We start from the raw sequence: 57671 nt of genomic DNA on the forward strand, positions 1-57671 counted from the left end.
TGGATTCTACGATGCATTCTCGCTACTCAGCGCTCCGTCTCACTTGCTCTCTCGCTCTAACATTCCTTCGGAATGAGGTCGCTCGGTGCTCGTTCAACTTCGCTGGTGACTTTTGTAGGTTGCTCGTGGGGGACTTATTGGGGCATCCCTTCGGGGTCTCTTGCTAGTGGATTCTACGATGCATTCTCGCTACTCAGCGCTCCGTCTCACTTGCTCTCTCGCTCTAACATTCCTTCGGAATGAGGGTCGCTCGGTGCTCGTTCAACTTCGCTGGAGACTTTTGTAGGTTGCTCGTGGAGGGCTTCTTGGGGGCATTGCTTCGGGGCCTCTTGCTAGCGGATCAATGAGACTTTCTCCCCTTTTCAGTAGGCTCCTTTATACGTGCTGAGATATATTTTTTTTCGAATTCTAGTTTTTCACGGTAATATCTGTTTAAGAGTTGATCTAGCTCTCTTGACTTTTTCAATGTCTGTTCTCCTTGAAGTCCCTCGAGTGAAGCCAAATTGGTTAATTCTATTCTTAATTCCTCTATTTTGTCTTGTAGATTTTTTATAATGTGACAGTTTCTAGCCTCTACATTGATCTGATTCTTAGAGAAGTGTTTTCTCATTTTATCATCTCATTTCGTTATGTATCGTTTTATGAACTAGAACGACTCTAGCATAACTTCACCCTCAAGTTACAGGTTATGGAAATTATACACAAACGAACTTTAAAGTTCAATCATTTTAAATATTTCAGAACTTTAAATGGACTGCATACTGAATAGAGTGATGGTCTACACTTTTTAATAGAAAGAGGTGTGACCATTGAATCAATTTGCTAAGGAGATTGGAGAACGAATACGGTACTACCGTCTCTTAAAAGGCTGGACACAGGAGCAGTTAGCAGAAGCCCTTGATTCTCAAGGGACTTATGTGGGGCGTGTGGAGCGTGGTGAACAGAATCTACAGCTGCAGACGTTAGAAAAAATTGCAGATGCTTTGCAGGTTAACGTTTATGCGTTCTTTGCTCATAAGGAGCCACTTGATTCCTATCAGCAGGATGAATGGATATGGAAAATTATCCTCATGCTTAAAGAGCAGGACACCTCAGATCAGGAGCGGGCTTATCGGGTTTTGCGTGAGATGTTCCATTAAGCACATCTACTCCAAAATTAGCCTAACTACTTCTTACTGTCGTTTATTGCTAGCCCAAGGTTAAATGAATAGACTCACCATACAACCAACATAAAAAGCAGGCTTCGAATTTCCGAAGCCTGCTTTTCGTCTTTCTATCTACCAGCCTGTATTGCCGCCGCCTGAAATGATCGTATATTGGTTGCCTGGGTTGCTGATGCCACCGGATGCTGCGCCTGTCACTTTTACGTTCGTAAATGTTGCCGAGCCTGTGACACTGTCGAAGACTAGTCCGTATGTGCCTGCTCCGTTAATGTTAACGTTGTTGAGCGACACATTGGTTATGCTTTGCCCGTAGCTGAATTTTACGCCTTCATAGGTGCTGCTGTTGAGCTGCAGATCCTCGATCACGATTGGCGCGCTAATGGTTTGCCCCTCTGCGTAAATCCATAAGCCGCCGAAGCTGGTGTTCCAGTTTGGCTCCCAGCCGCCTGTGCGGTTGAGCGTATTGCGCTTCACCTCTGTTGTTCCAGCAAATGGTGTTGGGTTGAACCGTGTGCTGATGACGATACCAGAAGATGCCGTTACTGTATCTGATCCGATATTGTCGAGTATTTTGTTGGACGTACCGCCGTAGATGGCATACGTATTTGCCAGCACTGGCACCTGTGCGGTGTTGTAGCGGAAGCTGTTATGCTCGTTGGCCGAGCCGCTTGACCACATGGCGAATGCGTCATCTCCTGTGTTACGCACATTAAAATGACTAATGGTCGTTCGCTTTACGCCGCCATGGAAATTCACTCCGTCAGCCCAAGTGTTGCGAATTCTTCCCTCAACAATGTATAGGCCGTCTGTTCCTGAGTTCAGCCAAATGCCTACCTTCATATGCTCAACCCAAATATTTTGAATTAACGAACGCTGTCCAAAATTCCCCTCAAATGCTGCATGGTCGCCGCTGTCGTTGCGGAATAGCGAGTCTCCGTATATCGCTAGATCGGCAATCGTTACGCTGCTGCCTGTTCCGTAGAAGCCGCCCTTGCCGCCTGTTCCCTGCAGCACGGTATGCCACGGTCCCGCTCCGCGAATATGGATGTTGTCGACATTGACGCGATCATTCATTCTAAATGTACCCTGCGGTATCCAAACGCCTGCCTTGCCATTTGCTTTGGCATAGCTAATCGCATTTCTGATCGCGTTGGTATCATCGCCTGAATCATTGGCCACTGCTCCAAAATCTGTGATGCTTACAAAATTGCTCGGCATGCTGTATGCCGCTGGAACTTGCTCAAAGTTGATAAGATCGATCGTGTAGTAGCTTGCTGTATCGCCGCTGTCCTTCTGTAATCTTACGGTTGCTCCTGCCGGAATCGCATCTATATTAAATCGACTTTCATCGTAAAAATGATGCCCATTGCCGCCCGACGGATGATCGTGATATGGGTATTCGCCGTACGTCCAGGCATATTTCGAGCTTAGCTGCAGCGTTTGCTTCTTCACGCCGTTCACATACAGACTAAGCGTATCCTCCACGCCACCGCCATTAGGGGCATCTGGCATCTGGTAACGAATGACCAGACCTGTTGTGTCGATTGGCGCAGTCCACTGCACATAATGACCAGTATTGGTCAATCTTACTGCACTTCTGCCTGATGATTCTGCTTCTACTGTCAAGTAAGTACGAGATGGACTCAAAATAGCTGCGTTGGTCGTGCCATGCTCAGCCTCAAGCTCGACATAAGGCAAGCTTGCACCGCGCGCTTCAAGCGGCACACCATTGCTTAATGTCAATCTATCGACATTGATACCGCCTGTATTGCCTGCATCATATTGCAGACTAATCGTATTGACCCCTTTGCGCAGCAAGAAGCTATCCGTATAGTTATTCCATGCTGTGCTACCTCCTGTACTTGGCAACGTAATTGTTTTGGCAAACAATCCATTCACATAAACATTCAGCTGAGCATTGCCGCCGCTTGCTTTAGCGTAGCGCAAAACCGTAGTTGAATTGCTCTCTTGGGCAGCACGAACGGTAAAGATCAGGCGTGCTCCCTCGGTATTCAGACCTGTTACATAATTACTAGATACCGTTGCTCCTCCAGCGATAAATTGATCCTCTGCCTCATAGCTGTAGCCGCCCACTGGAGGTGTCGGTGTTGGTGTTGGTGTTGGTGTTGGCGTTGGTGTTGGTGTTGGCGTTGGTGTTGGTGTTGGTGTCGCACCTGCCAGCTCTATATAGTCAAAATTTACATTGCCGCTGTCCGAACTCTCGAATCGTAAAGCGATCGTATGATAGCCGCTGCTTAGCGTAAGACTTTCGCTAATCGTTCCCCAGCTGCTCCAGCCTGCTGTCGCTGGAAGTGTAATTTGACGCTGCTTTACACCATCAGCATATAAGCTTACCGTTTTGCTGCTGCCCGTACCATTGGCATAACGGATTGTAAAGGCGTGCGTTCCGCTGGTAGTCAGATTCATGGCAAATGTAATAGCTGCACTGCCTCTATTGCTATCCGTGAAGCCTCCTACAAAGCCTGTGCCAGAATAGCCCGCATGCTCCGTTTCTACCGTCGCTCCTCCAGATAATATAGCGGCTTCCGCTTCAAAACGTGGTCCACTGGCAGGAGCAGCAGGCTCAACGTCCAGCTTATCCAGATTAACATTGCCGCTATCCGTATGATCAAATTTGTACATAATCGTGTTGCTGCCCGCTTGCAGCTGGACAAGCTCACTTACCGTTGACCACGAATTCCAGCTTGCAGTTGCCGGAAGCGAGATTTGCTTTTGCTTGATGCCGTTGACGTACAAGCTAAGCGTCATCGTACTTCCTGTTCCATTCGCATAACGCAGACTGACTTGATGCGGGGCAGCAGTTGGAGAGCTGACCGTAAACTGTACGGCTGCGCTTCCTTTATTGCTGTCTGTAAAGCCTCCTACGAAGCCTGTGCCAGAGTAGCCGCTATGGTTAGAGGCAAAGCTTGCTCCACCTTGCAGGGAAGCGAGCTCCGCTTCATAGCTTGCAGCATACACCTTAGAGCTGAGTGGGAGCAAAGAGAAAATAAGACAGATCATGATGACGCATACCAAACTCGTTTTCATTTTGATTCGTTTTACTGGCATCGTTCACATTCCTTTCTCTTGCTATTTTTCACTTCATGACTTGCATGGCTTGCGTGTACTGGCTGGAAGAGTCCCTCTCCCAGCCAGGCGTTATTCCAAACTACTGCTGTTCAGCATCGTCCAGCATGTATTGAAGTAAGCGATCGATAAACGCCGCTGCCTCCGCACGAGTCGCATAGCTTGCAGGCGCTAGCGTCTCCGCTGTCGAGCCTTTCATCAAGCCGATCGCAATTGCTGTTTCAATATCGGCTTGCGCCCATGGTGATACTTGCTTATGATCGCGATACTGTGACAAATCCACCTGCACATTAACCAGCTCTGGCTGCGCTTGACGTAGGGCGCGAACAACCATAACAGCAAGCTGCTCACGAGTAATCGAGGCATGCGGCTTAAAGCTGCCATCTGCATAGCCTTGAGCAATCTCCAGCTCGCCAGCCAAGCCTGCCGCTCCGTAGTACCAAGCATCCTCTGCAACATCTGTAAAGCGTGTAGCTCCAGTACGAGGAAGCCCTAGCATATTTACGATAAGCTGTGCAAATTCAGCTCGCGTCACCTGCTTCTCTGGCGCAAAGCGAGCAGCGCTCTTGCCATTGATAATCCCGTAAGAAGCAAGGCGTTCTATCTCTTGACGAGCCCAATGTGCGTTGCTATCTTCAAAGCTTCGAGATTGTTCTACTACAATCCAGTTGCTGCTATACAGCTGCGGAATCGTCATGATCCATCCCCCGCTAGACTTCTCAGAGAATCGCGCTGGAACATAGCGATATTGCTCGCTCGTGGCATCATAATATTGAATGCTTAGGTTTCCTACAGCATCAGAGGCAGCTGTTCTTGCAAGCTCTGCCTGCACCTTTACAGCCAGCTTCTGCCTCGCTGCATCGATTGGTTTGTCATCAACCTGCAAGGAAATAAAATGAAGCGAACCTTGCGGATGCATATGCGATAGGTTGATCGGCAGATCATCAGATTGTGATAGATGAATTGCAAGTGTCGTGCCAAGCTGACCTAGCTGAGCGGTTAATGCATCAAGCTGCAGCTCATAACGTATACCGCCTACTTGTACGGCTAATGCAGCCAGCTGTCCTTGCTCCTTTAGCTCTTGCAATTGCTTAGCAGAAAGCTCTAGTGCCGCAGGCATCAACGCAGCTGACGCAGGCAAGCTCACGAGTAGCGTGCTACCTTCTGCTTGATCGATCCATTGCTGCCAAGCCTGATCTGTTACCTGATAAACCGTTACCGCCTCGCCTTGCTCGTTCATTTGCTCCTTCGTATGGAAGCTCGATTCAGGCTGTGGTTGTACGGGCTCAGGCTGAGGAACTGGCATGCTTGCAGTAGCTGCCGATGCTGTCAATCCATCCTCAGTCCAGTTGCCGCTTGCATCTACCGCGTGCAGAGTGAATTGATAGCGACTGCCAGATTGCAAACCTGTCACAAGCAGCTCGTTCTCCGATCCAGCTACAAGCTGATAACCGCCATTCCAAATTAGACGATAGCTGATCCTGCTTTCATCACTAGCCTCTGGTAGTGTTAGCTTTACAGAAGCTGATCCTTGTGCGGCTGCTTTCAATTCTGCATTGGTAGAAGCCCACACTGGCGGCGTAGTATCCAGTACATTTACTGTATACGATCTTGAGCTGCTGCCAGCTGTAATCGTTACCGTGCTTGGCCCAGCCTTAACAGCCTGCAGGCTGTTGTTCGGCAATACGGTGACTGCCTCTCCACTAGCTGTAATCGTTGCCGAATCCAGCTTATCTCCTGCGGAAGTAAAGACCTCTACCTCCATCACATCACCCATTTCCAGCGTCACTGGCGCTTGACGTTCACCAGCAAATTCGGCATAGAAAGTAGGATTGTTAAAGCTATAGCCTTGGTTCAAGCGCTTCAGCTCAAAGGCTGCCGCTCCCTCACGCAAATCACCCAGTCTGGAAGCTCTAACAAGCGTGCTGCCGATTTCAGCAGAGCCCGAGATGTTGCCAGAGGTTGCGATCCCCCAAGTGCCAGAACGATCGACACTGTTGCGCTCAAGCACCAATCCGCTTGCAGGCTGCTCGCCAAGGAAGGAAATCCCTTGATACGTACTGTCGATCACGATGTTGTCTGTAATATAGACGCTTGCTTCAAGCGGTCGATCACTTGTATGAATGAACATTGCGCCAAAATCAGCAGGCCAGTTATATTCTCTGCCTCCTGTACGGAGCAGCGTATTGCGTGCTACCAGCGTTGTACCTTCATATTTTTCAGGATTATGTCGCGTACTAACGCTAATTCCTGCACCGAAAGCTACCGTATCTGTTACGAGATTATCCGTTACGGTGACGTCCTTTCCACCATAGATCGCGATATTGCTCGCCAGCCACGGCAAATCTACCGTATTGTAGCGGAACGTATTGCCTTCGGATTGAATGCCGTTTGCCCACATCGCTAGGCCATCATCACCCGGATAGCGAATCGAGGCATGCTCAGCCATAGAATGACTTGTGCCGCTGCTGAAGTTAATACCGTCCGCATACGTATTACGAATTTGAACATCGGATACATATAAACCGGTAGTATTCAGCATTTCACCGTTTTCAAGCTCTTTCTGGTTAATCCAAATGCCTGTTTTCGTACGATTGATATGCAAATGTGCTAAAATCGAGCCTTCGCCAAAGGTACCATCGAAGCCTGATTCCTCCAGCTCGTCTATGCGAGCGGAACGTTTGCCATCAATCGCTAGATCATAAACCTCAACATGATTGCCAAGCCCCATAAAGCCATAGCCAACGAGCTCGGTATGCCATTTGCCAGCACCGCGAATCTTAATATCAGATAGTGGTATGGGCTCGCCTGCGATTACATATTGTCCCTCAGGAATATACACGCCGTAGCCTAGCTTCCGAGCAGCTTCAATCGCATCCATAATAGCTGCTCGATCATCCAATCCATCATCTGCAATCGCTCCATAATCAGCAGCATTTACATAGCCTTGCGGCTGCTCATATGCTTCGGGAGCAAGGGCAAGCTCAATGAGATCGACAATCAGATAAGGCTGATCATTCAGCTTGTGAATCGTAATAGTATCGCCCGTTTTAACCTCTGGAATTTCAATCGTGTGCTCGTCATAGAAACGATGGGCATTGCCATCTGCCGGACGATTCGTCCATGGATAGCTGCCGTACACCCACGTATATTCCGAGGTAAGTACAGGCGTTGCTACCTCCTCTCCATTAATTTGCAGCCCGTATTGCGCTTCAATTCCGCTGCCATCCTCGCTATCAGGCAACACATAGCGCAGCGTTAAGCGATTGGCTGGCTGCTGAACCTCGAACGTAATGTAATCCGCTGCTTCCGTCAGCTTAACTGCGCTTCTTGCCGAGCTTTCAGCTGCAATCGAATAATAATGTCTGCTTGGCTCCAGTCGCTCGCCTGTTGTAGCTGCCAGCTCAGCCTCATACACGGTTGTTTCAACTGTTGCGCCGCGATAAGCTAGCGGCAGTACCTGCTCTATCGTGATTTGATCCAGCCATAGCGGCTGCTTGTCGCTGCGCGCGCTGGACAAGACAATCGTATTAAGCCCTTTGCGCAGCGAAAGCTCCAGCTGAGCCGATTGCCATGCATCCCAATTTGCTGCTGGAGTAAGCTGTACAGCTCCACCCGCAAGACCGTTGATCTTGAAGGCCAGCTGCTTGCTGCGGCTGCCAGTAAACGTGTAGCGCAGTGTCGCTGCATACGCTCCGTCCTCTGGGGCATGCACCGTAAATAGCAGCTGATGCTCTGTATCGGTAAAGCCAGCAACGATCCCGCTTCCTTCGTACTGCTTCGCCAGAGCACGCTCAACCGCAAGCCCGCCTCTAGCAAAAGCATCCTCAGCTTGAATTGTCACATCCGATGCAACATATACAATAGTTAGATGCGGTGCAACAGCTGACGCTTGCTCATCACTTTGCGCAGCACCTCCACTTGAAGCTGTGTGCGTATTTGGAGCGAGCAGAAGCTTGCCTGTACCTGAAGACATCTGCCAGGACCAGCTTGCATCTGGCTGCAAGCCAAGCTGCTCCTTCGTTGTCAGCTCATAGCGGCTTAGCTGCTCGTTCCAATAGGCGAATTGACCTGTTGCATGATGCTGCAGCCATTGATAACCGTTGTAATCCCATAGCACCCATTCAGCCTCCTCTGGCAAATGGGAATCTGAGCTGTCTTCAAGCACAACCTGCTCCTGTTTTACTAGCAGCTGCTTTCCTTCTACATGCAGCTGAAATGGCTGTTGATGCGCAATCCAGCTTGTATATACGGGCTCATCATTGCTTTCTTCCTCGTAAGGCACGAGCGTCTCGCTTGCTGGTTCAATGCTCCAATGCAAATCTGCCGACTCTATGGATTGCAATGACTGCTGCGCATAGCCCGCACGATCGCGTAGATGAATATATTCAAGCGAAGCTGCAGTACTGCGAATTAGCGCATGGCTGCCTGTTGGCGCTGGCTCTATCCACCAGTAGCTCTGCTGCTCCTCTGTCGCTGCATGAGTGGTAACAAGCAGCTGATCCTTCTCGCTATATTGGATTTGGTTGCCTGTTAAACGGTTAGTAATCGTATACTGCTGCGGCGAGTCTGCATGCTGCTCAATAAGCCAATGCCCTCTACCGTCTGTTTCCTCGATCGCTCCATGTAAAACAACACCGTTCGCATTTTCGTATAAATAGTGAGAGGTAGCAGCATTTTTCAAGCGAGCATAGCCAGCTGGAATCTCAATCGGCAAATGCTCTGGCGCTTCCTCTATCAACCAGCCAGCACTGCCCCAGAATGCTGGAATGCTGCTCGCCTGCGCATAGCCTGTTCCATCCTCTACATGTACAAGTCGTTCAGGCTGATAAACATTAACGATGTTGATCGCATCATTATTGCTCTCTGGCAGCGTCCATCTTGCACTGTGCCAGCTCGCCTCTACTTCTCCTACAGGAAGCGCGGCAAGATGAGCCTTCTCATCCTGATCCATCCCTTCGACGTGCATGTAATGTCCAGTCGCGCGATTTTTAATGCGGTACTGCTCATTGCCCATGTCTTCAAGCTGCCAATGGGAAGCGGCATCCTCTAACGAAGGCTCACCATAGGCCACCTTGTCACCCTGCTGGTATAGATATTGGCCGGTATAGCTGTTCTTCAAGCGAATATAGCCCGGACCTTCATCCTTTACCGCAATGAATCTCCACTGCGGGCTTCCCCATGCTGCAGGAATAGCACCGTATTGCACATAGCCAAGTCTTTTCTCTACATGCAAAAATACATCTCCCTGCTCGCCTATAGCTCTTATATGCTTATTGCCAGCCGTCTGCATGTTCGAGATGCTCCATAGCAAATCAGCACTCACTTCTGTCTGTGCGACGAGCGGTACAGGCGTGGCGTCATCAGCAACTCCTCTCAAGCTGACATAATGTCCTGTTGCACGATTTTTCAGCGTATATGCGCCATCATGCTCTTCCACAAGCCAATGACCACGTTCATCAGAAGGACTCATATTGCCGTAACGAAGCACGCCTTCATCCTCATACATGTACAGCTCAAGCCAGTCGTTTTTAATGCGTATGTAGCCTGGCTGCTCTTCGCCTGGATTTTCGATATAAGATGACTTCGCTTTTACCTCTTCCAGTATCCATTGAGCGGAGCCCCAGTTGCCAGGAATAGAGCTTGCTTGCGCGTAGCCCGTTGAATCCTGCACATGAATGAGCTGCTCGCTATGCTCGCTGCTTTGAATATTCCACACTCCATCGCCTGCACCAACCATATTCCATAGCGTCTGCTCGGCTGACGGATCGCTGGCAGCTTCCAGCACAAGCGGACTAAGATGATCCTGTAAGCCGCTTCGCGATATGATCGCGCCGCTGCTGCGATTGATGAAGCGAACCGCTTCTCCCTGCTGTTCGATGATCCAGTGGGATGCAGGGTTTGCTTCTACTACGCTTGCTGAATAGCTGACCTTATCATCCAGCGCTATCAGATAATCGCCTGTATAGCTGTTTTTCAAGCGCATATACGTCGTAACAGGCTCCAGCTTCCACTGCACACTTCCCCATTGCGGCGGAAGTTGGCTTGCCTGAGCATAGCCAGTTGAATCCTCGATATGCACATAAGCCTGTGGCTTCGCAGCGCTTTCTAGATTGAAAAATCCATCTGTAAGCGCATTCAACAAATGCCACTGATATCGTTCTGCTACTGTAAGTTCGTTGATCTGGTCGCTGTCGAGAAGCACAATCGGCTCTAAATGAGAGTCAACCTCCGACATCGCCATCCATTTACCAGTTTCACGGTTTTGCAGCGTAACAAACTCGCCTTCCTGCTTGATTAGCCAATGCGAGGCTTGATCGGTTTCTACCGGGCTGCCGTATGCAACCTTGTCTTCCAGCGCATATAAATAAGCGCCCGTATACTGATTTTGAATGCGTACATACGCATTTTGAGCAGCTTCCGCTTGCCCATCTGCTGCCTGCACCTTCCCGCTCGGAAAAGCAGGAAGGGAGCCAATCAGCAGCAGCAATGCTAAAGCAATCATTTTTAGCCGTTGAACTGTTACCATCATAAAGCTCCCCTCGTAAGTGTATTCTTTAGTGTGCTATGTGTTTAGTTTTCGAACGGAATAACTGCATAATAGCAGCCATCCGCTTCCTGCTGTAGTGAAACGATTGTGCCTTCCACGCTAATTTCCTGAACTGGCACAAGGCTGTGCACGACAAATTTGCGTGTTAGCCAAGTCGGACGATAGCTGTTTTGCAGCTTCTGCTCAGTAATTGTTAAGCGCTGCTGATCCAGCTCAATCGTCCCTAACACCTCATACGCTGCGACGCCTTGATAAGCTGGCTGCTCATACATATGCGGCTGAATGCCGAGCTCCTGTTCCATTTGAGTTGTCTCATTTGTCGGCTCTGCCTCTGCTTCTTCTCTTGCCTGCGTATGACTTGTAGCTGCCTCTGCACCATCCTGTACAGCATCTGACGTACCATTAAAATTAAACGTTTCACCATCATCTTCATAAAGACGATAGTGCAGCTTATTCTGCTGACCATCAACGTAAATGTGAACCACGATCTGCTCTGCTGGTTCAGCTGTTGATTGTCGGGTAGGCTCCTCAAAGCGTACTGAGTTTGCGCGAATATACAGTGGAATTTGCTGCAGCTCTACGCTGGCTGCAATCACCTGACCACCCTCTATATAGCTGTCAGTCCAATAGTCGAACCAGCCGCCTGATGGCAGCAATACGGTACGGCTATGATGATCAGGACGTAAAATTGGTGCTACTAGCACGTTGTCTCCAAACATGAATTGGTCGGTAATGCTTTCGGCTCCTGCTAGGTCTGGATACTCCAAAAACATCGGTCGCATAATTGGAATGCCTGTACGTGAAGCTTCCTCTGCTAATGTATACAGCTGCGGCAGCCAGCGATAGCGCAGCTCAATCGCCTCACGAACGGCTGCTTCGATCTTCTCGCCAAACACCCACGGCTCCTGACGCGAGCTTTTCAGCTCGCTATGGTTGCGGAAATACGGGGTAAAGGCAGCAGCCTGTGTCCACCTTACAAGCAGCTCGCCTTGCGCATCATGTGCGAAGCCGCCAACATCAGCACCACAAAACGGCACCCCTGATAGTCCGAGATTTAAGCACATCGGGATCAGCATTTGCAGATGCTCCCAGAAGCTGCGGTTATCTCCCGTCCATACCATCCCATAGCGCTGAATGCCTGCATAGCCTGAGCGCGTTAATACGAAAGGACGCTTTTGCAGCGAGTTGATCAGCCCCTCATAGGTGGCCTTCGTCATCGTCAGTCCGTATACATTGTGCAGCTCGCCATGCGTCTTGCGAGCCCCTCTTCCTTCATGAGCCTGCAGGATGTGCAAATCCATCGTTTTCGATTCGTTAAACACCGAAGGCTCGTTCATATCATTCCAGATACCTGCTACGCCCTGCTGAATAAGCCAATCCTGCTTTTCTCCCCACCAGCGTCTTACCTGCTTGCTCGTAAAGTCGGGAAATGCACTGTCACCCGGCCAGACAGGACCTATAAAGCTGTTGCCCTGTTCATCCTCACAAAAATAGCGATGCTTCGCTCCCTCATCATAGACGTGGTAGCCTTCATCCTGCTTAACCCCGGGGTCCACAATGGTGACAAGACGAATTCCTTGCTCCCTCAAGCTGCTGTTCATCTCTGCGAACTTAGGAAAACGCTCCTGATCGACTGTAAAGACGCGATAGCCATCCATATAATGAATATCAAGATACACCGCATCGAGCGGAATTCGCTTGCTGCGGAACGTTTCAGCAAGCTGCAGCACCTCTGACTCGCTTTGGTAGCTGTAACGAGACTGATGGTAGCCAAGCGACCACTTCGGCGGCAGCGGCGCATACCCTGTCAGCTCGCGATACTGGGCGAGCACTTCCTTTGCAACAGGGCCTGCCAGCAGGTAATAGTCGATATCCCCATGCTCCGCACCAAACGTCATATATTCGGGATGGCGCATATCGAAATAGGTCTCTGACGTATTATCGAACAGCAAGCCGTAGGTACGCTTCCCGTTCATCGCGATGTAATACGGAATTGATACGTACAGCGCATTCGTTTCCTGATTATGCGGCGCGTACACATCCGTGTTCCACATCATCAGCTTCTCGCCTTTTTTGTTCAGGAAGCCAGCTTTTTCACCGAAGCCGTAAAAGCGCTCCTCAGGCGAGGATTGCTTTGTACAGCGAACCTGACCTGACGCGGTGATACCCGTGCCATCCACGGGCTCATCCATAATTGGTGCGCCCGTTTCAGCATCGAAGAAGCTAATTTGAAACGGCTGGTGCTTAACGACTGCCTTCACCTTTGCCGTGTACACGATCGTCTGCTGCTCAAGCTGCTCGACCTTCATCGTGCAAGGCTGCGGCTTCAGCACAACGCCATAGCTTTCAAAATAAAGCGCTCCGCCTGTCGGACGATACAGCAGACGAATAATAGAATCTGTATAAATAACAACGTATACTTCAGCATGCTGACATTGAAAATGAATACTTCTCCCAAGCACTTGGACCTGATTGACATTGCCAGGAGATGTAATCGGCTCTATCTGTTCAGCTTCAAAATGTTCGGGATGTATCGATAGACTAGTTTCCAATGTTGGTTGTCTCCTCTCCATATATCTGTATCTAGTTCGGTTGAACGCTCATCATATGCACATTAAATTAAATGTCATATGCAGCAGGACAGCTGCTGTCCGTTCAAGAAGCTGCTTAGCCCTTGGTCGCTCCGTCTGCCAAGCCCGAGATTAGATAACGCTGCAGGAACAGGAAGACGATTGCAATCGGTACGGCAATAAGCACAGCACCTGCCGCGAATCTCGTAAAGTTGTTGGCAAACTTATCGTTAATGAAGTTGAATAGGCCGAGCGCCAGTGTGAATTTTTCCGGGCTGCGCAATATAATGCGCGGCAGCAAAAAGTCCATAAATGGAGACATAAAGTTGAATAGTGCTACTACTGCAATAATTGGCTTTGCAAGCGGCAGCAAAATTTGAAAGAAGATTCGAAAATGTCCTGCACCGTCGATCTTCGCTGATTCGTCCAAGTCCCTTGGGATCGTATCAAAATAGCCCTTAACCAAAAAGGCGTTCATCGGCAATCCACCGCCAATATATATGATCACCAAGCCCCATAGGGAATCAAGCAACCCCACCGTATTCAGCAGCAAATAAATAGCCACCATCCCCATCAATACGGGAAACATTTGCAGCAGCAGGAAGGAATATATTCCATACTTTCTACCTACAAACTCATAGCGTGAGAAGGCAAAGGCTACGAATGCAACGACGATTACCGATGCAATCGACGTAATCGTTGCAACAAACAACGTATTTTTATACCAGAGCAAGTAATTGCTGCTAGGATCAGTGAACAGCCATTTGTAATGAACCAGCGACCAATTTTCAGGAATAAGACTGGAGCTGAACAGGCTGCTTCCCGGATTCAAGGACAAGCTGATCGTCCATAGAAGAGGATAGGATATAATGAGAAACATAAGCAGTACGATGAAATAAATGCCTGTAAGCTCCAAACGATTCTTTAACGTTTTTCCCATTTTAGTACATCTTCTCCTCTCTGAACGAACGGCTTCTGCGGAATTGCAGCAGTGCCAGAATCGCAACAATAACGCCCATAATAATCGAAATCACAGCTGCCATTTTGTAATTGTTGTTTTCAAAGGTGAGCTTGTAAACCCACGAAATCAAAATGTCAGTTCCGCCAGCCATCTGTCCGCGCACAGGTGGTCCGCCTTGATTGAACAAATAGATGACGTTGAAATTGTTGAAGTTGCCCGCATACTGCATAATTAACAGCGGTGCTGTTGCATACATAACATGCGGCATCGTAATATGTCTGAACTTTGCCCAACGACTGCCTCCGTCTACCTCAGCAGCCTCGTACCATTCCTTCGATACGCTTTGCAGCACACCGCTAAACAAGGCGAATACAAACGGAAAGCCCAGCCATACTTGAATCATAATGATGCTGATTCTTGCCCAAGTTGGATCACTCATCCATGGAATCGAGATGCCAAATGGCGCAAGCAGCTCGCGATTGATGGCGCCGAAGCCATCATTAAACATCGCTGCGAAAATTAGAATCGTAACAAAGGACGGAACCGCCCAAGGCAAAATAAATATGATACGGATCAATCGTTTGAATTTTACTCTCGTATCATTCACCATAACGGCAAGACCCATTGCCAGCGCAATTTGCAGCGTAGTGGCAACAAAGGTCCAGATTACTGTCCAAGATAGCACCGATAGCAAGCTGCTTCGCCACGAAGGATCAGTAAACAGCACTTTAAAGTTTTCGAAGCCTACCCAATCAAGCAGCTTTGCAGGCGGCGAATTGTACATATTGTAGTTGGTGAACGCAAGCGCGATCATGAACAATAGCGGAAAGATCACGACAAACGTTAGAATAAACAAGCCTGGCAGCACCATAAAGTATGGGAAACCGCGATCCCAGGTTAATCGAGCGCCTTCTGCCACACTCGGAAGCCTGAAGCCCTGCTTCAGCCCACTAGCATCCTTGTGCGCATCGAACAAATTATATACATAAAAAACGAGTAAAAAGAGGGTGACCAGGATGCTTAACAAGCCCTGAACGAGCAAGCTTCTTGAATCATCCACCATGGGGATTGTACCTAATGTATAAATGCCCCAGAAGCCAATGTTCATGAAGTCATACAGCAATCCCAGCATGGCAAACGATAAAACAAGAAATAATATCCCCTTGATCCATCTGCGATTGTAAAGCTGACCAAGTCCAGGCAATATAGACAGCAGCACAGCTAGAACTGGCTTATGAGACGAGAACCGATGGACAGCGGTCGTTTCTGATTGTGGTTTCAAGTTCACACCTTCTTTGTGGAAGCGGAAGATGCTCACACATCCCCCGCTTCATGTAATTATTGGTTGGCGCCAGCCATTTTGATTAGATCTTGAATTTGCACGACAGCCTCGTCCAGAACCTCCTGAACATCTTGGCCTTCGCTAATGAATTTCAATGCATTGGCCATTGGATCCCATACATGAGATAGCTCAGCCACGTTAGGGAAAGGCTTGCCGTATTTTGTTTGCTCCGTGAAGCCTACTACAAGCGGATCCTCCGTAATTGCAGGGTCTTCTAGCGCCTTCAAGTTAGGAGGCGTTTCGCCTGTTTGCTTGAACCACTCTAGAGAGTTTTCCGCGTTCGTCAAAAATACTGCTAGATCAGTTGCCCAGTATGCATGCTGCGAGAATGCAGACAGCATCCAGCCCTTCACGCCGATAAAGGATTCAGGATGATTGCCATTATCCATTACTGGAAGAGGTGCAACCGCCAAGTTATCGCCTAGCTGCGCACGGTGATCTGTAATTGCCCAAGGACCGTTAATAACTGCTGCTACTTTGCCTTCATTAAACAAGCCGCCAACAACATCACCATTCACGCCTTTTGGCAGGTAGCCTTTGTCAAACCAGCTTTGAATTAATGAGGCGCCTTCAACTGAGCCTTCCTTATTAAAGCCGATGTCAGAAATGTCAAAACCATTTCCATCTTCCTTGAAAATGTATCCGCCACTTCCGCCCATGAATGCCCATGCGAAGTAGAAATCTGTTGCATTAAATAAGAAGCCGTATTCATTGTTGCTTGCATTAGTCATATCTTCAGCAAGCTTCTCAAGCTCTGCAATTGTTTTGGGAGCTTCTGGGATTAACGCTTTGTTGTAAAGCAACGCGTACGTTTCAACAACGAAAGGCATACCATACAAATGACCATCGTAGCTTAGTGCACCAAGCGCATCCTCAGTGAAATCAGCTCTAACCTCATCGCTAATTTCCATCGGTTGAACTAGTCCTTGTACGGAAAGGCTTCCGATACCCGGCTGATAGAATAGGTCAGGACCATTGCCTGCAGGACCGTCAAGCGATAGCGCTTGGATCTGATCGTTCATCGCGATCGGTGTAATTTTTACTGGAATACCTGTTTGTTCTGTGTATTTATTCGTAATCGTTTCCAATGCGGCAAGTTTATCAGCAGTGTCATCTGCCCATACCTTCAACTCTGCTGGTTTTTCAGGCAGGTTTGATGTTTCATCCGAGCCTTCAGGCGTACTGGTTGGATTATTGTTTGTTGGCTGATTAGAGCCTTGATTCGTGTTGCCGGAATTGCCGCGATCAGGACCGCAAGCTGCCAACATAGCCGTTACAAGAATCATCGTCATTACGAGTGCTAACATTCGTTTTGTTCTCAATGTAAAATCCTCCCTTAGGTTTGCAATGAATTTTTTAATTTGACGAAATTGATTTTTCTAATCTTTACTTAACCACCCTGTTGTTTCTCTAATTTTTAGTTCTACTGGCAACACCACCTTTCGTGAATAGTGAGAACTGTTTTCGATCTGGTGAAAGAGCAGCTGTGCTGCTGCAATTCCCTTTACAACGATATTTTGCGATACCGTTGTGAGCGGCGGACTTGTAAACGCTGTCATGTACAGGTCGTCAAAACCAATGACCGATTTGTCCTGGGGCACCTTTATTCCCCGTTCCTTTAACCCTTTTAGAATGCCGATAGCAGCAATATCTGAAAATGAGAAGATTGCTGTAACATCCGAATGCTGCGCCAGCCATTCTGCAGCCTCCTGCCCTCCCTCTATCGAGGTTGGGAGCTGAATCATTAAAGAAGCGTCATAAGCTATCCCTGCTTCCTCCAATGCCAATCGGTAGCCGTTCCAACGTTCATGGAGTACGCCAAATTGATGGATACGCTCAAGCGGAATGTCCCCGATATGTACGGCAATCTTTCGATGATTCAAATCAAGCAAATGCTTTGTTGCAAGCCAGCCGCCGAGTCGGTCATCAAGCGAAATTTGATAGAGATCAGGATTCATTAGATAATTATCAACAAAGACAAAAGGTATATTGAGCGCCAGCACCTTGTCGATTGCTGATGATTGCTCTCCAGTCCCAACAATAATCAAGCCATCCAGCTGTCTTTCCTTCACGAACTCAAAGCTCTCTTCTGCTTCGTCAAAGCCGGATAATATTATGTGGAAATCCCGTTCACGCGCGTACTCCTCTACCCCCGCCAGCAAATCCCAATAAAATGGATTGTCCTTCAACCGTCCAGGCTTTACGGTGGGCACCACCAAGCCGATAAGACCAGATCGCTTCGTTTTCAAATTGCGTGCCAGCAAATTAGGAGCATAGCCGAGCTCGTCGATCGCTTTGCGGACTCTTTTCTCTGTCAGCGATGACACCCTGCCTTTGCCGTTGATTACATTGGATACGGTTGCAATCGAAACGTTGGCAAGCTGCGCGACGTCCATGATGTTTATTTCCTGTTTCATAGCTACTCCTCATCAAATGGTTAAAGGTTTAATTATTATGCAGACATATTGATTAAACCTTTAACCAAATCATATCAGCTGATTAAAATGTCGTCAATACACAATTTTTAAGAATTTTTTTTAATTGTAAAAAAGCATCTCAGGTCTTTGCGTCATAACGCTAACCAGAGATGCTTTATGTGAAGCTTCACTAGAAGTGTACAGGAAGCTATTTACGAAGCTTTGCTAGACTTGCTCCCAAGGCTAGTTACTTCCTACTGCAATATCTCCACGCACCCATTCCTTACCGTCCTCGAACGTTATCGGAATTGAGAGCTCGCTGCCGTCCGCTTGCGGCTTTGTTACCTCATAATGAATATGCGGCTCGGAGGAATTTCCTGAATTGCCGCATGTCCCAAGCAACTGACCCGCTTCAACCGAATCTCCCATCTTCACCTTGATAGAATCCTTTTTGAAATGAGCGAGCAGACTCTTTTCACCGTTGTTATGCTCAATGACTACCATATTGCCTGCTGACTGTGCTGGATTCATCTCGCCGGGAACATTATCCTCAATGCCATCAACTACAGCAATGACTGTACCTGCTGCTGGTGCGAGTACCGGTTCATCATACGCATAATAGCTCTCGTTTTGGGTTGGATCTCCTTCATACGTATAGCCATCCTTCACCTTTACAAAATCATAGGCATAGCGCCCTTCATCATATTCGTAGTGATAATTGACAAACACATTTTTGCCACCCCAGAAAACTAGCCACTCATCTTGAAAAGGAAGCTGAAATGCTGTTTCTGAGCTTAGCTGGTCGGTTTCTGGATAGCTCACTAGATTCAACACCTGAAACCCAACGATAGTTTGTTGTCCATCCATCACAGCCATAATCCCCTTAGGCGAGCTTGCTTGATTATGCCACACCTCATCGCGGTAACCATTTACAGGCATCGTGGAAATCAAATCGAACTGTTCACCCTGAACAAATTCTGTGCCAAGTGCTTCAAAATCACGTAATGTAACCAGCTCTTGCAGCTCCTTACTAAATTGACTATATATCTCCTCGTATTTGCCCTCCTGCATCGCAGATGCGAGCATTCCCTCTTGTATCGTTTTGTTGCTCTCTCCCATTTCATCTCCTCCGTTTCCAAGTTGACTGCTGCACCCGCTAGCGAGCAGCGACAGCAACAACAAAATAAGTAATGGCGCAATAGCGTGTCTCATTTCATTCTCTCCTTTTTGTAAGCTTAGCTCAAGTATAGTTGGCGAATCTTAACAGCCATGAAACGCTGCATTACATTTAGCTAAACTTTTTGCACGAAATAAGCACATCGTTAAGGTAAAGTTAAGATTCAGCACCCCAGCCTGCCATGTTAGAATAAGGCTAACCAACGAACGAGGTGAGACATATGGAGCATGCAGCAATACTTATCGTCGATGATGAGCGATCGATCGTAGAATTAGTTGCAACCGTATTGAAAAAGGAAGGCTTCACTTCCATCGACATGGCCTATAGCGGTGAAGAAGCACTGGAAAAATGCGAGCAGCGACGTTATGATCTTGTGCTGCTGGATATTATGATGCCAGGAGCGAGCGGCTTGGAAATATGTCCTTTTATTCGTAAAACAACCGAGGCCCCAATTCTGTTCCTAACAGCCAAGTCTTCAGATTTTGATGTTTTATCCGGTTTTGCTGTAGGGGGCGATGACTATATTAAAAAGCCCTTCAATCCACTAGAGGTTGTCGCTCGTGTACGCGCCCAGCTGCGCAAGACTTTTAAGTCGATGCCTACTGCTGTGAGCAAGAAACATGCGATCTATCGCTATGAGCGGTTTGAAGTCAATGAAGAAACGGCCTCGCTTATTGTAGATGGCAACGTCGTTCATTGTCCTGCGCTAGTCTTTCAACTGCTGCTGTTTTTGTGCAAGCACCCTAATCGCGTGTTTAGTAAAAGCGAGCTGTATGAATATGTATGGGGAGAATCTATGCTGAACGATGACAATACCGTTATGGTACATATCCATCGCATACGAGAACGCATTGAGCTTGATCCGTCCAATCCGCAAATTATTGTAAATGTGCGAGGAATCGGCTATAAGCTTGTCCCGCCACGCAGCTCTGGAGGTCAAGATGCTTCGTAGAAGACTGACTGTACGCTTTGCTTTACAAATTTCATTAGCGGGTGTTCTGCTTGCTATATTGGCTATTGCTATCCTAGTTTGGATGATTACTGAGCTAAACAAAATTGATATAAAACGAAGCTTTGCGCCTTATGGGATTATGCAGCTCATTAATGATGCAGAGGTGGATGAGAACGGCTTGATTGTTCATTCTACCATGCTTGATCTGCTGGAGCAGGATGGCGGATGGCTGCAAAGTTTGGATGAGCAAGGCAATGTGCTCCAGTCCTTTTTTACGCCTGAGGACGTACCCGAACGCTATGAGCCCGGACAGCTTATTGATCTATGGCAGGGCAAGCACCCATCTCCTTATATCATTGGTCTGTGGATTCATTCGAAGGGTGCTCATACCTATATTCTTTTGTATGGCATATCCGCTTCGTCAAGCCAATATCTTGTACCCTTTATCGAGCAGGCTGAGCTTAACGAGGATTCAATTCTTCTACCCGATACAGTTGAAATGGAGCTCGCAAATATGGGCGGCTGGATACAGGTTATAAACAGCGAGGGAAATGAAATTGCTTCATGGAACAAGCCTGCTCATGCGCCAAGCTTGTACACCCTATCCGAGCTTGCCTTGCGTTCCACCTACTTTGATGAATACGGCACAGTATTTCAAACCGATTACGATGAACAAACCGGCTACACTTGGATTCTGCAGGCTCCTGTAACGGAGAAGCTGCATCACACCTCGATTATTCCAAATGTTCGGTCCGAAATTCAAGTTATGCTAATCAGCCTCGTTATGTTTATCGCTGGTGCTTTAATCGTTTTTATCGTTCTCGCAATCGGCTACGCCAATCGCTTCGTTAAGCCTGTGCTTGATATTATAGATTCGATCCAGCGCATTGCAGTTGGCAGCTTGGAGCAAGTAAGCTTTTCGAAGCAAAAGCAAAAAAAGCACTTGTTCAAGGAAGTCATGGAATCCATCCATAAACTGGCAGCGACACTTCGTGCCAGCAAAGATGCCGAGCAAAAGACACAGCTTTACCGCGAGGAATGGATAGCTGGAGTTACCCACGATATGAAAACACCTCTTGCCTCTATTCAAGGCTATGCGCATATGCTCGCTGCCGACAAGTACAGCTGGACAGATGATGAGGTGCGATCTTTTGCAGCAACAATTTTAGAAAAAAGTCAGTATATGGATCAGCTAATGGAAGACTTGGCTTTAACCTACCGTCTTCGCAGCGGAGAGCTGCCCGTTGCATTAGATCAGCATTCGATTGGTGCATTGCTGCAAGAAGCCGTTGTCAGAGCATCGGCACATCCCGCTTTTTCTACGCGCAGCATTTCCTGTACCTTGCCTAAGCAAGAGATATTCGGAAAGGTCCATGCGCCATGGTTTGAACGAATTATTGATAATTTAATCGCCAATAGCCTGCTTCACAACTCTAACGATACTAACATCACGATTGAGCTGGAGCCGTTAGCAGATGATGGCTGGTGCATTTCTGTTATCGATGATGGTCAAGGAATGGATGAGCAGACGGTCAATCAGCTGTTTAGACGCTATTATCGAGGAACGAATACGGAGCAGTCCGTAGCTGGCAGCGGGCTTGGCATGGCAATTACGAAGGAGCTTGTTCAAGCATTGGACGGAGAGATTCAAGTAGACTCCAAGCCTGGTCATGGTACTACAATTCGACTAATCTGGAAACATCCTGCAAGCCTCGGCCGATAGATTTCAATTGTTCTACTATTTTTCCATTATACCGTCGGACCACTGGTAGTCGTGTTAGCATACGATTACAGTTGGTCCTTTTTATATTATGCATTAATAGGATGAACCTAGTCAGGCTTCTCTCTTTTATGCAAACGATTGAATTGTTTTCTCGTTTTATTTATATTTATATAGGAATTCCTTATCTTGAATGACCAAATCCCCTTTTTATCATAGCAAGTAAGCGAATTCATTTAACAAAAATGAATATCAATTGTTAAAACGATTGCGCAGTTCCTATTGTCCCCTTCAATTGCAATAAAACTTAAATTTACTTTCATTTTCGCTATATATCTTTACTTTTTATAGTATTTGTATTCTTAAGCTGATTTTCATTCATATATCATTTGATTGCATTACGTTGCACAAAAAGCTATAGTAGATAGGTAGGCTATTCGGGAAGGATCGATCTCATGGTAACGATTAAAGATATCGCGAAGGCAGCAGGTGTATCTCCCTCTACCGTATCGCGTGTTATATCCAATCACTCGAGAATTAGTAAAGCAACGACTGAAAAAGTTAAACGAATTATGGAAGAGATGGGCTACCATCCTAACGTAATGGCGAAAAGTCTTGTATCAAAAACGACGAAAACGTTAGCAATCGTGCTTCCTCGCCCTGCAGAAGAGCTGTTTCAGGATTTTTTCTTTGGAGAGCTTCTTCGCGGCATATTAGCACATTCAACGAAAGCAGGCTATGATATGCTGCTTGCAGCAGCAACATCTCCAGCAGATGAGCAAGATACCATTTCAAGATTGGTGCTTGGCAGACGTGTCGATGGTGTTGTGCTTCTGTCCTCCAGACAGAATGATCCATTAATCAAGCTTCTAGCTAAGCACGAATTCCCTACTGTACTAATCGGTCGTACGGAAGGGCATGATACTATCATTAGCGTTGATACAGATAATGTGCAAGCTTCGTTCGATGCAACGACTCATATGCTCAACCAAGGGCATACCAAAATAGGCTTTGTAATTGGTCCGCCTAATTTAACGGTTTCTGTAGACCGACTTGCTGGCTACCGTAAGGCGATGGAAGAAGCAGGATTGACGATTAATCCAGAATGGATTGTCGATGGTGAATTCCTACAGCACAGCGGCTACCGAGCGATGTCCTTCGTAATGAATATACCTGATCCACCAACCGCTCTAATTGTCATTGATGATGTAACTGCTTTCGGTGTGCTTCGCGGTTTAAATGAGCTGGGCTTTCAGGTCCCGCATGACATCAGCTTGGTCAGCTTCAATAATATTGCATTGGCAGAGCTTGCATCCCCTGCAATCAGTTCTGTTGATATCAGTACGTATCAGCTTGGCTATACAGCTTCTCATTTGCTGGTTCGTCGTATACAAGAAAATCTTGCTTCTCAAGCACGCAACATTATTCCGCATCGCTTAGTTGTAAGAGAATCTTCTATTAAAGAAATACACAAGAGAGGTTAATGATGACAATGAATGAAAAAAAACCTTATTTGGTAGATGCCGTAATCGGCAATTCTCGCATGCTAGCAACACTAGGCCGTACAGGTAAAATGTATCGCCTATGGTGGCCGAATATAGATACGCCACAGCATGTCGATGCAATGCGCGTTGGAATTCAGGAAGACCATACAATTAATTGGTTCGACGAAGCGACTAATGGCTGGTCTCATAACGTATATTACGCAGATCGCAGCAATATTTTACACGTAGATGCAGTTAGCCCGCAAGCTGGTCTAACGGTAAGCAGCCGTCACTTTGCTGTTCCTGGCAAAGACCTGCTTGTACGTGAATATGCTATTCAAAACACTGGCACAGAAAGCAAAAGCTTTTCCTTTGTCGTTCACTCCAGCTTTGTTATTAGCGAAAATGGCCTATACAACACGACAATGTTTAATGCAGAAGCAGATGCATTAATTCATTTCCGTCATCAATACTATTTTACGGTTTCAAGTGCAATCGTATGCACAAAATTCCAGTCCGGCATTTCCTGGGAAGATGTACAGAAAGGTGAGCTGAATGGTTCTGTAATCGACATGCAGCCAACTGGAGCAATGTCTTGGCAGCTTAGCCTAGCTCCTGGGGAAACAATTATTCTTCCTATTTATGTAGCTGCTGCGGGCAACGAGCATGATGCCGTTAGCGTATTACAGGATGCACGTAAGCAGACAAGTGAACTTTGGGCAGAGCAAACCAATCGATACTGGAATGATTATGTCTCTGCAGCAGTGCCTTGTCCGGTTGAAGATGCTGAAATTAAAGCGTTGTACGAACGATCCATTCTAATGTTCAAATTAATGTCTGACGAAAAAACGGGCACGATTATTGCAGCACCTGAATTTGATGAAACATTTAGTCGTTGCGGTGGTTATTCCTATTGTTGGGGGCGCGATGCTGCATTCATCACAACAGCGCTTGATAAGGTTGGTTTGAAGGATCTGACGGATGCTTTCTACGATTGGACATTAACCGCTCAATCACCTGACGGCTCTTGGCAGCAGCGCCATTATCATGATGGACAGCTTGCACCTTCCTGGGGCTTGCAAATCGATGAAGGAGCATCGATTATCTGGGGTATGTGGGAGCATTACCTTGTAAATGAAGATCGAGCATTCGCCTCTCGCATATGGCCCGCTGTTCTAAAAGGCGCGCAGTTCCTTGCATCCTTCATTGATCCTGCAACTGGATTGCCTAAGCCAAGTATTGATTTATGGGAAGAGCGCGAAGCATCTCATACGTACTCGTCTGCTGCTGTATACGGCGGACTTAAGGCTGCTTCTGGTTTTGCAGAGCTTGCAGGTGAGTATGAGCTTGCAGAGCAATGGAGCGAGCTGGCTGATGGCATTAAGGCTGGAATTGAAGCGTACTGCTTTAACGAGGAGCTTCAAAGCTTCTATCGTGGCATTAACCTGAAGGTTTCTGCTGAAAAATTCAATCAAGATACACAAGCTGGTCATGAGGGCTTTGTTGAAGATCTGGATAAAGGCTACAAGAAATACGTACTCAAGCATGATCCGATTATCGATATCAGCTTGCTAGGCATAAGTGTTCCATTTAACGCAGTACCTGCTGAATCCGAGCGTATGCGTTCGACAGCAGATGCAGTAGAACGATTGCTAACAGTCCCTGAAGTGGGCGGTATTAAACGCTATGAGGATGATATCTATATTGGAGGAAATCCATGGATTCTTACAACGCTTTGGCTTGCACATTACCGCTTTGCAACTGGCGATGTCGAAGCAGGCCGCAAGCATATGCAGTGGGCGCTTGACCATCGTACCGAGACAGGGCTGCTGCCTGAACAGGTAGACAAAAACACAGGCGAAACTGCTTGGGTTGTGCCACTTACCTGGTCGCATGCTATGTTCATTCTTTCCGTGTTTATGCTAGCTGAAGCAAAGTAATTGCTGTTCACACCTTAGACAAATAAAGCTGCTCCACAATTGTTGCTCGAATGTAACAGTTGCAGGCGCAGCTTTTTTCTTTATTCGTGTTAACATGTGGATATGATAACTCTCTTAAGTGAATACTTGAAACTGAAAATGGTTGACTTCTTATTATTAATTTGTAATAATTATAAATAATGAATTAGTCTAATTCAAAGAATGCATACAATGTATGGAATATCGTCTTTTCGCAAAGACTTTTTAGAGATTGTTGGTTCGCAGAGCTGCAGCTTATTCAAGTAACAGCTAATCGTTAAAACAGACTATGGATGGAGGAATGATGATGAATACAATTCAACAACAGCTAAATCGTCAAATTGCTAACTGGAGCGTGCTTTACGTTAAGCTTCACAACTATCACTGGTACGTAAAAGGTACTCAGTTTTTCACGCTGCACGCCAAGTTCCAGGAGCTTTATGAGGAAGCAGCACTTCATATCGATGAAATTGCGGAGCGTTTACTTGCTGTAAAAGGCAAGCCGCTTGCCAAAATGGTAGATTACTTAGAACATTCGAGCGTCAAAGAAGCTCAAGGCAATGAAACAGCTACTGAGATGGTCGACCAGCTAATCAAGGATTTTACAATTGTAATTGGTGAGCTTAAGGAAGGTATGGAAGTTGCTCAGCAAGCAGGTGATGAAACGTCAGCGGATATGCTTCTTGCGATTCATACTTCTTTAGAAAAGCATGTGTGGATGCTGACTGCATTTAACGATTAAGTTAACGGTTGATTAGGGCGCGTCCTAGACTCCTTCTACCAAACAAAAACAAGCCATTGCTGATGCAAGAAGCAGTAACGCACCCCTGCCTAGTGACGAGCTAGTCAAGGGCGCGTTACAGGCTCCTTATGTATCAGCTATGGCTTTTACTCGTTTGGCGCATTCATGAGCCTTAGCCTCCGGCACCTTGATACTTGTTGACACCGTGCATCCAGAACTTGTAGCCAGCCCAATAACAGAGCGGCCCAACAGCAGGCACTACCCACATCGCCCATTGTGGTAATAACGCCGCATCATTAGACAGAAGATAGGATGCCGGATAGAAATTTACAAATGCCAACGGAACAACGACGGTCAGTATAATCTGAATAAACGTTCCGAAAATCGGCAGCGGATACGAGATAAATTCCTTTAATCTAAAAAACAAGTTGAATAAGAAATTGGTCCTCACCCACTTAAACGACACGGCTCCAATGGCAGTAAGGATTCCAGCGTGAATCATCGCCCCGCTAATCATCACGACTGCTAAGTACAAATAAGATCCAATCCCCCATGAAACATTCATCTTAAGGATCGCCCATACCAGTACAGAGCCTGAAATCGCAATATGCGCAATATACGCAAGATTAAACCCTCTGCTCACAAGATACAAATAAGGATTGACAGGCTTAATAAGTATACTGTCAAACGTCCCCTGCTTTACCTGTGATTCAAGCTCACGCATTTGAACAAATGAAAAGGATGCACCTAAAGCATAAGTAAACAACCCCAGACTATACAAAAAAGCAATCTCAGGCCACGTCCAGCCTGCTATCGTGTTAAATTTTTGCATAAACAACCAGATCACTATATAATCCCCTGCATATGCAATAATTTGTGCAAATGCTGACAGAATAAAGTCAGCACGATACTCCATTCTTTCTTTGAGCAGCAGCCTTACTAATTTACTAAATAGTTGTATCGTCATGAATGACCGCCTTTCTATCTATCGCTTTCCAGTTCTTCCTAACCGCCCTGTACGACTAGGCGTCGCACTGCTTTCGTCCAAAGCCATTGCACGAGAATAAGCAGCCCAATGATCCAGCCAGCTCCTCCTGCAAGCACCAGCCACAACTCGGATACTGAAAAATGACCTAAATAAATAGCTGCCGGGATATAGCCCATATACTGAAAAGGAAGCATGTTTGCGACTGCTACCCATGAATCAGGGAAAAACCATATTGGCAGAAATGTACCTGAGAAGATCGTAATAAAACCACTAAGCGTCCAGCTAAGGGCAAAATGATTCATAAACCAAAACGCAACCAAGGATACTAAATAGCCTAGCAAAAACGAAACTGAAAGCGCCATTATCAGTGCCATTACAAAAGCGATGAAATGAGTTAATGTTGCCGGCTTAACAATTCCAAAAAATATCCATGCAATAAGCATTGACGGGACAACGGTAAATACAAGCTGATAGATTGAGCTTCCAAGACCATCAAACAGCAAAAATAATGGATAAGAAATCGGCTTAATTAATTCTGAAGCAATGCTTCCTGACTTCAGACTCTCGTCCACCCTGCCGCTTATACCGTTTAATAATAGCGCGAGCAGAAGCGTATTAATAATGCTGTATGTAATCATCTGCTCAAGCGTAATGCCTTCTACACTCCCGCTCCCTATAACTGCTCGCCATATCTCAACTTGAATCAATATCGTCACAAAATTACCTAATAAGCGCAGCCATACCTCTGAACGATACGCCAGCTGTTTGGAGAAGGCTTTAGCTGTAAACTTGACATAAGTAACCATCGCACACTCTCCTTAACCTGTTTGTTGTTCTGCAGCTAACTGCTGATACAGCCTTCGGATTACGGACTCGATATCCGCATGCTCAATCGAGACATCTTCAACGTAATACTTGGCCGCTATTTGACTGACAAGCTCGAATACGCCTGTTTCATGCTTCGAAAATAAATATGTTTTCCTCAAGCCCTCCTCCTGCAGCAGCATAACGCCTGGCAAATTAATATCTCCTGGTTCTTCACGGAACTCAATAACAACCTGGCGCTCTTGTCCAAGCTTGCGACGCAGTTCTGCAACAGAGCCATCGTAAACAAGCTCCCCTTTATTGACGACAATCAATCGTGGACAGATCTCCTCAATATCCTTCATATCATGCGTTGTGAGGACAATCGTTACTTTTTTCTCACGATTGACAGTACGCAAAAAATGTCTGATCTGATCCTTAGCCATGACGTCAAGTCCGATGGTAGGCTCGTCCAGGAATAAAATTTTAGGCTCGTGCAATAACGCCATGGCGATTTCTACTCGCATGCGCTGTCCTAAGCTTAGCTGCCTAACTGGCTTCTGTACAAACTCCTGCATGGACAGCATATCCATACAAAATGCTAAATTTTTCTCATAGACCGCATCAGGAATTTTATAAATGGATCGATGCAGATCAAAGGAGTCACTGACAGGAAGATCCCACCAAAGCTGACTACGCTGGCCAAATACGACCCCCATGTTCATAGCATTGTCTTTTCTTGCAAGATGAGGCACGTTTCCAAGCACTCGCAGCTCCCCGGCGGTTGGCACTAGTATACCGCTCATCATTTTAATCATCGTTGATTTTCCCGCGCCGTTAGGGCCTAAGTAACCTACCGCCTCGCCCTCCTGGATTGAAAAGGAAAGATTATGTACTGCTGTCTCCTCTTGATACTCCCGCGTGAATAAACTCCTTATGGAGCCCCATACACCTGGAAATCTTCGATACTGTCGGTACGTTTTCGTAATATGCTCCACAGCTATTATTTCCATAACGAACACAACACCCCATTCTCTCTATAAAATTGCTAGATTCATCTAGTATAAGACACCAAAACTTGGTATTTCTACCTGATAAATTAGTTGATTTTTGCGTTAAGCTTTAGTGATCATTACATTAGCTCATAAAAAATAGACCGCACCTCATAAGGCAGCGGTCTATAGCATCTAAAAACTAATTCCTTCTATCATTTAACCCGTTGATAATTCCTTCAGCGTAGGCATACCGTCCTGCGCACCATATCGTGTAACCGATATTGAAGCTGCATGGACGGCCAAGCGCAGCGCCTCATCCGAATGCTTGCCATAGGCAAGCATCGTTGCGAAGGCTGCATTCAAGCAATCACCAGCTCCAGTTGTATCTTTCACCTCTACTTTTGGCGCTGCTGCTTCAGCCCATGCCCCTTGATCATATAAGATTGCGCCTTCGGGACCTCTAGTAATAAGTAATGAGCTGCCTAGTTTATCGCAGTAATCTGCAGCTACTTCCCGATACTGAGGTGTATCCAGGCTTTTTCCGCTTAGCTGCTGAAACTCAATCTCATTGGGCGTCATATAATCGGCGAGCTGTAGCAGCTCAATTGGCAGTTTCTGCGCTGGAGCAGGATTCAGTATCGTTAATACGCCTGCTTCCTTTGCAATTCGAAGCGCTTCCTGTACAGCATCGACCGGAATTTCCAGCTGAACGAGCAACACATCAGCAGCTGCAATCTTCTGTCTCTGCTCATATACGTCATGCGGTGTGACGCGACCATTAGCCCCAGCCACAATAATAATGCTATTATCGACTGGCGTATGAGTGATGCTGGCAACTCCTGTCGCGACATCGTCTATTTGCTTCACTCCGGAAACATCAATTCCCTCTTGTTCAAGCTGACTTATGATTTGCTGTCCGAATGCATCGCTTCCTACAGCGCCTACCATTGATACCCGGGCGCCCAACCTCGCGCAGCCAACCGCCTGATTCGCACCTTTCCCGCCGCTTAAATACGATATCGACTCGCCAAGCTTTGTCTCGCCTACTTGCGGAAAGTCGTTTACATTTACAACCAAATCCATGTTCAAGCTTCCTACGACAACAATATGAGGCTGCTTCGCCATACATCCACCTTCTATCTGGCTTCAATTGTTCCTCTAGTACACTAATCATCTAACGGCAACATCGTACAGTACTACTTAATTACGCAGCTTCCTAGCAGTTGATCATTCCAATAAGCTTGCAGCTGATCTCCAGCATGCAGAGCAGCTACCCCGGCAGGTGTCCCTGTATAGATCAAATCTCCAGCCCCCAAGCCATAATGCTTATCAATAAACTGAAGCAATTCATTACACCCAAAAATCATATCCTTCGGCTCGCCAAATTGTGCTGTGTCGCCGTTGCGAAGCAGCTTGAATTGACCTTGCTCCAGCTCTTCAGCTGTCGTCATAGGCAGCCACTCGCCTATAGTCGCCGATCCCTTGAAGCCTTTGGCAGCAAGCCATGGATGCCCTTTTTTCTTCAGCTCGGCTTGAACATCGCGCAGCGTCAGATCAAGCCCTAGCGTAAAGTGCTCAACGGCTTGCTCCAGCGGCATACCTGACTGATAGCCTTCACGGATTCTCAGAACGAGCTCAAGCTCATAGTGCACCTCTCCACGATCATGCGGAATCGTTAATTCGCCGCCATCCATATGACGTAGTGCGTGAGAGGGCTTCGTGAATATCATCGGGGAGCTTGGCACATCATTGCCCAGTTCCTCTGCATGCAAGCGATAGTTGCGACCAACACAGTATAGATTTCCAACATTCATTGCAACCTCATCCCTTCTTCTGCGCTTCAATTTGTTCTGCCAGCTCGTTCAGCTCTGTCCATCGCTCCATTAGCTGCTCCAGCTTCAGCTCAGCAGCCTGCTGCTTTTCAGTCAGCTCCAGCAGCATGCTTGCAGAGGAGGCGTGCTGCTCCATCTGGGAAGCAATATCCTCCAGCTCCTGCTCAGCCTCCATAATCCAATCTTCAATATGCTCGAAGTCTCGCTGATCCTTGAAGGACATTTTCAACTGACGCTCCTGTTGGCGAGGCTTTTTCTGCTCCTCAGCAGCTGTCGGTTTCTCCTCGACTTCCTTGACACGTTCACGGGTTGCAGCAAACGCTGCATAATCGGAATAATTGCCTGTATGCACAGTCTGCTGTCCATCATCCTCGAAGGCGATAATTTTCTCGACTGTACGATCCAAAAAGTAGCGATCATGGGAGACAACAAACACCACACCAGGGAAATCATCCAAATAGTCCTCTAAAATGGTCAACGTAGCAATATCTAGATCGTTCGTTGGCTCATCCAGCAGCAGCACATTCGGCGCTTCCATCAACACGCGAAGCAGCTGCAAGCGGCGCTTCTCTCCGCCTGATAGCTTGGCAATCGGCGTCCACTGCATCGTAGAGTTGAATAGAAACCGCTCCAGCATTTGACTGGCTGAAATGGTAGAGCCATCTGCGGTTTTCACCTGTTCCGCTGCCTCTCGAATATATTCGGATACGCGAAGACTTTCATCCATCTCCTCGCGCTCCTGAGAAAACCAGCCCAGCTTAACCGTCATGCCCAGCTCAATACGTCCTGCATCCGGCTCCAGCTTGCCTCCAATCATTTTAAGCAACGTTGACTTTCCTGCTCCGTTGCGTCCGACAATCCCAACACGATCGCCAGGCGTCGCGATATAGCTGAAATCAGAAATAAGCTGCCGCTCTCCATAAGCCTTGCTTACATGCTCGACCTCGACGATTTTTCTGCCCAGGCGGGTAGAAGCAACAGACAGCTCAATCTTGCCATTGCCTTCCTTCGGCGCGGATGCCTGCAGCTGTTCGAATCGCTCGATGCGTGCCTTTTGCTTAGTCGTTCGCGCCTTCGCACCGCGGCGAATCCATGCCAGCTCGTTGCGAAGCAGGTTTTGACGCTTTGCTTCAGAGGCTGCCTCGCGTTCTTCACGCTCCAGCTTCAGCTCTAAAAATTTACTGTAATTGGCCTCATAGAAAAAGGCTCTGCCTTGATCCAGCTCTAAAATGCGATTACTTACGCGATCAAGAAAGTAGCGATCATGCGTAATCATCAGTAATGCGCCGCGCCGCTTTTGCAGCATCGTCTCCAGCCATTGCACCGACTCATTATCAATATGGTTGGTCGGCTCATCCAAAATCAAAATATCTGATGGCAGCACAAGTGCTGCCGCCATGGCGACACGCTTGCGCTGTCCTCCTGACATCTGCGATACCGGCATCGTCCAATCGGTAATTCCTAGCTTGCTTAGCGCCTGCTTCGCTTCGCTCTCCAGCTGCCAAGCGCCCAGCTCATCCATTTTCGCATTGGCTTGAATGAGCTGCTGCTGTGCCTCTTCACTTGCAGCGTTCATCTCAACAAGCTGAAGCGCCTCGCGATACGCGGTATACGCCTCGAACTGAGGAGAATCGCCGCCGAGCACATGCTCCAGCGCCGTTTCCTCTTCCTTGAATTGCGGGTCCTGCGACAGCATTCGAATAACGGCATGCCTTGCAACGCTGACCTTCCCTTCATCAGCCGTTTCAAGACCTGCGATAACCTTTAGAAACGTTGATTTCCCTGTTCCGTTGACACCGATAATGCCGATCTTTTGCCCTTCCTCAACGCCGAAGCTCACGTCCTCAAACAATACTTTCTCGCCGTAGCTTTTTGATATATGTTCAACCGATAATAAATGCATATACGTACCTACTTTTCTATAAGCTAGTTCTATTTTATCATAGCCGTTCATGAACGTCATTTCCCTATTGCACTGCTCGGCAGTTAAATGAACTTGTACTGCGAGGCTCCATCCCGAACCGCTGCCCATAACAAAAAAAGCATTTGCAGCAACTCTCTCTCAAGAACTGCCGCAAATGCCCTTATTATTCGATTACGTATAAACGCCTACTTGCGTCCAATCATATTTTCAGGACGTACATACTCGTCGAATTGCTCAGCTGTCAATAATCCGCTCGCAACAGCTGCTTCCTTCAATGTCGTACCTTGCTTATGCGCTGTTTTTGCAATTTTAGCCGCATTTTCATAACCGATATGCGGATTAAGAGCCGTTACAAGCATAAGCGATTGCTCAAGATTGCGCTGAATAACCGCCTCGTTCGGCTCAATGCCTACCGCACAGTTATCGTTAAAGGAGATCATAGAATCAGCCAGCAAAGCAACAGATTGCAGGAAATTGTACAGGATAACCGGCTTAAATACGTTAAGCTCAAAGTTGCCCTGGCTCGCTGCCATACCAATTGCTGTATCGTTCCCGATTACCTGGCAGACAGCCATCGTCAACGCTTCGCTTTGCGTTGGATTGACTTTACCCGGCATAATCGAGCTGCCTGGTTCATTTTCAGGAATTGTAATTTCGCCAATGCCGCAGCGCGGACCGCTTGCCAGCCAGCGTACATCATTTGCAATTTTCATAAGATCAGCAGCAAGCGCCTTAATGGCACCATGCGTGAATACCATCTGATCGTGGCTAGTCAAGGAGTGGAATTTATTGCTTGCGGTAACGAATGATTTGCCTGTAAGCTTCGTTACTTCCTCAGCAACTGTAACCGCATAGTCAGGATGCGCATTAAGTCCTGTACCTACAGCAGTACCGCCAAGCGCAAGCTCGCGCATGCTATTCACGCTATACTCGATCATGGCACGGGATTTTTCCAGCATTGCAGACCAGCCGCTAATTTCTTGTCCAAGCGTAATTGGCGTAGCGTCCTGCAGATGCGTGCGTCCGATTTTCACAATATGATCAAAAGCCTTCATTTTCTCCTGCAGCGTACCGTTCAGCACATCAATCGCAGGCAGAAGACGATCTTCAACCGCAATCACACCCGCAATATGCATAGCAGCAGGGAAAGTGTCGTTCGAGCTTTGTGAGCGATTCACGTCATCATTAGGATGAATACGAAGCTCGCTGCCACGTTCTGCAAGCAGCTGGTTGGCACGGTGCGCAACAACCTCGTTAACGTTCATGTTTGTTTGCGTACCGCTACCTGTTTGCCATACGACTAGCGGGAACTGATCATCCCATTTGCCAGCTAAAATCTCATCCACTGCTTCGCCAATAACAGCCGCCTTCTCAGAATCCAACACTCCAAGACGCTCATTCGCCAAGGCAGAAGCCTTCTTCACAATCGCCATCCCATAAACAACCTCAACCGGCATTTTCTCACCGCTAATTTTGAAGTTTTGCAGGCTTCGCTGCGTTTGTGCACCCCATAGCTTATCTGCTGGAACTTGAATCTCACCCATAGTATCTCGTTCAATACGATATTCCATCACATAAATCTCCTTTTCTATGCTATTGTTGTGTCTACTTGACGCGCATGGTACATTCAACTTGCCGTATAATCAATTACTGCTAATCAGCACGCTCACTCCATGTCAGACTTCAGCGCAGTCATTATTGACCTTTAGCTTCGCGGTACGCTTGCATGTAGGCAGCGGACTTTTCCTTGATTAACTCGAAGTTGCCTGTTTTAACAGCATCCTTCGTCAAATCAGATCCAATTCCTACCGCTACCGCACCTGCTTGTATCCAATCCTTCAAATTCGCGAGGGATACACCGCCAGTAGGCATCATATTTGCTTGTGGAAGCGGACCTTTAACCGCTGAAATAACACTTGGAGAATACAAATTGCCCGGGAACAGCTTCACGATATCCACACCCAATTCAAGCGCAGACTGGATCTCTTGAATCGTCATCACGCCTGGCAAGCATGGAATACAGTAGCGATTGCACAGCTTGACCGTATCCGGATTAAGCGCCGGTGCCACCACATACTCTGCTCCCGCCATAATCGCGGCACGAGCCGTTTCCGGATCAAGCACTGTGCCTACCCCGATAATCGCAAAATTAGGATCAGAAGGATCAACGTCACAGCTATATTGGCTGCTTAGTTCCTCGATAGCCTTCAGCGCTTGAGGAACCGTCATCGTAATTTCAATAGCTTTAATCCCGCCTTCAATGGCATAACGAGCCATTCGTACGACTTCTTCTACTGAATCGGCACGCAATACAGCGACTACACCTGCTTCAGTTAGCTGCTGCAACACTTTTAGCTTTTTCATCTAGTAGTCTCTCTCCTTATCGACGTTTAATTACCAAAATTATAAACGTTTTACTAGAGCAGAGCAATGCTTGCTTGAAAGGGGATTCATGCTGAATGAGTATCTATTGCATGCGCTTTCTCGCTAATCTCGCAGAGTGCTGAATGCAAACCTGAACATTCAGCTGCTCCTTCGTTAATTTTTACATAAAAATAAGGATTAAGGCCCCGGCAATAAAGCAATAATAGGAAAAGTAGCGCAAATTGCCCTTCTCCATAATGCCCATAAACCAACGCATGGAGAAATATGTGACTACCAGGCTTGTCACAAAAGATATCAAATAAGGCAACCAAAGCGCTTGAAGCTCTGGATCAGATGCAATGTCCGAAATTCCCAGAACAAGCCCGCCGAGACTTACTGGAATATAAAGCATAAAGGAAAAACGAAGCGCTGTATCCTGCTTCATTCCTGTAGCAATTGAAGCGATTACGGTAGAACCGGAGCGGCTAATCCCCGGAATTAGGGCAACCGCTTGGGCAAGACCAACAATGATGGCATCCTTGATCGATAAATCACCATCACGCTTAACACCGCGCAGGTTGCGAATCAGCCAAAGCGCAAGCCCTGTTACAAGCAGGGCAACGGCAACTGTAGTAATTGATGAGAAAACTTCTTCAATTTTATCCTTAAATATTACGCCGATGATTCCCGCAGGAATGGAACCAATAATAATGTATAAAATAAAATTAAAATCCGGTTTATATTGTGTTTCTCTCGTTTTTACATAACCAAACCCATTTTTCACTAGTCGTGTAATGACTTCTCGATAAATGAATAGGATAGCGATAAGTGAAGCAGTGTTCGTCATAATTTCAAACGATAAGCCATGCTGCTCCATTCCCATTAGTCTTTGCGCAATAATCATATGACCGCTTGAGGAGATTGGAATCGGCTCGGTAAATCCTTGAATTAATCCCAGTACTAAATATTGCAACCATTCCCACACTTCTGACATAGCTATGCGATGCCTCCCTTTCTATTAAAGCAACTATCAAAACATAAACAACGGCAAAAAACAACAACTTATTTAGTATAAACGATTCCATGTCGAAAAGGAAAGTTAACGCATAACGCATACTTTCTGCTAAAATGAATAGGCAAGCTGAATACGGAGGTAACGCATCTTGGACTACATTGTACTTGATATCGAATTTAATGGACGTAAATTTGCAAGCGAGCTTCCAATGGAAGTGATTGAAATTGGAGCGGTTCGCTTAAATACTCAGCTCGAGCAGCTTGACACCTTTACAGCCTTTATTAAGCCTGTTTATTTTCCGAAGCTGAACAACTTTATACAAAAAAAGACCGGAATTCCTCAAGAAGAGATCGACCGTGCAGATCGCTTTCCAAGCGTTAGCAGTAAGTTTTTAGATTGGCTGTCCGCTTCTGAGGAGCTAATATTCATTACATGGGGCGGAGAAGATATTAAGCGCATCGTGCTTGATACAAGAATGCACAAGCTAAGCGACCAGTTTTGGATGACAACGCCTTATTTCGATCTGTTAAAAGGGTTTACGCGATATAAAGGTTTAACCAACGATGTCAGCGTGGAGGGCGCACTTGAAATGCTCGAGCTTGAAGGCTCGGGGCAGGCGCACCGAGCACTTGATGACGCGATTATGACTGCACAAATTTTTAGGGCAATATTCGAGCAGCTTGACTTTGAACGCAAGCAGCTTTATATCGATACGTATACAAATGCCAAAGAACGCCGCGCGATCAAAAACTCTGTTCGTCTGCTGCGAGCACAAAAAACCGAAGCGACCTGGGACAATTATGTGACCAGATTTGTGAAGGAACGTATTCATACCGAAGACCCTCGCAAGCTTGCAGAAATGAAGGAGCACTTTGAAAAAGAGGCCGCTAAACCTGTGAAGGAAAGACCGCCACAAGCTAGACCGATGGCGGAGACAGGCAAGCAAGGGCAGGATGACAACCAGCCAGAGCGCCCAGAGCAATCAGAAGTGGTCGTGAATACAGAAGAGCAGACACAAGAGCAGTAGAACGCGACTGCTATCAAATAGATGCAAAAAGCCTGCACGCTTTCTCTCACAAGAGAGTCAACATGCAGGCTTTTTAATATTTGCCTGTGCCGTATTATATATTAGCCGAAATCGTAGAAATTCGTCTCGTCAGCAGCCAAATCGCTGTAAGTACAAGAGCAGCAGTACCTACAATTACTGAAATAAACAATGCAGCATTCCAGGACAAGATTACATCCAACAAGGAAGAGAACCAATTTAATGGAAAGCCTATAAATATGATCGCTAGCAGCAAGCCTGAAAAGCTGTAGCCCCCTATAGATCCAAAGCGGTAGAATACAGCATTAATAAGCATGCCTACCATCGCGATCATAAAAATAAACGCCGTATCCATCATATAATTTACAAGAAGAGACAGGCTATCATCGTATAACATCGTTAAGCGTGGAATAATGACGGAAGTGATTTCAAATTGCTTCGTAATCGCCATCATAATAGAATTAAGAATCAGCAGCACTGCAGCATGAGCAAGCGACCACAGCAGCATAAATGCCCCCGCAACTGCAAGATAACGTGACCGATTCAATCCATATCGAAGCAAAATGGCAAGGGAACGATCCAGCAGCTTCATTGCGATGATAAAAGTAAATATGACCACCACAATGACCCCAATTGTAAAGATCTTAATATCCGGGATAAGCGCCCCCATCACAAGAGTCAATATAAGAAAAAAAGAATTGATTGCTGTAAAGATATAAAAATCTCGCTTGCAGCTTAAATACATCGTGTAAAGTCCGCCCTTTATCTGGTTCATCGGCTTAGTTCCCTTCTTTTATTTTTGCTAAGCAGCACCAGCAGCTCCTGCAGCTTGACTGCTTCCAGCTTTAATGACGCTTGAGTTATAGCTGTAGGTTGATCATGCATAACGACTGCTATATGCTCATTCATAAATTGTCCACGATGGATAATCATACCACCCGCTACATAAGCCTCGATATCTTCGAGTCTGCCTTTCACCTTAACAATGCTCGATTGAATCTCTTCATATGGCTTATGCAATATCAGCTTACCCTCGTGAAGAATCAACACATCCTCGAATAAATTGCTAGCCTCGTCAATAAGATGCGTGGATAGTATAAAGGTTCTTGGCTCTATCGCTTGCTGTTCCACAAGCAGCTCGTAAAATAGCTGACGACCAGAAGCATCCATTCCGATATAAGGCTCGTCAAAAATGGTGATCGGGGCTTCGCTTGCCAATCCTGTAATAACACCAAGAGCGGACACCATTCCTTTTGACATCGTTTTAATTTTATCCCGTTTATTCAATGAGAATTGAATGAGCAGTTCCTCCGCCAATCCCTCATTCCAGTTTGGAAAAAACAGCTTATTCATTTTCAGCACTTGATCGACTGTTACATGCAATGGAAAGTTGCCGGTTTCAGCAATAAAGCATATCTGCTTCATGATCTCAGCATGATTAAATACTGGCTTGCCATCAACCTCTACACTTCCTGAGCTTTGCTCGACCAGACCTGATAAAATATTGAGAAAGCTTGTTTTTCCAGCACCATTATGACCAAGGAAGCCAATAATGGCCGGTCCGTGGAGCTCAAAGCTTACTTCATCCAGCACCTTGCGCTGACGGTATTGCTTCGTTAATTGATTTACCTTAATATTCATCGTTTCTTCCTCCCGATCATTTCAATAAGCTCTTCTAGCGTGATGCCCAATCTAGCGGCTTCGCTAATAAGTGGATTCAGATAGCTCGACTCGAACGTTTGCTTACGCTCTTCTATTAAAATCGCTTTAGCATCAGGACTAACAAACATGCCAACACCTCTTTTTTTATATATAATTCCACGATCTACCAGCTCATTGACACCCTTGTTTGCAGTCGCTGGATTAATCTGATATTGCTTGGCAAATTCATTAATTGAAGGAATTCGCTCCTCCGCCATCAAATACCCATCAATTATCGCATCTTCGATTTGCTCTTTAATTTGCTGAAAAATAGGCTTGTCGCCGTCCAATGTAATGTTCACAGGCAGCTCCTTTCTTTGTACTCCTATTGCTATTGTCAATCGATGCCAATAGATTAATTACACAAACTACAAATATTCACCTAATCGGTTAAGTGGTTAATTACTTATGTAACTAACTATACAATCAAGCTTTTTGTTTGTCAATCATTCCTATCCCAGCGCAATAAAAAAAACATCATGCGAGTAAAGAAAGAACTAGCTTTCTTTACTCGCATGATGCCGTTGGTCAATGATCGTTCATCTGACATTTGCTTGACAATAAATCTACTGCTGCATTAATCCAGGTTGTTATTAATAATTAAATTAAAACCATTTAAAATGTAATACAATTCAGGGTAAGCGATATTTCTGGTTGTCAAGTTATTAAAGGTTACCGTTCCATTATTTGTATAGGAATAAATGGCTGAGCCCAGATGCTGTCCGGAAAACCTGGAAGTGGTCACTCCATCTAGTCCTGCACCATCTATCGTGATGTTGTTAAAGGTTACATTTTCAAAGCCGCCACCATAGCCAAATTGAATCGCATCGCGTTGTGCATCAATGATATCGATGTTGTTAAAGGTCACATTGCGAATCGGGGTCGTCGAAGCTTCTAGATCAATCGCGCCACGTTCACCATTATAAAGATCCTGGCTCGTTCCGCTTCTAATGATGGTTGTATCTGAGAATGTAATCCCTGTATTGTTTTGAAAATGATAGCCGGGGAACACTGTATTCATTCGGATACCAGAACCGCCAACAGTATCAATGATTACGTTATGCGTCGCTTGATGTCCGCTTCCGCCAAAGAATGCAATTGCCGCTGCACGCCAATTATTTTCAATCGTGTTGTAAGTGAATGTATTGTTCACACCCGCTGGAGCGCCGTTCACATTACTAGTCCACACTGCAAGTGCATCGTCACCATTATTTCGTAAGCTGCTATTTCTTACCGTGGAATGACTCGTTCCTTGTGCAAAGTTAACACCATCTGCAAGGTTGTTGCGAATCCGACTATTTTCGATCACAAGCCCCTCCGATATTATTGCAGGCGTATGGGCGTAATCTCCTACCCAGAATCCACACTCAAAATGCTCTACCCATACATTGTGAACTTTTGAGTTTATTCCAAAGTTATCCATAAATCCTTTGTACACAGCTTCTTGATTATAACGTGACCGTAGATTGGAATTCATATAAACATGACTGAAATCCAACTGACCTGCAATGCGAAGTGAAATCCCGCCAGATGCTGCATTCGGATTGGTAAACTGTAAGTTGGTATGCCAGATCCCCGCTCCCATAATCGTAATATCATCGATCATATCAGTTGGTGAACCGATCACCCACATATTGCCCAAATGAAAAGTTCCTTCTGGAATATAAAGTGTCTTCCCTGTTGCAACTGCCTCGTTCACTGCAGCCTCAAAGGCTGCAAGATCATCTTGCCCATCGTCGGCAACGGCACCAAAATCTGTAACTGAAACCGAATGTGCAGGACGTGAAATAACTGCTGGAACAGGTTCTATTTCAATAAAGTCAACACCGTATTCAATCGTATCGTTAGCTTTCTGAATTCGAATCGTATCACCCGGTTCAAGAGGTGTATCTAGCTTCCAATGGACTTCATCAAAGCGGAAAAGCGGTCGTCCGCTACCCGGCACATCGGAAGGGTGATCACTTGAGAAGTACTGCCAGCTATAATACGAAGTTAACGGAACGGTTTTAGCCTTAACGCCATTAACATACACATCTAATGATCCATCTAATCCCATACCATCAGGTGAATCCGGCATTGTAAATCTCATCGTTACACCTGCTCCGCCTTCTCCTTCTCTCACAGTCCATTCCAGATAAGAACCGTTTGATGGCAGAGCCACATATGCTTGACCGGACGCTTCAGAAGCGGTTAAAGCCTGGTCGAAAGTTGGAGCAGTGTTTAAGATTGCTCCACCACCGTATGTTGCATCCTCTGTATCATACCGTGTATAAGGCATGCTAGCTCCTCGCAGAGCATACACAACAAGACTTGCGGAACTTTCATTATTGGCTTGCTTGGCTTCAATTTCATTGGAGTCTGCTTCAACCGACACATTAACCGTGTAGCTGCCATTTACTGCTGTCCATGACCCAGAGAAGTTCACCGTTGCCGACTCTCCTGCCTGCAGCACCCCTTCATAAGAACCATAAAAGGTCTCAACCGTATCATTTGCAGCATTTTTAAGCACTAATGCAATACCATGGGAACCACTAGCCGTATCAACTGTTCCTTGGTTGGTGAGCTTTACACTAAATGAAACTGCATCATCTGCTTGCGGATGATGAGGTGTCCACGAAACAACTCCGACTAAATCAGAGCTTGCAACTGGAGCAACCACTAGCGGAATCGAATGTGCATAGCTGTTATTCCCTTCATTCTCCTCCATAATGAAGTTAGCTTCATCTACTTTCGCGCTTAGCTCGTAGGACCCGGCATTGTGTACACCAACATCAACAGACACTGATACAGATGCTCCTGCATGTAAAGCTGAAACGGACGTTGACCCTGCAAGGCTTTCTCCCACATAAATACCAACATCGGTTGCTGGGGCTGCTACTGTTCCTATATTCTGTACAACAGCGTTTACAGTAATAGAATCTGATTCATCGGGTGAGACAGGAGACCAAGACATATCTGAAACGATTAAATCAGGCTTTGGCAGTGATGTGCCCCAAATTTGCAATTCTGCAACTTGCCCGCTCTGAGCCCCTGAATTGGATATGAAATGCAACTGGATATTGCTTACTGTAGCCTCAACAGGAATCGTTACTGTATTCTGTGAAGCTGGGTTGAATGCATATTCAGTAGCGGCTACTAAGTTCGTAAACGCGCTGGAGTTTTGATCGCGACCAAGCACTTGGATTGTTTGGGTACGAGTTCCCCATTCCGTGGACGGATTCAGTTTTAGAACAATGGACGTAACATGTGCATTTCCGTTGAGCTCTGCATGAAGGATGCTTGGCAGCCCGTTCCCTTCCCAATACGTAGTCACATCATTATCATGAACATTCGCTGCTACGAAGTTAAAAATTTCCGATGAGGCCGTGATCTGACTGTTTCGCGCTAAGTTCGAATTATTACCGCTCGAGCCAGAACGTGTGACAGATTGACTAGGCACAGAGGCATTCCCTGCAGCATCTTTAGCAATAACATAATAGGTTACCGTTGCATCCGCTGGTTGTTGATCGATATAAGTGAGTGTGTTTCCATCTACTTGATCGTGAAATTGATGATTTACGAAAATTTCATATGAAGCCACGCCAACGTTATCACTTGAAGCATCCCAATATAATTGAATGGTATCAGAAGCAAGCTGCGTATAGGTGAGATTAAGAGGAGCTGTAGGAGCTATTGAATCTGTGGAAACCGGGATGAAATTCATCCAGTTAATATTAAAATCATATCCGCTGGCATAAAGACGAAGCGTTTGCTCTCCGGCACTAAGCGTTACATTCGTACTGATCGTTTGCCAATTCTGCCAACCATTTGTATTCGGGACGGCAGCTGTTGTCAACACGGTACTTCCCGAACGAAGCTGAAGCTCGCCTGTCGATACATTGCTTGCTACACGAAACTGTACCGTATAGGTACCAGCAGTTTGTACGTTTACATTGTAATCAAGCCAATCGCCGACATGTATCCAACCGACATTAAGACCACCGCCAATATCTGCTGTTGCTTCGGTTTGAACTCCGCTCATAGCCGTCCAATTTTCAGCTTCAATTTTCCCGGGAATGGCAGCAGCTGCAATTTCTTCAGTTGATTCACCGTGCACCTCAAGCTCAGAAATTTGCGCAGCCGGCCAGCCAGTGTTAGCGGTTACATTAAGTCTTATATAGCGTGTCGTTTCTCCATTAAAGCTGACTGCAACCGTATTGTCTAAAGCTGGATTAAACTCATAATTGGCAGAGTCTTGCAAGCTATAGAAGCTGGAGCCGTCTATACTTCCTTGAATGGATATCGTTTGCGTTCTCGTTCCCCAGCCTGCTGGAAGCTTCATAACAATTTGATCGAGACTGATTGCACTGCCCAGCTCGACTTGAATCCACTGCGGAAAGGAGTTCCCCGAGCTTTCCCAATAAGTAGCTTGATTTCCGTCAAAAGCTTGATCTGATGTATACGGACCATTATTACTGCTTGAAGTCACAGTCGCTCCTGTCAGTAAATTAGGCCTCTCTTCAGCACGAACAGCGTGAGAACCAAGGGGTAGTACGATTGTTGCGACTAGCATCGTTATAATCCCTAACCATGCAATCTGTTTTTTCATTTTCAGCCTCCATTTGTTAGCACGTGTCTGATCAGACACGTCCTAAATATTTTTCAACTCTCATTAAGCCCATTTGAACTTAACTTAACATCCATATTAAATGAATTTGGTTATATGAAAAGTAGCGTTTCTACCCATATCATGTGTGTTTTTGTGTATGTTGTCTATTGAAAACCCCAAGAATGTCGTAGTGACATTCTTGGGGTTTTCTTGTTACAGTATCCGAATCGTCATCCGTTTGTTGTTCGTCCGTTTTATCGGCTAGCCATTGCCGTCTGACGATCATTTGTCCAACTGTGCCTACTAACTATTCGTCTATCAACCCGAAGACTATTCGTTGATCTCATCCAGCAGCTCCATCGACCGAAGCATGCGCATTAGTACAATGACTGCTTCGGCACGAGTCGCCTCATCTTTAGGCGCAAAGTGCAGCGACTGCTTGCCGTTCATAATACCTTGGTTAACCATATGCTCAACAGCGCTTCTTGCCCATGGACTAATGTCATCCTGATCGTGGAATACCGCAGCAGCTCCTTCCACTGATCCGCTTATTGCTAATGCATTCGCAGCCATCACCGCCATTTGTTCTCGCGTAATCGAATCATTTGGTTGGAATCGTCCATCACCTAAGCCTAATACAAGACCGTACTGTGCGGCAATCGAAACATCGCCATAAAACCAGTCCGAAGGCTGAATATCGCTAAAGTGCTTGGTGTTGCCGCCATCTTTCAGGCCGAGCGAGCGAACGAGTAATGCAGCGAATTCTGCACGAGTAATCGAATGCTGAGGTGCGAAACGATCCTCAGACTTGCCAAATACGATTCGTTTCGTAGCGAGCAGCTCGATACTTTCACGCGCCCAATGATTGCTGCTATCCGAGAATGTCTTCATTCCCTGCACCACGACAAAAATACCGTTGCTCGGACTCATAACCGTCACTGTTGTTTCGTCTCCATGAATAGTAAATCGCGCAGGTGCATAGAACAATTTTTTCGCAGCAGGATCATAGCTCATGACTGTAGAAAGCTTCGAGTCAAGCTTGCCTTCAATTGTCATCACATGCTGCATATATGTCCTTCCAAAGTTAGTCAGCGCCAGTTGGCTATTGCCTTGCTTCAGCAACAGTTGGAAATGTACGGGATCACCTGTCACTTTCAATCCAGCAGCTAATGCATGACCCGCAATCTCACCGCGAAGCTGCTCGGACACAGCGCTAACCTTTATAACTAACGTACCATCACTTTCACCTTCCGCAGCGCCTTCTTTCCCAGCATATTGCTTAATCGCCTCGGCTAGGGCAAGTGGCAGTACATAGCTTGCTTTATTGCTGCTAACCGCCACAGCTCCGTTCGGATATTGCTTTGCCGCAGCCAGCAACGCCGCTAGCGATAGCTCTGCGCTGCCTTGTGCATCGGCAGAAAGTTCAATTGTATTCTGCTTAGTTGGACCTTCTCCGAGTCTCTTATCATTATCCTCAGCACTCCCCGGACGCGGCGAAACTTCATCTGAATCGTCTTCCTGTGGGATGCCTGGATTTCCAGGGCGCGGATTATTAGGCTCTTGCTCTTCAGCAAGATCATGAATCGTAAAGTTGGTTCCAGCGGCGTTATGAATGTTGCCCAATTTCGTATTGCGAATAACAACATTTTTGAAGTTAATAGCTCCTTTAATCGTCGAACTGATCTGAACACCAGTAAGTCCAGCTCCGTCGATTACCATATCCTCCACCGTTACTTTGGCACGCTGAGAATCGAATGATCCCAGTGTTCTTGCGCCTCCAATAGACAACCCATAATAAGTGCTGTCAAGCGCCGTATTGTGGCGAATGTTCACTTCAGTATCGATATCGCGATCATATGCATAAATCCAAATTGCGCCTGTGCTGTAGCCCGCACCTGCATCATCGCTTCCAGTACGGATTAACGTGTTTCGTTCTACCAAAATCGTTCCTTCATATGGTGTCGGCGTAAATTTAGTCGATACAGAGATGCCTGCTCCGTGCGCTACTGTATCCATTACAATATTGTCTTGAATCTTATGATTTTTCCCACCGAACACGATAATGTTGTTGGCAAGCCATGGCAGCTGCACTGTATTAAAACGATACGTATTGTTTTCAGTAAAATCAGTTGGCACATTTTCAAGGAAAGACCACATCGCCATACCGTCATCACCCGGATAACGAATATTCATATGCTCTGCCATGCTATTTTTCGTATTGACGGAAAAGTTGATGCCATCTGCCATCACATTGCGAATACGCGAGCCTGCAATATAGAACTCATTAGTAGACAGCTCGGTATTGAATGTGTAGCCGCCTTTGTTTATAGGACGTGTAAGCCAAAATCCTGTCTTCGTATGCTCAATCCATACATGCTGCACCGTAGAGCCAGAACCAAAAGCTCCTTCAAAGCCATTTGTCTGCGCTTCGTCATCGCGCACACTAATTTTGCCATCGATCATTAGATCATATATACCAATATTGCTGCCATTGCCGAAAAACTTTGCCTCATTCAGCTTTGTATACCATTTACCCGCACCGCGAATGGTTATATCGTCCAATATAAGCAAGCCATCGCCCACTTCAAATGTTCCTGCCGGAATCCAAACTCCTTTATCTTCCGCTTTTGCTGCTTCCATCGCTGATCTTAGTGCTGCCGTATCATCTAATCCATCATTCGCTATTGCACCAAAATCAGTAATCGACAAGAAGCCGTCCGGCATCTCTAAAGCAGGTGCTACCATTTCCAAATCGATTAAATCAATAATATAATATTCTGCATTATCAGCTTCCCGTACTTCCAGCCTAACTGTAGAACCAGCCGGGATATCTCCTACAAGCGCATGAGCATCATCGAAGAAACGATGGGCACTTCCTTGCTTCGGATCATTCGACCATGGATAGTTGCCATATACCCAAGCATAGGCTGAATTAAGATTGAGCTCCGTTCGGAACTCTCCATCTACATACACGCCAATCGTTGACTCTATTCCGCCACCTGTCGGCGCATCTGGAATCGAATAGCGCACTACAATCGAATTGGCTTCCTGCGCAGCTTGAAACTCAACATAATGACCCGTCTGATCCAGCTTCACTGCCTGTCGTCCTGACGCTTCAGATGCAACATCCAAATAAACGCGTGATGGACCAATAGGTGTGCCATTTGTCGCCATATGCTCTGCTTCATACGTTATATAAGGCAATGTAGCACCACGATATGCTAAATTGATATTATTTTGCACAACAACAGCGTCTATTTCAATCTGTCCTGTTCCTGTGTCGGCAGCAGTCCTCTCTAGTGATACTGAATTGTAGCCCGTTCGAAGCGGCAGCATCACTTCAACCTCCTGCCATGCGCCTTGTCCAGTTGCTGCAAATTCAAGCTGACCTAAGCTCAAGCCATTTACCTTCAATGTAAGTGTTTGTGCAGCTGCAGCAGGATTACGGAAACGAATCGCTCCCTCGTATTCTTCATCCGCTTGACCATTCACCGCCATAATAATACGCGCCCCAGTCTCGGTAAAACCAGTCGCTAAACCAGCTTCAGCAGCCGCTCCACCAGATATTACCGTCGCTCCTCCCGAAGCAAATGCCTTCTCAGCCTCATAACGTACAGTGCCTGCTACGGGATCAAGCGTCCACTCCGAAGCATCGTCTCCAGCAGCTCCATAGTGAATGTGATCGCCTTCTTGCCGCAGCCATTGTCCGCTCTTCAACACACTTTCAAACTTTTGATAGCCAAGAATAGGTTGAAGCTTCCACTGTGCGCCAAGCTCAATTGGACGATTAGAAAACTCTGCTAACGATATCCCGTCATCTGACGCATTGAGCAATTGACCGCTCGCCCTATTTTTCAGCAGTTTATGGCCGTTATAATCCTGTATCAGCCACTGTGCTCGTGCTTCATCCAGGTGAGACGCTGCACTTGACGATACCAGCTTTCCCCCTTGCTCCAGCAGCAGTTCTCCTGAGGACTTGTTTACAATGCGGACAAAGTTTGAATCATCCCATATCGCTGTTACCGCATTAGCTGCATTATCATCATTCTGCGGCGGTGTAACGGCTTCCGCTGGCGCAGCTTCAAATATCCAGTGCAGACTTTGATCTGAAATCAACTGAAGCCCTCGCTCTGGATACCCGAGCGCGGAATTTGTATTCAAATACTCATCCTGATAACCAGGCAAATTGCTTCGGATCATGTAAGCATCACCTATCGGAGCGCCTTCAACAATCCAGTTGGACTTCTCTGTGCTGCCGTCGACAGTCATTTCTACATAGCGATAGTCTGGTGTAAGCGAAATATACATGCCAGTCGCTAGATTTCTTACCCGCTGCACACCATCGATGCTTTCAATCGTCCAGTGTGAATAGCCATTATCTAATGCTGGCTCGCCATACGCGACAATATTTTGTGGCGTTTGTAGCAAATATTGATCATTGGCAACATTTTTAATACGAATGGCTTCTGTTGGCAGTAGCAATTGTCCCGCTGGAACACCTTCCATAACAAATTGAATTCGATCATCTTCAGCCTCAGCATGTTCCACCTGCTGCACGTGACCAAGCTTGTCCTTCGTTGACAGGTAGCGCCAATCATTCCAGACATTTCTGAACTGTATATGTCCAGGCGTATCAGCGGCTTCGACTATCCATTTCGGGCTAGCTGAACCCCATTCCATCTCAAAATGCTCGACGCTGATCGCCGATTCAGAATGGTCTCTATCCATAAATTCAATATTAATATAATGACCAGTTGCCCGATTGCGCACATATTGGGCTCCATCTCCAGCATCTTCAAGGAACCAATGCGTGCGAGAATCTGCAATATCTACATCTCCGTATTTCAATTGCTTATCCTGCTCGTACCAATAATCATCTGTACCTTTGTTCTTAATTCGAACGTACTGGGACATGTTTGGCGCATTTTCAAATGCAAACCAAATGCTTTCCTCTGCTCCCGTTGATGCAAGCTCCGCTGAACGAATACGCTGCAAATAGTCGAGCTCATCTCTTATTGTTAAGTAATGGTCGTTCGTCCAACCGTTCTTAAACGCTACAAATTCCCCTTCTTCCTCTACTATCCACTTGTGACTGGCCCATGCAGCTTCCACCTCGATACTGCGAACAGGCAAGTCAGTATTTTCAATTTCCGATTCGTCTGAACCAGCCGGTTGCATGGATATGTAATGTCCTGTAACACGATTACGAATCACCTTGCTGCCGCCCGCTTCTTCGATATACCAATGTGAGTTGAAGTCAGTCTCAGCAGGCACTCCGTATTTCACAATACCGTCTTCTTCATATAAATACTCATTTGTTGACTTGCTTCGGATGCGTTTATATTGCATCGCATTATCCGTTACACTGACAAACTGCCATTTCGGACTGCCCCAATTAGGGTTCACTGCGCTATACTCCGCATATTTCGTTAAATTTTGCACATTAATATAAACCTGCTCTCCTGGAACGTTGTTTAGATCCCGTGAGCTCCATATGTTCTTCCCGCCACCATTGTCCTTGATGCGCCATAGTACATGCTGCAGCTCAGCCTCGGTTAGTTCTGCAATATTCAAGCTCGACAGCGGAAGCTGACCTGTCGTCTGATGCAGGATATTCAAATAATGACCAGTTGCGTGATTTTGAATCAAATTGCGGCCGTTATACCTTGTTATTATCCATTCCGCTCGTTGATCGCCAGGCCGTGCATTGCCGTATTTCAGCACATGATTGTCATCTTCATATAAATACATGCTGTTCCACACATTGCGAATCTGCACAATTTGCGGCTCGCCGTCAGCACTTGCCGTCGGATCTTCCAAATACCACTGAGCATCATGGTCAGTTGGTTGCACCGTCCCCGCCTGTGCATAGCCGATCTGGTCGGCTACATGAATAAATTGTCCAGCCTTCGAGACACTTTCAATGCTGACAAAATTATCGTACAAATCGGATTCGTTCAGCTTCCATTGTCCTGAACTGCCGTCTTCATGGAGAACTTCGAGCGGATCATTAGATTCTTTAATATGCTCAGATGAAATATAGCGACCCGACGATAAATTGCGGATTCTTTTGTTGCCGTTATAATCCTCAAGCACCCATTGGTAGGCAGCGCTATCTGCATCCAGCGCTCCATACTTTACTAATCCTTGTTCTTCAAATAGATAGATTTTGCTATTCTCATCACTAATGTCACTATAATTGACCAATCTGACGGGCTGGACAGCCGGAACGATTTCTATACGCCATTGGGCATTATCGTTGTTGACATTCGACCAATCATTGGAACGAACAAACGTATCCTCAAACTGTGTATTGAGCACATAAGTGCCTTGTGGAATTTCATCTGGCGCGTCTTCTCCACCTTCAGCTGCATACACATTGGTAAAAGTAATGTAGCCTTCGTTCGGAGCCGCAGCCATAATCCAGTGGCTTTTTGTGCTTGTTGTCTGCGGCTTCGCTGCAATGTGTGCCCAAAGCGTGCCTTGTGTAATAACATTGCCTGTAAGTGCGTTGCGAAGCTCGATTATTTTAACTCCCGAGCCTTCATCATCAGCTGCTACAACTTCATCTACATACCAATGAGACGCTGCATCGGAATAAGGAGTTTGACCGTACTCGATTTTCCCTTGATCCTCGCCATCCTCTATCACCTCATAGATATAGGCTTGACGATACTTGTTGTAAATGCGCACCGCCTGAGTGCTCGGGGCTGGCTCGAATGACCATTGCGGACTTTCCCAATCCGCACCGATATCACCGCTCACCTGCGCGTATCCTAGCTGATCTTCCTCATGAATAAAATAGCTTTCCCCTGCAAGCTTTGCGCTTCGAATGGTGAATTGCCCTTCACGGTTAACTGCTGGCTCAATGATCCATGCTGCATTAATATCGGCTACTTCCGCCGACGTAAGCATACTGCTGCGCGCTTCAACATTCGCCATTGTTATGTATCTTCCTGTTGCTTTGTTGCGAATCGTCGTATAACTATGGTCACTTGTTCCAGCTTCAATTGCCCAATGTGAGCTAGTATCAGTCGTTGCCGGAAAGCCATATCTGATGATACCGCTTTCATCTTCATACAAATAATGGCTTGTCCACTTATTTTTAATGCGTACAAACTCGTCTGCAGATGCTGACTCTGACACTTCAGCCGATACGGGCACTGATGCTGCTGATGCTACATTCCCCCTACTACTGCTTCCCACCGCAAACGTCGACAGCAATAATACGACCGCCATCAGCAGTGATATGGACCTTCTTATTTTTGACTTTAACATCCTCCAAACCTCCCTGTTCTGTGAGCTAGCCTCATTATATGACAAGTACCTGGTACGCATAATTCGCATTACTAAGAGGAGTATGTGCGTTTTTACTGAATAGCTTAATTTGCAAAGCTCACCTTCGTGAAATCACACTACGTTTATGCGTTTTCTAAAAAAACAGGGCAAGGATGTCCTTGTAGATAAGCCTCTACATTTAGACCACCTTGCCCTATCTGAAATGAGCTATTGTATCCTTTCAGTATAATCTATGGCTCGATTGTATCGTAAAACTTCTCTTGTACGAACTGCTCTGCAACATTCAACTGATCCTGCATATTTACATTTTCGCTAGAGAACACCTCTTGGATCACATTCGTCATCGTTCCATAGAAATCTTGAGTGTTATATTGAGATTCTGGCTTGCCATCAATTAGTTCCAGTGTTTCTTGAGCATATTGATATACATTGTCGTATTTGTTGAACAGCTCTGTTTCCTTCTGACCATATTCAGAATCCGCTTTATAATAGTTCAGTACCGCTGGCACAAAATATTTATTATCGTTTACACGTTCTTGAATGTTGCGCTCCAGTGATTCTAGTCCATTATCAGAGAAGTAATCAAAGGTTGCATAATAGAAAGCGATTTTTTGTTCATCTTGCGTTGCATTCGGATTAATAACGAGGAAGTCTCCGCCTAGCACGCCGTAATGCTTGCCACCTTGCTCATAAGCGGGTATTGGATATACGAGAATATCTTCTGGATTAAGCCCACCTTGATTCAGCGCTTGATCAACTGGACCATCTGGGCCAGCGATAACCATTGATGTTCTGCCTTGAGCAAATGCTCCAACTGCATCGCCCCAGCCAAGCGCCCAATCCTGTGGAATTGCATTTGCCTCCCACTTCAGCCTGTGGTAGTATTTTAGCGCTTTCAATCCAGCTTCAGAATTGAAGATTGCCGTTACTTTACCATCATTAACCTCTTGAATATCTCCACCTGCTGTAAATAGGAAGTTGGTCCAGTTCCAGCCTGCCTCGTTGCCTTTACCCATTGGTGCTATACCAGAAATACCGGCATTCGGCTCAGATACTGCTTGAGCGGTTTGCAGCATTTGTTCCCAAGTCCAGTTGAATGGTGGGAGTTCAACATTTTTATCCTCAAGCAACTTTTTGTTCACAACTACGCCTGTCGGATAGCCGCGCTGTGCGATCCCGTATATTTTACCATCAATGGTGAATAAATCTTGCAGGATAGGATTCATTTGGTCCTTAAACTCATAGCTGTTGAACATTTCTGTAATATCGGCAGCCCAGCCCTTTTCCGCTAAAAACTTGCCTTCTGTTGCATATGTGTTAAAAAGTGTAGGTGCTTCGTTGGCAGCCATCTTAATTCCAATTTCATTCGGGTTGTACTGCCAATCGCTTTTTACTACTTCAACATTAGGAAATACCTCGTTAAAGCGTCTGATCTTGTCATCCTCCAGCGCACGTGCCTCAACCAGGTCTGGCGTCGGATAATAAATGCTAATCGTTGCCTTTATCTGAGTGATGTCTTCTTGTGCAGGCGGCTCACTCGTATTTTCCGTGTTCGTACCGCCATTATTGTTTCCCCCGTTATTCCCCTTACTTCCGCCATTGCCACTGTTGCCATTGCTGCACGCTGAAGCAATTAATGTGAAGGCTAGCAGAGCAGTTAAAATAATTGAAAATTTACGCATGAATTTTTCCCCTTTTCTTCATAATTTTAACTTACAAACTAATCATAAGCGTTGGATTATGGCAGTACGATGTGTATCATTATGTTGATCGTGTGCAAATCTATGATCCGCTGCTCCCCTTTACCCTTTAACGCCTCCCATATGCAGCCCTCTTAAAATAAACTTTTGGAAAAACAGGAAAATAACAATAGGTGGAAGCATCACGATAGTCAGAATCGCAAATTTAATATTCATATCCAGGCGACGTGCATTCAGCACGAAATCTTTAATAGCAACCGACAAAGGTTTATTTTCCTGACTTAATATAAAGCTCGGCCAAAACCAGTCATTCCATGCGGTAGAAAATATAAAGATCGATAGCGTTGCAAATATAGGAATAGATAATGGAAAGGCGATTTGGAAAAACGAGCGGACCTCAGACGCACCATCTATTCGCGCAGACTCGAAAATTTCAACATGTATACCATCAATAAAGGTTTTTAGAAGTAGTAGGAAAAAAGCGTTTGCCCCTGCTGGCAGCCAAAGTGCTGCGAATGAGCCCATCAAGCCAAGATCCTTCAAATTAATGAAGTTCGGTATCATATAGGTTGTCGCTGGAATAAACAGCGTAATTAAAAAATAATAATAGATTCCTGTTTTGAATGGTACCTTCATCTTGGACAACGCATATGCAGCAAGTCCAAGCACAACAATAGTTACTACCATATTACCGAAAAATATAAACATCGTATTTCTAAAATAGTAAGGCAAATCGATATAATTCCATGCCGTAATATAGTTTTCAAAATGCCACTCGCGTGGAAAAAAGGTTGGTGGAAATGAATTAACCTCCGCGGTCAGCTTCAAGCCGTTAAGCAATGATATTAAAATCGGATACACCATGCAGCACATCATAACCAGTACTAGCACATTCATCAAATAGTAGCCCCATTTTGTTGCGGGCTTTTGAAAATCATAGGTGGACATAATCCCTCGTTCGTGCTGCTTCATGACTGAACGCCTCCTTTGTTATTCATACGATATTGCATAATCGCTAAAATACTCAGTGCTAAAAACATGAGCACGCCTAACGCTGAAGCAACACCGTAATCTTGTCTAACGAAGGCATATCGTATAATAAGCAAAGCATAAGTAAGCGTTGCGTTATTCGGCCCCCCATCAAGCATCGCATACTGTGTTTGAAAGCCTTGTGAGGTAGCAATAAGCTGGAGCATAAGTAGGAGCATAATTTGATTGCGAATCGCAGGCAATGTAATATACCGCACACGATGCCATATGCCCGCTCCATCGATTTCTGCTGCTTCATACCAATCGCGCGGAACACTTAATATCGCTGCCAAATAAATGAGCAGCGCCGAGCCAAAGCTTTGCCACGTTTCCATAATCACGATTGAAATCATCGACCAGTTGCGGTCAACCATAAAGTTGATTTGTCCAATGCCGATTGCTTTCAGCACTGCATTAAGTGGCCCGACAGGGTCATAAAGCCATCGCCACACACCATATAGCACGACGAACGGAACGACATAGGGCAAATACGCCGCTACGCGTGCAATGCCTTGAAACCTGCGCATCTCCGAGATGCATAGTGCAAAGAGAATCGGTACCCAAAAGCCGATTACGAGCGCAAGCGCCATGTAATAAAGCGTATTTTTAATAGATATGAGCACATTTGGATCGGCAAATATCGTCTTATAATTGGCTAAACCAACAAAAGAATTGCCTTTAACAAAGTCAACGTCGTAAAAGCTATTCAGCACGCCCTTAAATATGGGAAGCCACAAAAACAACCCAAATATAATAAGAGCGGGAAGTACAAAAAGGAGCCCCCATAAATAACCCTTCCCATTAAATAACCGCTTCTTCTGCGATTTATTGAGATTTGATTTCGTTAATTTCTCTGCTTCAATTGATTCCATCATGCAGTCCCCTCATTCCTTCAATAGATGTAACTATTTTAAATAATTGGGAACTGCAAAACGAGGTGCGAATCTATGACAATGGTAGGCAATATTACTTCTTCATTTCCGAAGGGCTCAACCCATAATACTTTTTGAAAATTTTGCTGAAATGCTCTGGCGATTCATAACCGACCTGCTCGGCGATTTCATAACGCCGCATATCCGTTTGCAGAAGCAAGCGCTTACTTTCCTCCATTCGCAGCTTAACGACATATTCCCATAGATTGTAGCCGCTTATCTTCTTGAACAGATAGCTTAAATAGTTAGGGCTGACGTGATTTTTTTGAGCGATTTCGTTTAAAGTAAGCCCTTTTTGTCCATAGTTTTGGTCGATATAAGCACGACAGCGCTCAACGATCATGTTGTTTTGTGCGGCAATCTCCGCTTCATCAGGCTCGCTTCCTCCGTATATATCCCACTTGAAATCGCCGAAGTAAAATACATAATGATCTTGAAATCTGCGACTCCACGCCAGCGCTTTTTCTGCCTGAGCGTATGCTTCGTTCATAAATTCCAGCCCTTTAAATATTTGGCTGATGCCTACAACTGAAGATAAGCCTAAATACTTTTCGATATTATGCTGTAAGCTTCGACCAAGCATTTCCAACTGGTTAATTTTATCTACACTGGAATCACCGTACTGCTGCTCACTCCATTGCACCAAAATGGTAATACGCTGCTCGCCTTCCTCGTAGATACAATAATTCCAATGCTGATCAAGCAGCTCTGATGCAATGTTAAGCGCAGCATAGCGAAGCAGACGCTCCTCCTGTGCTGTATAGGAGCGTCCCGCTCCCTTCCCATCCTGTTCTTGATTCGTTTTGCTAATGCTGTTCAGCTTCAGCTTAAGTACGGAAACATACGGTCCGCTAACGATTGTATGGTAACGGTTTGCAAGCTCAGCTATGATGACGGATTGCGCTTTTGGGTCGGCTTGCTCCAATCGCCCGAGCAGTTGATCACGTTCGGGCAGAGGAGCCTGCATACGAAAATGCTCATTATTCCCTAGCTGCGACAGCATCTGCTCATGTGCATGCTCCGACTTATCCATATGCAGCAATACATGACGGATAGAGGCAAGCAACTGCTCGCTGTTAAGCGGCTTAATGATATAGTCCTTCGCACCGAGCCGCATAGCCTGCTGTGCATATTGGAACGTTTCATGGGCTGATATGACGATAACCTGCACCCACGGCTTTATAATTTTAGCTTGCTGCATCAATTCAATGCCGCTCATCGAGCCCATCTGAATATCTGTAATGAGCAGATCAATCTGCTCCATTCGCAAATAATCAAGCGCTTCGTAGCCACTATGCGCCGTATAAATATAATCAATGCTAATACCGGAGGCAGTTAGCAGGCTACTTAATCCCTGACAAATTAGCGGCTCATCATCCACAATTAATAAATTGTACATCTTGATCATCCTTTCAACTCATCCTTATGTTCTTGTCTTTGGACAGCTTGCTCATAAGTAGCAGGTAACATAATAATAGCAGCCGTTCCTCCGCCTTTACGCTGACGATAGCGCAAGCCATACATATTGCCAAAATGCAGTTGAATGCGTTGATGAATATTGCGAATGCCGTAGCCAAGCTGAGGGTTCGGATCTTGCTCGTACAACAATTGCTCAATACCGGCAATATCAATCGGTTTATAGCCGTTATCCTCCACTCTAATCGTGACCCGTTTGCTTTCCAATTCAGCCGATACATAAATTTCTCCATCCTCGCCCATTTGCTTTACTCCATGAATGATCGCATTCTCAATGAGCGGCTGGAGTGTAATCTTCGGAATCTGTATGTGCTTCGCCGCTTCGGAAATATTCCACCTGACGTGAAACTCATAGGCGTAACGCTTCTGCTGTAAATGGACATATGCCTTGGCATGCTCCAACTCCTCTTCAAGCGAGATTAGCTCTCTGCCACGACTAAGCCCGATCTTCATTAATTTGGACAGCTCTTTAATCATTTCTGAAGTTTCCTCGCTGCCTTCCAGCTTGCTCTTCCAATAAATGCTCTCAAGTGTGTTATATAGTAAATGCGGATTGATTTGCTGATAAAGCAGCTGTAACTGCGATTCCTTCGCTTTAATATCCATTCGATACTTATAGTGAATGAGACCATTCAGCCTGCGCGCCATGTCATAAAGCGCAGCCATCAGCACGCCTACTTCATCATTGCGGCGCTTCGCTGGTGTTTCCGGTACAAGCTTGCCCGGCTCATACGTGCGAACAAAATAAGCTAGCTTTTGCAACGGTTGCATTAATGAACGCCAGTAGTAAAGCAGGATGATGCAGCCAAACAGCATATAGACAACGGTAATAATTTGAATAATGCGTTTTAACTCATTTTGCTGCTTGAGCAAGGACTGAATCGGAATCTCATAAATTAGCCGATGTCCTGATTGTTCATACTGGCTCATGATGTAGATGGAATTGGCAGTAATAAGCTCGCTTGCGCCATAGCTCTCATCAGGATTTGTAGTCGTTTGCAGCTTCTGACGCTCCAGCAATTGCTGCGGCACAACAAGCTGATCGCCAATTCGCTGAGCAATGGTCGAGCTAAGTATGCGATTGTTGGCATCAACATAATAAATTGAGCCTTGCGGCAAAGAAACGGACTGCAGTGATTCCGCTAGCTTAATGTCCATCTTGATCGCAACGAGCACACCTAAAAATTGATTGCCGTTGCTGACATTGCCGACTGCACGAATATAGGCTAATGTATCGAAATCTGAATAGCCCACACTAAAGGGCAAAATATCCATATAGCCGCTACCGCGCTTGCTAACTGCCTGATCATACCACTGCGGCTTATTGCTATCGTTAAAAAAACGTACACCGTACTGCTGAAATTGCTGCTTGGGCACAAAAAAATAATCTTCATTCGGATCATAAATATATAGCCAGTAATAAACCGCTTCTCCGCCATTAAGCGGAGTAGAATAGCTGGCAAGCAAGCGATTCAGATTATCATATTTGCGCACGCGATCAATAACACTGTCACTTGAATTAGCAGTCATTCGCTGTGTAATTGGATTTTGAATAATCGTTGAGGTAATTTTGGTGACGGTATCGATATCGCGATGGATAAGGGTATGATTCTGCTTGATTAACTCGACATATGCATTTGTAACATGATTTTTCAGCAGCTTTTCCGCTTCATAGTTACCATACCAGTGCAGAAGCAATATCGGGCTGACCATTAATAGAAACAACAAGATCAATTGCTGCTTCATATTCATTTTAGTTAACGGATTGATTTGAAATAAGCGCATAATGTCTCTCCTTGCGGTAAAATGAACGAGCATCATTGACCGATATTCTATATCTGAAATATATCAAAAAA

At 45.9% G+C, this 57671-nt stretch carries 35 protein-coding genes; 7 read left to right on the top strand and 28 right to left on the bottom strand.

Going from position 1 to position 57671, the window contains the following annotated elements:
- Positions 1-340 precede the first annotated feature (340 nt).
- On the bottom strand, positions 341-610 hold the full coding sequence (locus tag ACFP56_RS09490; RefSeq protein ID WP_379233722.1) for a Spo0E family sporulation regulatory protein-aspartic acid phosphatase: 270 nt from the start codon (positions 608-610) through the stop codon (positions 341-343).
- Between the two features lie 199 nt (positions 611-809).
- Between ACFP56_RS09490 and ACFP56_RS09495 the strand changes: the two genes are divergently transcribed.
- Positions 810-1139 (top strand): helix-turn-helix domain-containing protein, encoded by a 330-nt coding sequence (locus tag ACFP56_RS09495; RefSeq protein ID WP_379233724.1) that lies wholly within the window; start codon positions 810-812, stop codon positions 1137-1139.
- 138 nt (positions 1140-1277) lie between these two features.
- Here ACFP56_RS09495 and ACFP56_RS09500 read toward each other — a convergent pair whose 3' ends face one another.
- The 8 genes from ACFP56_RS09500 to ACFP56_RS09535 form a co-directional block, all read right to left on the bottom strand.
- Positions 1278-4232, bottom strand: a complete 2955-nt coding sequence (locus tag ACFP56_RS09500; RefSeq protein ID WP_379233726.1) for a carbohydrate-binding protein — start codon at positions 4230-4232, stop codon at positions 1278-1280.
- 100 nt (positions 4233-4332) lie between these two features.
- Entirely contained in the window at positions 4333-10779 is a 6447-nt protein-coding gene (locus ACFP56_RS09505) for an S-layer homology domain-containing protein (RefSeq protein WP_379233728.1), read from the bottom strand.
- A gap of 44 nt (positions 10780-10823) precedes the next feature.
- Positions 10824-13352, bottom strand: a complete 2529-nt coding sequence (locus ACFP56_RS09510) for a glycoside hydrolase family 31 protein (protein WP_379233730.1) — start codon at positions 13350-13352, stop codon at positions 10824-10826.
- 115 nt (positions 13353-13467) lie between these two features.
- A complete protein-coding gene (locus tag ACFP56_RS09515; protein ID WP_379233733.1) occupies positions 13468-14310 on the bottom strand; it encodes a sugar ABC transporter permease in 843 nt (280 codons plus the stop codon).
- Between the two features lies 1 nt (position 14311).
- A complete protein-coding gene (locus tag ACFP56_RS09520) occupies positions 14312-15613 on the bottom strand; it encodes a sugar ABC transporter permease (protein WP_379233735.1) in 1302 nt (433 codons plus the stop codon).
- Positions 15614-15669: 56 nt separating this feature from the next.
- Positions 15670-16995, bottom strand: a complete 1326-nt coding sequence (locus tag ACFP56_RS09525; RefSeq protein ID WP_379233737.1) for an extracellular solute-binding protein — start codon at positions 16993-16995, stop codon at positions 15670-15672.
- 57 nt (positions 16996-17052) lie between these two features.
- Positions 17053-18090, bottom strand: coding sequence for a LacI family DNA-binding transcriptional regulator (locus tag ACFP56_RS09530; protein WP_379233739.1), 1038 nt, complete (start codon positions 18088-18090; stop codon positions 17053-17055).
- 243 nt (positions 18091-18333) lie between these two features.
- Positions 18334-19302, bottom strand: coding sequence for a M23 family metallopeptidase (locus tag ACFP56_RS09535; RefSeq protein ID WP_379233741.1), 969 nt, complete (start codon positions 19300-19302; stop codon positions 18334-18336).
- A 185-nt stretch (positions 19303-19487) separates the two neighbouring features.
- Here ACFP56_RS09535 and ACFP56_RS09540 point away from each other — a divergent pair, with 185 nt between their 5' ends.
- The 5 genes from ACFP56_RS09540 to ACFP56_RS09560 all read left to right on the top strand — a co-directional run bounded on the left by ACFP56_RS09540 (position 19488) and on the right by ACFP56_RS09560 (position 26123).
- Complete coding sequence (locus ACFP56_RS09540; RefSeq protein ID WP_379233743.1) at positions 19488-20219, top strand: response regulator transcription factor; 732 nt, start codon at positions 19488-19490, stop codon at positions 20217-20219.
- On the top strand, positions 20209-21942 hold the full coding sequence (locus ACFP56_RS09545; protein WP_379233745.1) for a sensor histidine kinase: 1734 nt from the start codon (positions 20209-20211) through the stop codon (positions 21940-21942). Before ACFP56_RS09540 ends, ACFP56_RS09545 begins: the two co-directional genes overlap by 11 nt.
- Positions 21943-22394: 452 nt before the next feature.
- Entirely contained in the window at positions 22395-23423 is a 1029-nt protein-coding gene (locus ACFP56_RS09550) for a LacI family DNA-binding transcriptional regulator (RefSeq protein WP_379233747.1), read from the top strand.
- A gap of 8 nt (positions 23424-23431) precedes the next feature.
- Positions 23432-25363: a glycoside hydrolase family 15 protein gene (locus tag ACFP56_RS09555; protein ID WP_379233749.1), complete on the top strand. Its 1932-nt coding sequence runs from the start codon at positions 23432-23434 to the stop codon at positions 25361-25363.
- Between the two features lie 322 nt (positions 25364-25685).
- On the top strand, positions 25686-26123 hold the full coding sequence (locus tag ACFP56_RS09560; RefSeq protein ID WP_379233752.1) for a Dps family protein: 438 nt from the start codon (positions 25686-25688) through the stop codon (positions 26121-26123).
- A gap of 172 nt (positions 26124-26295) precedes the next feature.
- Here the strand turns inward: ACFP56_RS09560 and ACFP56_RS09565 are convergent, their stop codons facing one another.
- From ACFP56_RS09565 to ACFP56_RS09605, 9 genes are all read right to left on the bottom strand, one after another.
- Positions 26296-27090, bottom strand: coding sequence for an ABC transporter permease (locus ACFP56_RS09565; RefSeq protein WP_379233754.1), 795 nt, complete (start codon positions 27088-27090; stop codon positions 26296-26298).
- A gap of 38 nt (positions 27091-27128) precedes the next feature.
- The gene (locus tag ACFP56_RS09570; protein WP_379233756.1) at positions 27129-27917 is read right to left on the bottom strand and encodes an ABC transporter permease; all 789 of its coding nucleotides are present in this window, start codon (positions 27915-27917) and stop codon (positions 27129-27131) included.
- Positions 27918-27929: 12 nt separating this feature from the next.
- Positions 27930-28928, bottom strand: a complete 999-nt coding sequence (locus ACFP56_RS09575) for an ABC transporter ATP-binding protein (protein WP_379233758.1) — start codon at positions 28926-28928, stop codon at positions 27930-27932.
- Between the two features lie 198 nt (positions 28929-29126).
- Entirely contained in the window at positions 29127-30035 is a 909-nt protein-coding gene (rbsK, locus tag ACFP56_RS09580) for a ribokinase (RefSeq protein WP_379233760.1), read from the bottom strand.
- Positions 30036-30106: 71 nt separating this feature from the next.
- Complete coding sequence (locus ACFP56_RS09585) at positions 30107-30724, bottom strand: fumarylacetoacetate hydrolase family protein (protein ID WP_379233762.1); 618 nt, start codon at positions 30722-30724, stop codon at positions 30107-30109.
- 7 nt (positions 30725-30731) lie between these two features.
- Positions 30732-32645, bottom strand: coding sequence for an ABC-F family ATP-binding cassette domain-containing protein (locus ACFP56_RS09590; RefSeq protein WP_379234653.1), 1914 nt, complete (start codon positions 32643-32645; stop codon positions 30732-30734).
- A gap of 206 nt (positions 32646-32851) precedes the next feature.
- Positions 32852-34237, bottom strand: coding sequence for a class II fumarate hydratase (gene fumC, locus ACFP56_RS09595; protein WP_379233764.1), 1386 nt, complete (start codon positions 34235-34237; stop codon positions 32852-32854).
- Positions 34238-34361: 124 nt separating this feature from the next.
- A complete protein-coding gene (locus ACFP56_RS09600; protein WP_379233766.1) occupies positions 34362-35030 on the bottom strand; it encodes a bifunctional 2-keto-4-hydroxyglutarate aldolase/2-keto-3-deoxy-6-phosphogluconate aldolase in 669 nt (222 codons plus the stop codon).
- A gap of 181 nt (positions 35031-35211) precedes the next feature.
- A complete protein-coding gene (locus ACFP56_RS09605; RefSeq protein ID WP_379233768.1) occupies positions 35212-36024 on the bottom strand; it encodes an undecaprenyl-diphosphate phosphatase in 813 nt (270 codons plus the stop codon).
- A gap of 169 nt (positions 36025-36193) precedes the next feature.
- Here ACFP56_RS09605 and ACFP56_RS09610 point away from each other — a divergent pair, with 169 nt between their 5' ends.
- Positions 36194-37072, top strand: a complete 879-nt coding sequence (locus ACFP56_RS09610; protein WP_379233770.1) for an exonuclease domain-containing protein — start codon at positions 36194-36196, stop codon at positions 37070-37072.
- 94 nt (positions 37073-37166) lie between these two features.
- Here the strand turns inward: ACFP56_RS09610 and ACFP56_RS09615 are convergent, their stop codons facing one another.
- The 10 genes from ACFP56_RS09615 to ACFP56_RS09660 form a co-directional block, all read right to left on the bottom strand.
- Positions 37167-37865 (bottom strand): hypothetical protein, encoded by a 699-nt coding sequence (locus tag ACFP56_RS09615; RefSeq protein ID WP_379233772.1) that lies wholly within the window; start codon positions 37863-37865, stop codon positions 37167-37169.
- Complete coding sequence (locus tag ACFP56_RS09620; protein WP_379233774.1) at positions 37862-38731, bottom strand: ABC transporter ATP-binding protein; 870 nt, start codon at positions 38729-38731, stop codon at positions 37862-37864. Before ACFP56_RS09620 ends, ACFP56_RS09615 begins: the two co-directional genes overlap by 4 nt.
- Entirely contained in the window at positions 38728-39093 is a 366-nt protein-coding gene (locus ACFP56_RS09625) for a GntR family transcriptional regulator (protein ID WP_379233776.1), read from the bottom strand. Before ACFP56_RS09625 ends, ACFP56_RS09620 begins: the two co-directional genes overlap by 4 nt.
- A 275-nt stretch (positions 39094-39368) precedes the next feature.
- On the bottom strand, positions 39369-43379 hold the full coding sequence (locus ACFP56_RS09630; protein ID WP_379233778.1) for a carbohydrate-binding protein: 4011 nt from the start codon (positions 43377-43379) through the stop codon (positions 39369-39371).
- Between the two features lie 330 nt (positions 43380-43709).
- A complete protein-coding gene (locus ACFP56_RS09635) occupies positions 43710-50657 on the bottom strand; it encodes an S-layer homology domain-containing protein (protein WP_379233780.1) in 6948 nt (2315 codons plus the stop codon).
- 251 nt (positions 50658-50908) lie between these two features.
- Positions 50909-52360: an ABC transporter substrate-binding protein gene (locus tag ACFP56_RS09640; protein ID WP_379233782.1), complete on the bottom strand. Its 1452-nt coding sequence runs from the start codon at positions 52358-52360 to the stop codon at positions 50909-50911.
- 120 nt (positions 52361-52480) lie between these two features.
- Entirely contained in the window at positions 52481-53350 is an 870-nt protein-coding gene (locus ACFP56_RS09645; protein WP_379233784.1) for a carbohydrate ABC transporter permease, read from the bottom strand.
- Complete coding sequence (locus tag ACFP56_RS09650) at positions 53347-54282, bottom strand: carbohydrate ABC transporter permease (RefSeq protein ID WP_379233786.1); 936 nt, start codon at positions 54280-54282, stop codon at positions 53347-53349. Before ACFP56_RS09650 ends, ACFP56_RS09645 begins: the two co-directional genes overlap by 4 nt.
- A gap of 91 nt (positions 54283-54373) precedes the next feature.
- Positions 54374-55738, bottom strand: a complete 1365-nt coding sequence (locus ACFP56_RS09655; protein WP_379233788.1) for a response regulator transcription factor — start codon at positions 55736-55738, stop codon at positions 54374-54376.
- Between the two features lie 5 nt (positions 55739-55743).
- Positions 55744-57600, bottom strand: a complete 1857-nt coding sequence (locus tag ACFP56_RS09660; RefSeq protein WP_379233791.1) for a cache domain-containing sensor histidine kinase — start codon at positions 57598-57600, stop codon at positions 55744-55746.
- Positions 57601-57671 lie beyond the last annotated feature (71 nt).

It is taken from the genome of Paenibacillus septentrionalis, from assembly GCF_042659865.1.
In the GTDB taxonomy this organism is placed as follows: Bacteria; Bacillota; Bacilli; order Paenibacillales; family Paenibacillaceae; genus Pristimantibacillus; species Pristimantibacillus septentrionalis.

Excerpts from the sequence above, each read along its gene's own strand:
- fumC (WP_379233764.1), bottom strand. The coding sequence starts at position 34,237 with ATGGAATATCGTATTGAACGAGATACTATGGGTGAGATTCAAGTTCCA.
- ACFP56_RS09515 (WP_379233733.1), bottom strand. The coding sequence starts at position 14,310 with ATGGGAAAAACGTTAAAGAATCGTTTGGAGCTTACAGGCATTTATTTC.
- ACFP56_RS09585 (WP_379233762.1), bottom strand. The coding sequence starts at position 30,724 with ATGAATGTTGGAAATCTATACTGTGTTGGTCGCAACTATCGCTTGCAT.
- ACFP56_RS09630 (WP_379233778.1), bottom strand. The coding sequence starts at position 43,379 with ATGAAAAAACAGATTGCATGGTTAGGGATTATAACGATGCTAGTCGCA.
- ACFP56_RS09530 (WP_379233739.1), bottom strand. The coding sequence starts at position 18,090 with ATGAAACAGGAAATAAACATCATGGACGTCGCGCAGCTTGCCAACGTT.
- ACFP56_RS09605 (WP_379233768.1), bottom strand. The coding sequence starts at position 36,024 with ATGTCAGAAGTGTGGGAATGGTTGCAATATTTAGTACTGGGATTAATT.
- ACFP56_RS09645 (WP_379233784.1), bottom strand. The coding sequence starts at position 53,350 with ATGAAGCAGCACGAACGAGGGATTATGTCCACCTATGATTTTCAAAAG.
- ACFP56_RS09615 (WP_379233772.1), bottom strand. The coding sequence starts at position 37,865 with ATGAACCAGATAAAGGGCGGACTTTACACGATGTATTTAAGCTGCAAG.
- ACFP56_RS09660 (WP_379233791.1), bottom strand. The coding sequence starts at position 57,600 with ATGCGCTTATTTCAAATCAATCCGTTAACTAAAATGAATATGAAGCAG.
- ACFP56_RS09570 (WP_379233756.1), bottom strand. The coding sequence starts at position 27,917 with ATGGTTACTTATGTCAAGTTTACAGCTAAAGCCTTCTCCAAACAGCTG.
- ACFP56_RS09500 (WP_379233726.1), bottom strand. The coding sequence starts at position 4,232 with ATGCCAGTAAAACGAATCAAAATGAAAACGAGTTTGGTATGCGTCATC.
- ACFP56_RS09640 (WP_379233782.1), bottom strand. The coding sequence starts at position 52,360 with ATGCGTAAATTTTCAATTATTTTAACTGCTCTGCTAGCCTTCACATTA.
- ACFP56_RS09635 (WP_379233780.1), bottom strand. The coding sequence starts at position 50,657 with ATGTTAAAGTCAAAAATAAGAAGGTCCATATCACTGCTGATGGCGGTC.
- ACFP56_RS09650 (WP_379233786.1), bottom strand. The coding sequence starts at position 54,282 with ATGATGGAATCAATTGAAGCAGAGAAATTAACGAAATCAAATCTCAAT.
- ACFP56_RS09560 (WP_379233752.1), top strand. The coding sequence starts at position 25,686 with ATGATGAATACAATTCAACAACAGCTAAATCGTCAAATTGCTAACTGG.
- ACFP56_RS09620 (WP_379233774.1), bottom strand. The coding sequence starts at position 38,731 with ATGAATATTAAGGTAAATCAATTAACGAAGCAATACCGTCAGCGCAAG.
- ACFP56_RS09490 (WP_379233722.1), bottom strand. The coding sequence starts at position 610 with ATGAGAAAACACTTCTCTAAGAATCAGATCAATGTAGAGGCTAGAAAC.
- ACFP56_RS09655 (WP_379233788.1), bottom strand. The coding sequence starts at position 55,738 with ATGTACAATTTATTAATTGTGGATGATGAGCCGCTAATTTGTCAGGGA.
- ACFP56_RS09590 (WP_379234653.1), bottom strand. The coding sequence starts at position 32,645 with ATGCATTTATTATCGGTTGAACATATATCAAAAAGCTACGGCGAGAAA.
- rbsK (WP_379233760.1), bottom strand. The coding sequence starts at position 30,035 with ATGGCGAAGCAGCCTCATATTGTTGTCGTAGGAAGCTTGAACATGGAT.
- ACFP56_RS09550 (WP_379233747.1), top strand. The coding sequence starts at position 22,395 with ATGGTAACGATTAAAGATATCGCGAAGGCAGCAGGTGTATCTCCCTCT.
- ACFP56_RS09545 (WP_379233745.1), top strand. The coding sequence starts at position 20,209 with ATGCTTCGTAGAAGACTGACTGTACGCTTTGCTTTACAAATTTCATTA.
- ACFP56_RS09505 (WP_379233728.1), bottom strand. The coding sequence starts at position 10,779 with ATGGTAACAGTTCAACGGCTAAAAATGATTGCTTTAGCATTGCTGCTG.
- ACFP56_RS09555 (WP_379233749.1), top strand. The coding sequence starts at position 23,432 with ATGAATGAAAAAAAACCTTATTTGGTAGATGCCGTAATCGGCAATTCT.
- ACFP56_RS09575 (WP_379233758.1), bottom strand. The coding sequence starts at position 28,928 with ATGGAAATAATAGCTGTGGAGCATATTACGAAAACGTACCGACAGTAT.
- ACFP56_RS09540 (WP_379233743.1), top strand. The coding sequence starts at position 19,488 with ATGGAGCATGCAGCAATACTTATCGTCGATGATGAGCGATCGATCGTA.
- ACFP56_RS09600 (WP_379233766.1), bottom strand. The coding sequence starts at position 35,030 with ATGAAAAAGCTAAAAGTGTTGCAGCAGCTAACTGAAGCAGGTGTAGTC.
- ACFP56_RS09535 (WP_379233741.1), bottom strand. The coding sequence starts at position 19,302 with ATGAGACACGCTATTGCGCCATTACTTATTTTGTTGTTGCTGTCGCTG.
- ACFP56_RS09565 (WP_379233754.1), bottom strand. The coding sequence starts at position 27,090 with ATGACGATACAACTATTTAGTAAATTAGTAAGGCTGCTGCTCAAAGAA.